Below are 55,683 nucleotides of genomic sequence, written 5' to 3'. Positions count from 1 at the left end.
TGCGCCAGTCCACCTCCGCCATCCCCGCGGGCCATCCCTCCTTGTAGAGAACATAAAGAGCGACGCGGTCGTCATGGATGATGTCCCGAAGCTCGTCATCGGCCATGTAGCGGCGGCTGACCCAGCGGTGCGGACCGCCGACCGCGTCGAAGAGATAGCGATAGAAGCCGAGCGGCGGTTTCTGCGCCCGCATCATCGCGGTCGGCACGGCCGGGCGCGGCGGCGGCGGCAGGCGCGGCGGCTGGCGCGCTTCGAGATAGGTGATCGTGACCTCGTGGCGCTCCCGCACCGGCGCCGATGCGTCATTCATATGAAATCGTCGTCGTCAGCGGAGCGGACATCCGTATGCCCCAGGGAGACCTCGATCCGGGGGCGGCTCGTCCCGCTCTCGGGCCAGACGGTCAGCACGATGAGGTCCGGCTCACCGCGCCCGGGATTCATGCGCCGCACGACGAAGCCGCAGCCATCCGGCTCCCACGCTTCGCATTCGAAGCCCTGGGATTCGAGGCACGGCGCGGCGATCGGATCGCAACGCTCCGCGACGAAGCCGATCACCTCGCGCCCGATGCATTCGGCCTTCACGCCGCAGGCGCTCTCGCTCATCGCTTCGGTCAGTGTGACCTCCTGCTCGCCGCCGCAGGCCGCGAGCAGGAAGAGGAGGGCGAGGCGCCTCACTGGTCGAGCCACCGCGGGACGGGCAGGCCCTTTTCGCGCAGCCATTGGGGATTGTAGAGCTTGGACTGGTAGCGGTTGCCGTAATCGCAGAGGACCGTGACCACCGTGCTGCCGGGGCCGAGATCGCGGGCCAGCTTCTTCGCGCCCGCGATATTGATACCGGCCGAGCCGCCGAGGCACAGCCCCTCTTCCTCCGTCAGCGCGAAGAGGATTTCCAGCGCCTCCGCATCGGTCGCGCGATAGGCCTCGTCGATTTCGAGGTCCTTGAGATTCTCGGTGACGCGGCCCTGGCCGATGCCCTCCATGATCGAGTTGCCCTCGGTCTCCAGCGTTCCAGACTTCACCCAGGTGAAGAGCTTCGCTCCGTAAGGGTCGGTCAGCGCGATCCTGACATCCTTCGACCGCTCCTTGAGCGCGAGGGCGACGCCGCCCAGCGTGCCGCCCGAGCCGACGGCGCAGGTGAAGCCGTCAATCTTGCCGTCCGTCTGCTCCCAGATCTCGGGACCGGTCGTCTTGTAGTGCGCGTCGCGGTTCGCCGTGTTGTCGAACTGGTTCGCCCAGACCGCGTTCTCGGTCTCTTCGGCCAGCCTGCGCGAATAGTGCACGTAATTGTTCGGGTCGGCATAGGGCACCGCATCTACCTCGATCAGCTCCCCACCCAGAAGCCGGATCGCATCCTTCTTCTCCTGGCTCTGGGTGCGCGGGATGACGATCTTGACGCGGTAGCCCTTGGCCTTGCCGACCATGCACAGGCCGATGCCCGTATTGCCAGCCGTGCCCTCGACGATGGTGCCGCCGGGTCGGAGCGCGCCGGATGTCTCCGCCGCCTCGACGATGCCGAGGGCGGCGCGGTCCTTCACCGACTGGCCGGGGTTCATGAACTCGCATTTGCCCAGGATCGTGCAGCCTGTCTCCTCGGAGGCGCGGCGAAGCTTGAGGAGCGGCGTATTGCCGATGAGGTCGAGAACGGAAGACGAAATCTGCATGGGGCCGGTGTAGGCGCGCGAGGGCGGCTTCGGCAACTTGGGCTCTCATTTCTCACAGCCTTGCGAGCATTTCCCCAAGGGCGCTATAGCGCCGCGTCATGCGGGACCCTACGTGTCGCGCACTCATTCGATCCGAACGCCATTCGCCGGAGCCTTCATGTTCATCACGCCCGCCTACGCGCAGGACGCCGCCGCGCAGCCCGGTTTCTTCGCCTCGCTCATTCCCTTCTTGCTGATGGCGGTGGTCTTCTACTTCCTCCTGATCCGTCCGCAGCAGCAGGCCCGCAAGCGCCACAGCGAGATGGTCGCGGGCGTGAAGCGCGGCGATCAGGTCGTCACCGCGGGCGGTATCCTCGGCAAGGTGACCCGCTCGGGCGAGGGCGATGAATGCACCGTCGAGATCGCCGAGGGCGTGCAGGTCACCGTGATCAAGCAGACCCTCACCGATGTGCGGTCGCGGACCAAGCCGGCCGAGGTGAAGGCCAAGGACAAGGCCTGACCCGATGCTGCAGTTCAATCGCTGGCAGATCGGCTTCATCCTCTTCCTCGTGGCGCTCGGCGCCTATTTCACCGTGCCGAACTTCACGGCCAAGGGCGAAGCGCCCTGGGGCTTTCCCGAGAGCCGGGTGACGCTCGGTCTCGACCTGCAAGGGGGATCGTATCTCCTGCTCGAAGTCGACACCGAAAAGGTTCTCGATGACCGCCTCCAGAGCCTGACTTCCGATGTGCGGCGCGCTCTGCGCGACCGTTCGGCCGAGGGGCGCATCCAGTTCAGCAATCTGCGCATCGCCGGCGAGCAGCTGATCGTGCGGATCAACAATCCCTCCGATCTCGAACGGGCCGAGCGGCGCCTGCGCCAGCTCGCCGGCCCGCTCGGCGGCGGGATTGGCGGGATCGGCGGCACGGGCCGCGATATCCAGGTCGAGCGGCTCGGCGACCAGCGCCTCGCCGTCAGCCTGACCGACGAGGCCCGGGCCTTCTACACCGACTCGGCCGTCACGGACTCGATCGAGGTGGTGCGCCGCCGGATCGACAGCCTCGGCACGACCGAACCCGCGATCGCGCGGCAGGGCGAGGGGCGCCTCGTCGTGCAGGTGCCCGGCGACGACGACCCCGAAGCGCTGAAATCGGTCATTGCGAGGACCGGCCAGCTCAGCTTCCACATGGTGGACGACACGGCCGATCCCGCCGCGCCGATCCCGCCGCGCCGCGCGGTCTATCCTCTTGCCGATGGCGGCTATGACCTCGTCATCTACGAGGCCGCGGACGTGACCGGCGACATGGTGACCGACGCCAGCGCCTCTCCCGATCCCGACAGCGGCGGCTTTCAGGTGAACTTCGCCTTCGATGGCCGCGGGGCGCGCCGCTTCGCGGAGGTCACGCGAGAGAATATCGGGCGGCGCTTCGCGATCCTGCTCGACGAGCAGATCATCTCGGCGCCCACCATCCAGTCGCCGATCACCGGCGGCTCGGGCCGCATCACAGGACGGTTCTCGCCCGAAGAGGCGACGGAGCTGTCGATCCTGATCCGCTCGGGCGCGCTGCCCGCGCCCCTGACGGTGATCGAGCAGCGCTCGGTCGGGGCCGATCTCGGCGCCGACTCCGTGCGTGCGGGCACGATCGCGCTGATCGTCGGCTTTTCGGCCGTGATCGTCTTCATCGCGATCTATTACGGCCGCTTCGGCCTTTATGCCGATGTCGCCCTGCTGGCGAACGTCCTGCTGATCGCGGGCGCGCTGTCCATGCTCGGCGCGACGCTGACCCTGCCGGGCATCGCAGGCATCGTCCTGACCATCGGCATGGCGGTCGACGCCAATGTCCTCATCTTCGAGCGCATCCGCGAGGAGCTGAAGACGGGCAAGAAACCGGTCGTCGCGGTCGAGGCGGGCTACAGGCACGCCTGGTCGGCCATCTTCGACGCGAACCTGACCACGCTGATCGCGGCCTTGATCATGTTCCAGCTCGGTTCCGGCCCCGTGCGCGGCTTCGCCGTCACGCTCGGCATCGGCGTCGTCACCTCGGTCTTCACGGCCTTCATCCTGACGCGGGTCCTGGCAGGCGGCTTCGTGCTGTCGCGCCGCCCCAAGACGCTCGCGATCTGAGGACAGAAACATGGCTTTCAGTCTCGTACCCGATGACACGCATATCCCGTTCACGCGCTTCGCCACCGCTGCGCAGATCGGCTCGCTCGTCGCCATCCTCGCCTCGGTCGCGGCCTTCTTCCTGCTCGGCCTGAATTTCGGCATCGACTTCCGCGGCGGCGTGACGGTCGAGGTCGGCCCCGCGCCGGGGGCCGAGTTCACCGCAAGCGACCTGACCGAGGTCCGCTCGGCGGTCGATGCGCTCGGCCTCGGCGATGTGCGGGTCCAGAACATCGGCGGCGGCCTCGGCGACGAGGCCGAAGGCATCGTCGTCTTCGTCGAGGAGCAGCCGGTCAGCCCCGACGCCGTTCCGGCCGAAGGCCAGATCGCGCCGGACGAGTTGCAGGCCGCCGATCCGGCGGATGCCGGCAGGGCGGCGGAAATCGCGCAGCAGCGGGTCGCGGAACAGGTGCGCGACACGCTCGCGGGCGTGCTCGGCGCCGATATCAGCTATCGCCGCGTCGATGTCGTCGGGCCGACCGTGTCCGGCGAGCTGGTCGAGCGCGGCGTGACGGCGCTGGTCGTCGCGATCACCATGATGCTGGTCTATATCTGGTTCCGCTTCGAATGGCAGTTCAGCCTCGGCGCCATCCTGGCGCTCGTGCATGACGTCATCCTGACGATCGGCATGTTCGCCGTGACCCAGCTCGACTTCACCCTGTCCATCATCGCGGCGCTTCTGACCATTGTCGGCTATTCGATGAACGACACGGTGGTGGTCTATGACCGGGTCCGGGAGAACCTGCGCAAGTTCAAGCGCAAGCCTCTGGCCGAGGTGATCGACCTCTCCATCAACCAGACCCTGGCGCGCACGATCATGACGTCGCTGACCACGCTGCTCGCGCTCGGCAGCCTGTTCCTGTTCGGCGGCGACGTCCTGCGCGGCTTCAGCTTCGCGATGATCTGGGGCATCGTCATCGGCACCTATTCGTCGATCTTCATCGCCTCGCCCGCGCTGCTGCGCACCGGCGTGAAGCGCGAATGGGACGAGCGGAAGGCCGAGGCGGCAACCGCGACGCCATAGGTGGAGACGAGCCGCTTCACGCCTCTTCCCGCCGAGACCGCCAGCTATCTGCTGGACGGGCTCTCGGCGGAGGAGGACTGGCGGGTGGTCCTGCCTTACGTCCCCGGCGGCAGGCGCGGCGGCGCGCTGGCGATCCTCGCTCTGACCGAAGAGTTGGCCAATATCCCCGCGCGGGTCTCGGAGCCCATGCTGGGTGCGATCCGTTTCCAGTGGTGGCGCGAAGCGCTCGAGGAAGTCTTCGGACCGGCGCCGGTGCGCAAGCATCCGCTCGCTCAGGCGCTCGATGCCGCCTTCGCCCGCACGCCGGGCCTGCGGGCTCCGCTGGAAGCCCTTGTCGATGGCGCGGAAACGGCGCTCGGCGCCGAGCGCCCGTCTTCGGCGGGCGAGGCCGTCGCCCTGCTCCTGCCGCTCTATGGGCGAAGCAGCGAGGCGCTCGCTTCGCATCTCGGCGGCGAAGCGGAAGGCCTTGGCCGCGCCGCCGCTCTTCATGCCGCCTGCCGGGCGCGGCAGGGGGGCGGCCATCAGGGACAGGCGCGTCAGGGGCGTGGGCAGCCGCGCCTCGCCGATCTGGTCTCAGCCGCCGAGATACCGGACGGCACGATGCTGGAGGAGGTGCGGCAGGCCCGCCAAGGCCTTGGTGGCCTCGATGCCGCGCTCATGCCCGCCGCCCTGCCTTTCACGCTGGCCCCCGCCTATGCCCGCGGCAGGCGGCTGAGCGGGCTTGCCAAGCGGTGGCGCTATTTCAGGGCTATGCTGACCGGGCGGCTTTAGCCGGCGCCGCCTTCCGGCCCGGGAAGGCCAAGACGTCGCCCGAGTTCCTGTTCGCCGAAGGGCAGAGATCCCTGAGCGCGCAGCCGCCGCAAGCAGGGCGTCCATCGGCGCAGGCCGCCCGCGCGAGGCGGGTCAGCCCGCGTCCGAGGTCGCCGAACTCTTCGGCGCCCCAATCCGACGGCGCCTTCTCGGCCAGATGGCGGGGCAGGGCCGACATGGGCGCAGAGGCCGGCGCGAGCCCGAGCCGGCGCAGCGGGCGGGCGCTTTCCCGGCCCACGACGGGCACGGGGCGGCGCAGATCGGAGAAGCTGAGAACAGCCGCCGCGATCTCGGCGGTCACGCGGGGCAGGCGTTCGAGCCAGCGTCCGGCCGCATCGGTGCCGAGGCGGCGCAGGAAATCGAGCTCGATCACGCCGCGCTCGTCCTCGATGAGCCGCAGGATCTCGGGCAGGGCCTCGGCCTTGGCCGGGGCGCCGGGAACGCCGACGAGCAGCTGCGCCACCCGCTCGGGCGCCGCATCGCGCAGGTCGGACCAGCGCGGGAAGGTCGCCTTGACCCGGTTATAAACGGCGAGGCCGACCGAGGGCGCCGCGTTCTCCGCGGTGACGGCGAAGACCAGCTGGCTGAGCGGATCGGTCAGCGGCGTCACGCGCGCGGGATAGACCGTCCGGAGGCGGTCCAGGATCTCCGGCAGGCGGTTGTCCACAGCGAATGTCATCGAGGTCTGCATGGCCTGAATCATGCAGAACATTCAGAGAACGGTCAAGCGATGTTTCGCATCTGTTCCAGGATTTCCACAGGCGGGAACAGGAGAGCCTATGCCGCCTGCCGCGCCGTCCCCAGCCAGCCTTCGAGGTCTTCGAGCGCCCGCGCCGTGATCAACCGCTTGCGCGCACGGCCCTTTTCCTTGCCCTTGATGCGATTGCCCTCGGCATCGCGCGTCGGGGCGGGCATGTCCGGGAAGAGGCCGAAATTGACGTTCATTGGCTGGAAGCTGCCCTTGCCGCCGTCGACATGGCCTTCGGTGATGTGGAAATGCAGCGCGCCGAGGGCCGTCGTGCGCGGGGGCAGGCTCGCCTCCTCGCCGCGTCCCTGCGCCGCCGCGAAGCGGCCGGCCAGAAGGCCCATCGCGGCGCTTTCGAGATAGCCCTCGACGCCCGTGATCTGCCCGGCGAAGCGCAAATTCGGCCGCGCCTTCATCCGCAGCTCCCGGTCGAGGAGCTTCGGCGAGTTGAGGAAGGTGTTGCGGTGAATGCCGCCGAGCCGCGCGAAGCGGGCGTTCTCCAACCCCGGGATCAGGCGGAAGACCTCGGTCTGCTGGCCGTATTTCATCTTCGTCTGGAAGCCGACCATGTTGTAGAGCGTGCCGAGCGCATTGTCCTGGCGCAGCTGGAGGACGGCATGCGGCCGCCGCCCGGTGCGCGGATCGGTCAGGCCGACGGGCTTCATCGGGCCGAAGCGCAAGGTCTCGCGCCCGCGGCTCGCCATCACCTCGACCGGCAGGCAGCCTTCGAAATAGGGCGTGTTCTTCTCCCAGTCCTTGAACTCGGTCGTCTCGGCGGCGAGCAGCGCGTCGAGGAAGCGCTCATATTCCTCTTCGGAGAAGGGCAGGTTGATATAGTCCTTGCCCGTGCCTCCGGGCCCCGGCTTGTCATAGCGCGACTGGTACCAAGCCGTGCCGAAATCGATCGTATCCTTGTAGATCACCGGCGCGATGGCATCGAAGAAGGCCAGCTCCTCCTCGCCCGTCAGCGCCTGGATCGCTTTTGCGAGCGGGGCAGAGGTGAGGGGGCCGGTCGCAACGACGACATTGTCCCACTCTTCGGGCGGCAGGCCCGCGATCTCTTCGCGGACGATGCGGATGCGCGGATGGCCTTGGATGGCCGCCGTCACCGCGCCGGAAAAGCCGTCCCGGTCCACGGCCAGCGCGCCGCCGGCGGGGACCTTGTTCGCATCCGCGCAGCGCAGGATCAGCGAGTTCGCGCGCCGCATCTCCTCGTGCAGGAGGCCGACGGCATTGTTCTCGGCATCGTCCGAGCGGAAGGAGTTCGAGCAGACGAGTTCCGCCAGCTGGTCGGTATGATGCGCCTCGGTCGAGCGCACGCCGCGCATCTCGTGGAGAATGACGTCTGCGCCCGCTTCGGCCGCCTGCCAGGCGGCTTCGGACCCGGCGAGGCCGCCGCCGATGATATGGATCGTGCTCATGGCCGGGACATAGACGCGGCGAGGCCGAAGTTACAGGGGGCCGAAGGTCAGCCCCCCGTATCCGGCTTGCTGATAAAGGCGCGACGCGCCACGATGCTGGTGGGGGCGTGAGATGTACCTTCCGACATTCAAGTTCGCGACCGGCGGCACCTCGGCCTCTCTCGACGAGGTTCTGGCTCGCGGTCTCGAAGCGGTGGTCTATGCGGCCTTGCTTGTCATCGTCGTGCGCGGCGGCGGGGCGGGGCATGGCGACCTGTCATGGTCCGAACTGCAGGCGCTTCCGCCGCTGCCGGAAGGCAGCCTGCTCGTGCTCTTCCTGATCCAGCCCGCTGCGCTTTATCTGTGGGCGAGCTATGGGCGGTGGTCCCGCGTGGTGGTGCCGCTGATGGCGCTGGCTTTCGCAGCCGGAACGGCGGAGTGGCTTCACGACTATTCATATGGGCCCGAGAACGTTCTCTTCGCGAGCGGCCTGGCGCTGGCCTTCGCGGCGATGGTTGCCCTCGGCCGCAGGCCGCTTCCGGCTTTGATGGTCATGGCGGCGATGGTGCCCGTGGCAGTTTATTTCGGCGTGCTGCGCTGAGACCTCTCAGACAGCAGGCACGATCCGCCGCGCGACGAGGCGGTGGAGGGCCTGCACGTGGCCATCGACGCCGCGCGCATTGGGGTCGGAGGTCATGACGACGGTGAGCCCGAGGTCCGGGATCACGTAGACCATCTGCCCGCCATAGCCCCAGGCGTAATAGATGCGGTGCCCGCCCGCGCTGCCGATCCACCAGCCATAGCCGTAGGCGCCGCCCGACCAGGGGGAGCGGACGCGCGGCGTCCAACTCGCCTCGATCCAGTCCTCGCGCAGCACGCGCTGGCCGCCATAGATGCCGCCGCGGCGGTAGACTTCGCCGAAGGCGAGGAGGCCGCGCGGGGAGAGCGCCATGTTGTTCCCGCCCATATAGACCCCCTCCGGCGCGCGGGTCCAAGGCGGCACCTCGATCCCGAGAGGCTCGCCGAGCCAGTCGCGGGCGAGGGCGAGGAGAGAGCGCCCCGTCGCCTCGGTCAGCGCGGCGGCGAGGAGGTGGGAGGTGCCGGTCGAGTAGATCATGCGCCCGCCCGGCTCCGCCACGAAGGGCCGGCGCAGCGCATAGGCGGTCCAGTCGTCCGAGACGACCCAGGGCCCGTATTCCCGCCCCGAGGTCGAAGCGAGCCCGGCGCGCATGGTGAGGAGGTCTTCCAGCGTGATCTCGCTCGTGCGGGGCTCGATATCCGCAGGTGCGCGATCGGCGAGGAGGGGAAGCAGCCGCGCCTCGACGCCGGGCACCTCGCCTTGCGCGATGGCGATCCCCGCAAGGGCGGAGAGCACGGATTTCGACGCGCTCTTAATGTTCACCGGCGTGTCGAGGCCGGGGCCGTCAAAGACCCGCGCCGCAACCTCCTCGCCCTCGCGCGCGATGATCAGCGCGTTGAGCTGTTCCAGCGATGCCGCCTCTTCCAGCGCGGCGGCGAAGGGTTCGGCCTGCTGCGCCGCGCTCGGCCGGAAGAGGGCGCCGGTCGCGGCGGCGCCTGCAAGGAAGGTACGGCGGGACAGAGCGGTCATGCCGCTGATGTGGCGTGGCTAGACCCGGAGGACGAATGAACAATGCCTTACCGAAGGAGGTCAGGAGACCTCTGATGAAACTACTCTTTTCAATCTGGTTCGCGCCAAAGCGGGTGGATGCGCAGTGGGAAGTTCCAGAGATGAGCCTTGCTCACATTATCGAGTTCGATCTCGCCGAACCGGACAACTTCATACCCTCTGAGTACAGAGTCAGAGCCATAGAATTCGGGCAACTGCTTCTGGCATCGTGCGATCAGCCATTCAGCATATGCTCGCAGATAAATGTGATCGCTCGACCGGCTCTTCCGCAATTTGATTAGTCGCCGGCGAGCATCGGACGCGACTGCTAGAGACTGCTTCGCCCGCGTCAGTTCCAACAAGCTTGCCGCCTTTAAAAGATCCACTTCTATGCCCAAGCTGCCGAAATACTGTATCCGGCGGAGGTGATCGAGCGCGAGTGCGGGATTACCTGCCGCGCTGGCCTCAAGAGCTCTTACCCAGAGCACGCCAGTAGGAAAGGCCCTAATCCAACGTAGTGGAGACAGGTGGTGCCAGCGCCGTCCGACTACACCCATCAAGCCGCCATCCGCTTCCCGTTCTTCTTGCGCTTCGCCCGTTCCGCCTCATGGGCATCATAGCGCTCCAGCGTTTCCTTGAGGAAGCGGCCGGTATGGCTGTCCTTGTTGTCGGCAACATCCTCCGGCGTGCCGGTGGCGACAATGCGGCCGCCGCCGTCGCCGCCTTCGGGACCGATATCGATCAGCCAGTCGGCCTGCTTGATGACGTCGAGATTGTGCTCGATCACCACCACCGTGTTCCCGGAGTCGGCGAGTTCCTGGATCACTTCCATCAGCTTGCGGACGTCCTCGAAATGCAGGCCCGTCGTCGGCTCGTCGAGGATGTAGAGCGTGCGCCCGGTCGCCTGCCGGGACAGCTCCTTCGCCAGCTTCACGCGCTGTGCCTCGCCGCCCGACAGGGTCGTCGCCTGCTGGCCGACTTTCACATAGCCGAGGCCGACGCGGCAGAGCGTCTTCATCTTGTTGCGGATGGACGGCACGGCGGAGAAGAACTCCGCCGCCTCTTCCACGGTCATGTCCAGCACGTCGGCGATGGAGCGGCCCTTGAACTCGACCTCCAGCGTCTCGCGGTTATAGCGCTTGCCCTTGCAGACGTCGCAGGTGACGTAGACGTCGGGCAGGAAGTGCATCTCGATCTTGAGGACGCCGTCGCCCTGGCAGGCCTCGCAGCGCCCGCCCTTCACGTTGAAGGAGAAGCGGCCGGGCTTGTAGCCGCGGGCCTTCGCCTCGGGCAGGCCTGCGAACCATTCCCGGATCGGCCCGAAGGCGCCGGTATAGGTCGCCGGGTTCGAGCGCGGGGTGCGCCCGATCGGCGACTGGTCGATGTCGATGACCTTGTCGAGATGTTCGAGGCCCTCGATGCTCTCATAGCGGCCGGGCACCTGCTTGGCGTTCATCAGCTTGCGGCTGGCCGCCTTGTAGAGCGTCTCGATCGTCAGCGTAGACTTGCCGCCCCCCGACACGCCGGTGACGCAGGTGAGGAGGCCGATGGGAAACTCCGCCGTCACGTTCTGGAGGTTGTTGGACGACGCGCCCTCGATTCTCACCACGCGCTCGGGGTCGAAGACGCGGCGCTCGTCGGGCACAGGCACGTCGCGGCGGCCCGCGAGGTAATCTCCGGTCACGGACTTCTTGTTGCCCATGATCTGCTTGGGCGTGCCGCAGGCGACGACTTCGCCGCCGTGAACGCCGGCGCCCGGGCCGATGTCGAGGACGTAGTCGGCGGTGCGGATCGCGTCCTCGTCATGCTCGACCACGATGACCGAATTGCCGAGGTCGCGGAGGCGGCGCAGCGTCTCCAGCAGGCGCTCATTGTCGCGCTGGTGCAGGCCGATGGAGGGCTCGTCGAGAACGTAGAGGACGCCCGTCAGGCCAGAGCCGATCTGGCTTGCCAGCCGGATGCGCTGGCTCTCCCCGCCCGACAGCGTGCCGGAGGCGCGCTCGAGCCCGAGATAGCTGAGGCCGACCGAGTTCAAAAAATGCAGCCGGTCGCGGATCTCCTTGAGGATGCGCTCGGCGATGCTCTTCTGCTTGTCCGTAAGCTGACCGTCGAGCGCGCGGAACCAGTCATCCGCGTCCCGGATCGAACGCGCCGTCGCCTCGGCGATATCGTCGCCGGCGATCTTCACCGCAAGCGCCTCGGGCTTCAACCGCTTGCCGCCGCAGGCCTCGCAGGGGGCGGAGGACTGGAACTTCTCCATCTCCTCGCGGACCCAGGCGCTGTCGGTCTCGCGCCAGCGGCGTTCGAGGTTCGGGATCACGCCCTCGAAGCTCTTGGTGGTGTCGTATTGGCGCAGCCCGTCATCGTAGACGAAGCGCACCTTCTCCTTGTTCGTGCCGAAGAGGACGATCTTCTTCTGCTGGGCGTCGAGGTCGCGCCAGCGGTCGGAAACCTTGAAGCCGTATTTCTCGCCCAGAGCTTCGAGCGTCTGGGTGTAATAGGGGCTCTGCGTCTTGGACCAGGCGGCGATGGCGCCCTTGCGCAAGGTCGCATCGGGGTCGGGCACGACCAGCTCTGGATCGAAGACCTTCTTCGAGCCTAACCCGTCGCAGGCCGGGCAGGCGCCCTGCGGCGAGTTGAAGGAGAAGAGGCGCGGCTCGATCTCCTCGATCGTGAAGCCGGAGACGGGGCAGGCGAATTTGGCCGAGAAGGTGATGCGGTGCGGCGCGCCGCCATCCTCGGGCTTGTTCGCGCTCTCGGCGACCGCGATCCCGTCGGCGAGGTCGAGCGCGGTCTCGAAGCTCTCGGCGAGGCGGCTCTCGATCCCCTCCTTGATGACCACGCGGTCGACGACGACGTCGATGTCGTGCTTGAGCTTCTTGTCGAGCGCCGGGACCTCGGCGACGTCATAGAACTCGCCGTCGACGCGCACGCGCTGGAAGCCGCGCTTCATCAGCTCGGCCAGTTCCTTGCGGTATTCGCCCTTCCGCCCCCGGATCATCGGCGCGAGGAGGTAGAAGCGCGCCTTCTCGCCCTCCGCCATCAGCCGGTCGACCATCTCCGAGACGGTCTGAGAGGCGATGGGCTCACCGGTGACGGGAGAGTAGGGGACCCCCACCCGCGCCCAGAGAAGGCGCATATAGTCGTAGATCTCGGTCACCGTCGCGACGGTCGAGCGAGGGTTCTTGGACGTCGTCTTCTGCTCGATGGAGATCGCCGGGGACAGGCCCTCGATCTGGTCCACGTCGGGCTTCTGCATCAGCTCGAGGAACTGGCGCGCATAGGCGGACAGGCTCTCGACATAGCGCCGCTGCCCTTCGGCATAGATCGTGTCGAAGGCGAGCGAGGACTTGCCCGAGCCCGACAGGCCCGTGACCACCACCAGCGCGTCGCGCGGCAGCGACACGTCGATGTTCTTCAGGTTGTGCTCGCGCGCGCCGGTGACGGTGATGTTCTTGAGCGACAAAGGGACCCTCCGCGTAAGGCCGGGATGTAGGCGCCTAGCGGATCGGGTGAAGGAGAACAACTGGAGAACGATTCGGCTGCGCAATTGATTTGACGAAAGGTGCGCCCGGTTCGATTGCCAAAGGCGCGGGGGGTTCGCGCCGGGATCACGGCGCCGAGCCGATGGGGAGAGAGATGAAGGGGAAACTGCTGTTGAGCGGCGGCGCGATGGCGCTCGCCGCGCTTGGCGTGTCCGCCGAAAGGCGCAGCGCCGAGGCCGTGCCGTTCCTGCCGCCCGTCCTGACCGCGCAGAGCCTGTGCGGGCCGGACGGCATCGCGAAGCGCCAGGCCTATTTCCTGCGCATGGCCCGCGCCTACGCCGGGGACGACGAGAAGAAGCCGGCGGTCGCGTCTCTGCGGCCGGATACGATCGAGCCGCTGGCCCGCAAGATCACCACGGAGCACGAGGTGGCCCAGGAGGGCTTCGATCTCGGCCTCGCCTATATGATCGGCTTCAACCACGGAGAGGCGATCCAGGCCTTCCGCGCGGCGCAGGAAGCCGATCCGGGCTGCGCCATGTGCTATTGGGGCGAGGCGCTGGCGCTCGGCCCGCACATCAATGCGCAGATGCCGCCCGAGGACGGCGAGCGGGCCTATGCCGCCCTGCAGGAGGCCGAGCGGCTGGCGAGCGGCGCCAGCGAGAAGGAGCGCCAGCTCATCGCCGCGCTCGCCACCCGCTATGCCCAGGACCCGGCGGCGGAGAGGGCGCCGCTCGACGGCGCCTATGCCGATGCGATGGACCGGGTCGCGAGAGCCTATCCGGAAGACGACCTGATCGCCGTTCTCGCCGCCGAGGCGAACATGGACACCCAGCCCTGGGACTATTGGGCAGCGAACGGGCGGGAGCCCAAGGGGCGGACGGCGCGCACGCTCGAGCTTCTCGAAACGGTGCTGGCGCGCAATCCCGACTACACCCCGGCGATCCACCTCTACATCCATGCGGTGGAAGCCTCGACCGATCCCGACCGCGCGGCGACGCATGCCGACAGGCTGGCGGAGCTCGCGACCGATCTCGGCCACCTCGTCCACATGCCGACGCATATCTATTACCGGCTGGGACGCTGGGAGCAGTCGCTCGACCGGAACATCGACGCGGTCGCGGCGGACGAGGCCTATATGGCCGCGACCGATGTCGGCGACCTCTACGCCTATGGCTACTATCCGCACAACGTCCACTTCGCCCTGACCTCCGCCCAGATGGCGGGCGCGAAGAAGGACGGCATGAAGATGGCGGAGAAGCTCGACGCCGTCGTGCCGATCGAGATGGCGGCGACGATCCCGCTGGCCCAGCCGATCAAGGCCGCGCCGATCTTCGCCGTGGTCCAGTTCGGCGACCCGGGCGCCATGCTCGCGCTCGAGGATCCGGGCGACGCCGCGCCGCTGGTCAAGGGCGCCTGGCATTATGCGAGAGGCGAGGGCTATGCCCGCTCCGGCGAGCCGGAGAAGGCAATGGCGGAGGCCCGCAAGATCGCCGCGCTGGCCGGGCGGCCGGAGACCCGTGCGCTGATCGAAGCCGACGTGCCGGGCCCGGACATCCTGCGCATCGCCGAGCTGACGGTGAAGGCCCGCGCCCATGCGGCAGGAGGCGATTACGCCGCGGCGATCCCGCTCATGGAAGAGGCCGCCGAATTGCAGGAGAGCCTGCCCTATATGGAGCCGCCCTACTGGTACTATCCGGCCAAGCAGACGCTCGCCGCAATGGTGCTTCAGGCGGGAGAGCACGAACGCGCAGAGCGCCTCTTCCTCGCCTCGCTCGCGGAGTCGCCGAACAATGCCTGGGCGCTCGCGGGCCTGCACGAGACTTACAAGGCGAGCGGCGACAGGGCCGCGGCGCGCTATGCGCGGGCGCTGTTCAAGGAAGCGTGGATGGGCGGGCGGCGCGGGCCGGATCTGGAGGCGTTGTAGTTTTCTAGAGCCACACACGAAGGTCGTCCGGCTCGACATCGAGAAGGGCGGCGACAGCTTTCTCCTGCGCATCGGTGAGACGGCCTTCGCCCGCCTCGACTGCCCTCAGATTGGCCTCCGTCATGCCGACCTCGCGGCAGACGACGTCGGTAGAGATCTGCCGGTATTCACGGTAGGCTCGAACGGGATGCTCTCCGTCGATGAGCCTGTCGACAAGCTCGGCCGGGAACGTCTCGCCATCTCGAGGAGCATCGAACGCAGCGATATCTGCTTCTTCTTCTGGATCTTCGCACATGCCAGGTCCTCCCGTCAGGGCGGTGACCCTACCAACCCCTTCTCGGATCGCGAACCTCGCCAATGCTAGGACCTTGCGACCGGGCCAGAACAGGAATAGAACATTCCTGTGAATAACTCGGTGTTAGGAATCGCTTCGGGCGGCCTAGCCTGTTCGCCTGGAACAACAGCATTCGGAGGCTCCTGATGGCAGGCAGCGTCAACAAGGTCATCCTGATCGGCAATCTCGGCCAGGACCCCGAGGTCCGCTCGTTCAACAATGGCGGGCAGGTCTGCAACCTCTCGCTCGCCACGTCCGAGAGCTGGAAGGACAAGCAGTCCGGCGAGCGGCGCGAGCGGACCGAATGGCACCGCGTGGCCATCTTCTCCGAGCCGCTGGTGCGCGTCGCGCAGAACTATCTCAAGAAGGGCTCGAAGGTTTACATCGAGGGCCAGCTCGAGACCCGCAAATGGCAGGACCAGAACGGTCAGGACCGCTACACGACCGAGGTCGTGCTGCGCCCCTACCGCTCCGAGCTGACCATGCTGGACGGCCGCGGCGAGGGCGGCGGCGGCGGTGACCGCATGGGCGGCGGCTATGGCCAGCAGATCTCCGGCGGCCCGCAGGACGACCGAGGCGGCTATGGCGGCGGCGGCGGGTCCGACTTCGACCTCGACGACGACATCCCGTTCTGATCGGCGGTCCGGGCGGTGGACCTCAATCAGGTCACGCTCACGGTCGACGACATGCCGGCGGCGATCGGCTTCTACGAGGCGCTCGGCCTGCGGTGCATCGTTCACACCCATGAACGCTATGCGCGCTTCGAGCTGCCTTGCGGTTCGACCACGCTGTCCTTGCACCTCGGCGACCGTCCGAAGGACGGCGGGCCCTTGCTCTACTTCGAGACCGAGGACGTCGATGCGCGCTTCGCTGCGCTGAGCGCGAAGGGGGTGGCCTTCGAAGGCGCCCCGGAAGACAAGAGCTGGCGCTGGCGCGAGGCGTGGTTCCGGGATCCGGCGGGCAACCGCCTCTGCCTCTATCATGCCGGACCCGACCGGCGGTTTCCGCCCTGGCGCGAGGAAGGAAGACGAAGTGGCTAAACCCGCTCCGCGGCTCTTCGTCGAGGCGGACCTGGCGCAGGGGCGGGACGTGCCCCTGTCCAAGCCCGCCGCCCATTATCTCGGCACGGTGCTGCGCCTCGGCGAAGGCGCAGAGGTCCTGCTCTTCAACGGGCGGGACGGCGAATGGCGCGGGCGGATCGCGCAGGTTTCGCGCAAGGGCGGGGCGGTGACGCTCGAAGAGCGAAGGCGCGAGCAGGAAGAAGGACCGGACCTCACCCTCCTCTTCGCGCCGCTCAAGAAGGGGCCGACCGACCTCATCCTCCAGAAGGGCACGGAACTCGGCGTGCGCCGCTTCGTGCCGGTCATCACCGAACGGACCCAGTCCGAGCGCGTGAAGACGGACCGCCTGACCGCCATCGCCGTCGAGGCCGCAGAGCAGTGCGAACGGCTGAGCGTGCCGGTGGTCGAGGAGCCGCTGCCCCTGAACGCGGCGCTCGAAGGGGCGGAGCGCATCCTGTTCTGCGACGAGGCCGGCGACGACGACACCGCCCGCTGGGGCGGGGCGGAAGGGCGCGGCGCGCCGGCGCTCGACGCGCTGCGCGGGCAGCCGCGCGAGGGCTGGTCCGTCCTCATCGGGCCCGAAGGCGGGTTTTCGCCTCAAGAGCGGGCCATGCTGCGCGGACGCGAATGCGCGCTCGCCGTCAGCCTCGGCCCGCGCATCCTCAAGGCGGAGACGGCGACCATCGTCGCGCTCAGCCTCTGGGGCGCGGCCCTCGGGGATTTGAGCGGCTGAACGCCGGTCTTGCGCAGCCTCGCCCCCTTTGTGCTTCGGCCATCCCCTGCTAGGGGCGCGCCAACCCGACACCACATTCATCCGGAAGGCAGCGCACATGGCGAAGATCAAGGTCAAGAATCCGGTCGTCGAACTCGACGGCGACGAGATGACGCGGATCATCTGGCAGATGATCAAGGACAAGCTCATCCATCCCTATCTCGACATCGATCTGCACTATTACGACCTCGGCATCGAGCATCGCGACGAGACCGAGGACCAGGTGACGGTCGATGCGGCCAATGCGATCAAGGAGCACGGCGTCGGCGTCAAATGCGCCACGATCACGCCGGACGAGGCCCGGGTCGAGGAATTCGGCCTCAAGAAGATGTACCGCTCGCCCAACGGCACGATCCGGAACATCCTGGGCGGCGTCGTCTTCCGCGAGCCGATCATCATCCGCAACGTGCCGCGCCTCGTGCCCGGCTGGACCCAGCCCATCATCATCGGCCGCCACGCATTCGGCGACCAGTACCGCGCGACCGACATGCTCTTCCCCGGCGAAGGCAAGCTGTCGATCAAGTGGGAAGGCAAGAACGGCGAAGTCGAGGAATTCGAGGTCTTCGACGCCCCGTCCTCCGGCATCTTCATGGGCATGTACAACCTCGACGATTCGATCGCCGATTTCGCCCGCGCCTGCTTCAATTACGGCCTGAGCCGCGAATATCCGGTCTATCTGTCGACCAAGAACACCATCCTCAAAAAGTACGATGGCCGCTTCAAGGACATCTTCGCCGAGATCTACGACAAGGAATTCAAGGCGGAGTTCGAGAAGAAGGGCCTGCATTACGAGCACCGCCTGATCGACGACATGGTCGCGTCCTCGATGAAATGGTCGGGCGGCTATGTCTGGGCGTGCAAGAACTACGATGGCGACGTGCAGTCGGACACGGTCGCGCAAGGGTTCGGCAGCCTCGGCCTCATGACCTCCGTGCTGCTCACCCCGGACGGCAAGATCGCCGAATCCGAAGCCGCCCACGGCACGGTCACCCGCCATTTCCGCGCCCATCAGCGCGGCGAGGAGACCTCCACCAACTCGATCGCCTCGATCTATGCCTGGACGCGGGGCCTCGCCCACCGCGCCAAGCTCGACGATACGCCGGAACTGGCGAAATTCGCCGATACGCTCGAGCAGACGATCATCAAGACCGTCGAGAGCGGCCACATGACGAAGGACCTCGCTCTGCTGATCGGCGCCGAGCAGGGCTGGCTGACCACGACCGGCTTCCTCGACAAGGTCGACGAGAACTTCCAGAAGGCGATGGCATAAGCGCCTCCTCCTTCTTGATTATCGGTAAGAGGCCCGCCACGCTCCGCCGTGGCGGGCCTTTTCTTTGTGTTCATCGGCCCGGGGGTAGAGCACGCGCATGACCGATCCCGTTCTTCGCCTGTCCGGCATCACCCGGCGTTTCGGCGCCTTCACGGCGGTGAAGGACCTGTCCTTCACCGTGCGGCCCGGAGAGATCTACGGCTTTCTGGGGCAGAACGGCGCGGGCAAGACCACGACGCTGCGCATGCTCATGGACATCGTCTCGCCGAGCGCGGGCGAGCTGTCCGTGCTCGGCTCGCACCGCCCGCGCGAAGTGCGCCGCCGCGTCGGCTACCTTCCCGAGGAGCGCGGCCTCTACAAGAAGATGAAGGCGGCCGACTCGATCGCCTATTTCGCCCGCCTCAAGGGCGTGCCGCGCAAGACCGCGCGCGAGCGGGCGGAGGCGCTGCTGGACCGCTTCGAGCTCGGCGAGTTCGCGAACGCCAAGATCGAGGCCTTGTCCAAGGGCATGGCGCAGAAGGTCCAGCTCCTTTCCGTCATCGCGCATGAGCCCGAGCTCCTCATCCTCGACGAGCCGTTCTCCGGCCTCGACCCGGTCAACCAGCAGATCCTCGAGGACATGATCCTGGAACTGCGCGCAGGGGGACGGACGATCATCTTCTCCACCCATGTGATGGAGCATGCGGAGCGCCTCTGCGACCGCTTCTTGATGATCGCCAAGGGCAAGAAGGTCTTCGAAGGCACGCTGGCCGATGCGCGGGCGCGCGAGGGAGAGCGCCTGCTCCTTGGTACGCCGGACGATCCGAGCGGCCTCACGGCGCTGCCCGAGGTGGAGAGCGTCGAGGCGGTCGAGGCGGCCCTCTTCCGGCTCTCCCTTGCCGAGGGCGCGGACAGGCAGCGGGTTCTCGCCGCCTGCCTCGAGCGGAACATCCGCGTCGAGCGCTTCGGGGCCGCCCAGCTCTCCCTGCACGAACTCTTCTTCCGCCTCGCCGGCGCCGCGCCGGATGAAGCCGCGCAGAGGGAGGCCGCCTGATGGCGCTGTTCCAGCTGATCGCGCAGGAATACCGGCGCTACGTCCTCACGCGGGGATTCCTGCTCTTCCTCGCCATCATCCCGATCTCCATCGGCTTCGGCGCGCTGGCGGGCTTCCTCAGCGAATATGCGGCGCCGGTCCGGGCGTTCACCGTCGTCGACGCGACGGGCCGCTACGGGACGGAAATCGACCGCGTCCTCGAACAGCGGCATCTGCGCCGCGTGGTCTCGGCCTGGGATGCCTATGTCGAGGGCCTGGAGGCGGTCGGGGACGAGGAGTTCGATCTTCCCGACCCCTTCGCGCCCGACGACAATACTCCTGCGCGCCGCATCGCTTTCGCGGAAGCCGGCGGGCTCGAAGCGGCCAATGCCGCCATAGCCGGCCAGCTGCCGCCCGACACGCCCCTTGCGGAGGAGCCGAAGCGCAATCTGCGGCGTGTCCCGCCGCCCGCCGATATCGAGGGGCTGCCGCTCGAACAGGCGGCCGAGGCGCTGCGGCCCTTCCTCAACGGCGATGCGGAGATCCCGGGCAGCGATGACGGCCTGTTCGCCGCCGTGCTCATTCCCGCCGATTTCGGCCCGGACGGTGCGGAGGCGCAGTTCTGGACGCAGAACCTGACCGACGAATCGCTTTCGGATGCGGTGGAGGAGGCGCTGACCGTCGCGCTCCAGCGCCGCGCCTATGAGGAGCGGGGGCTTTCGATCCAGGATGTCCGGGCGGTCGATTCGATCCGCGCGCCCTTCGACCGCTTCAAGTCGAACTCCGAGACCGGCGAAGCGGTCAGCGTCCGCGAGGAGCTGGCGCTCTACGTGCCGCTGGGGCTCGCCTATATCCTTCTCGCCATGGTGCTGAGCGTGGGCGGCATGCTGCTGACCTCCACCGTCGAGGAAAAGTCGAACAAGATCGTCGAGGTGCTGCTGTCTTCGGTCACCGCGACCGAGCTGATGGTGGGCAAGCTGATCGGCCTCCTGCTGGTCGGCATCACCGCGCCGGTCCTGTTCCTGCTTCTCGGCTTCATCGCGCTGACGGCATTCGGCGGCGCGGGCGAAGTGGTCAGCGCGTTCCGGGCGATCCTGTTCGGCTCGCCTCTCGTGCCGCTCTTCTTCTTCTACTTCCTGCTCGGCTATCTGATGTTCGCCTCGCTCTATCTCGCGATCGGGGCGATGTCGCAGTCGATCCAGGATGCGCAGAGCTTCGTGACGCCGATCACCATCCTCCTCGTCCTGCCTCTGCCCTTCCTGCAGATGGTGGTGACGGACCCCAACGGGATCGTGGCGCGGATCCTGACCTGGATTCCGATCTATACGCCCTATGCCGTGATGATGCGCATCAACGCCGATCCGCCGGTCTGGGAGATCGTCGGCGCGACGCTGCTCCTTCTCGCCTTCACCGGCGCGCTCGTCTTCTTCATGGGGCGGATCTACCGCAATGGCGTGTTGAGCAGCGGCGGCGCGCCGAAATTCACCGATGCGCTGAAGCTCGCGCGGACCTCCTCCGCCTCGGCGTGACCCAGAGCGGCGAGGAGGGGCGCGAGCCGCGCTCCCTCCCGCCGTGGCGGCAGCCCTGACAGGAGCCGCCAGGCATCCTCGACGATCGCCGCCTGGTGCTCGAAGGGCCTGCGTCCGAGCGGGGCCTCCGTCACCCGATAGGCATAGGCGCTGCGCCCCGTCAGCCAGGCCCGGCCATGGGCGAAGGCGCCGCGCGCGATCAGGTCCATTCCGGCCTGATACTGGGCGCAATGGGTCAGCTCGTGCAGCAGCAGCGCCTGAATGGCAGGCGGCGCGGCCGTGAAATCCCGCGGCAGGGGCCGGCCCCAATAGATGCCGTTCCAAGGCGCCATGACGACGCCGCGGGGCTGGAAGGGCAGCCGTCCCGCCTTCAGGCGGACAGAGGCGGTGTCGAGCGCCGCGCCGAAGACCGATGCGGCCATGGCGCGCTCTGCGGCGGCGAGGCCGCGCGCCCTGATCACGGGCCGCGCCCCCTCCGCCATCTCGTTGCTCCCACGCCTTGTCATGCCCATGGCGTTCTCTTTCGGCGGGACATCCTCGGGGCCTTTCGGCATGGCCGCCGCCATGCCGAAAGGCCGCGCAAGCGGGATCTAGCGCAAATCCGCCTCCCGCGCTCTTCATGAGACGCATTCGCAGTTGCAATCGGCCATGAGGTTTGCTTATTGCGTCTCATTCTCAATCTGACAGGCCGTTCACAATGTCCTCATTCCGCCTCTGCACATCGCTTCTGGTCATCGCGGCGCTCATGCCCGCCCATGCGCAGGAGGCAGAGGAGAAGGCGCCGGCGACCGCCGTCGATCTCGGTACGGAAGAGGACGAGATCGTCGTCACCGCCTCCGGCTTCAAGCGCAACCCCGCCACCGCCCCGGCCAGCGTCACCCTCCTGTCGCGGATCGAGCTCGAGCAGCGGCGGGTGATCAATCTCGGCGAGGCGCTCGAAACGGTCCAGGGCGTGGATACCGGGAGCGGGACGGGCAAGACCGGCGGGCCGTCCATCGCGATCCGGGGCATGCCGAGCGACTACACGCTCGTCCTGATCGACGGGCGGCGCCAGAACCCGGCGGGCAATGTCACGCCCAACGGCTTCGGCGGGACGAGCACGAGCTTCCTGCCCCCGGTCTCGGCGATCGAGAGGATCGAGGTCGTGCGCGGGCCGATGTCGACGCTTTACGGCTCGGACGCCATGGGGGGCGTCGTCAACATGATCACGCGGGAGCCGGGGGAGGCCCTGTCCGGCGAGATCGGGCTCGATGCGACGCTTCAGGAGGATGCCGAATTCGGCAACACCTATACCGGCAATGCCTATGTCGACGGGCCCATCGTGCCGGGCCGGCTGTTCTTCGCGCTGAAGGGGCAGGCGACGCGCCGCGAAGCGGCGACGCTGACCTTCGTCGACGATGAGGGGCAGGAGCAGGAAGTTAGCCGCCGGGGCAGCAGCCCGGTCGAGGCCGATCTCTACGCCTATGGCGGGCGCGTGACCTGGACCCCCGGCTCCTCGCACCGCCTCTGGGTCGATTACGAAGGCGCCTATCAGTCCTATGACAATTCCGAAGGGCAGCTCGGCACGCTCGGCCCGCGCGGCTATGCCGAAGAGCTCACCTTCGAGCGCGATCAGCTCCTCCTCGCCCACCGGTGGGAGGTCGCCGGCGGCGTTCTCGACTGGGACGTCACCTGGAACGAGACCGAGACGACCGGGCGCATCCTGCCCGCGGACGTGCCGGGTACGGATCGCATCAGGGGCGGTGACCGCGAGCTGCGCGCGACCAACCTCCTCCTCAACGGCCAGTACAATATCGAGATCGACGCCCATCAGCTGACGCTCGGCGGCCAGGTCTGGGATGCCGAACTGATCGACGGGGTGGCCGCGGACCCGCTCGAACACGTCCAGACCGCGCTCTTCGCCGAGGACGCCTGGGCGATCCTCCCGGCGCTGACGCTGACCGGCGGGGTGCGCTGGGACCATCACGACACCTTCGGCAGCCAGGTTAGCCCGCGGGTCTATGCCGTCTACGAGGCGACGCCGAACCTCGTGGTGAAGGGCGGGATCAGCCGGGGCTTCAAGACGCCGCGGCTCGACCAGATCGCGGAAGGCATTGTCGGCTTCCGCGGCCAGGGAACCATTCCCGTTCTCGGAACGCCGACCCTCCAGCCGGAGACGACGACGACCTACGAGGCGAGCTTCTTCTACGATATCGGCACGTTCAGCCTGACGGCGGGCGTGTTCCGCAACGAGTTCGACGACAAGATCGCCGGCGGACCCGCGCTCCTCAATTGCAGCTTCGAGCTGACCGAAGCGGAATATGACGCGCTCGCGGACCGCTCGGGCTGCACCGATGTCGGCTTCTATCCGGGCGTCGCCGAATTCGCGCAGACCGTGAATGTCGACGAGGCCGTGACCGAAGGGGTCGAGGCCGCGGCGACATGGGACGTCACCGGCAGCCTGCGCCTGACGGCGAACTACACGCTGACCGATTCAGAGCAGCTCAGCGGTCCCGAAGAGGGCGAGCCGCTGGTCAACACGCCGCGCCACGTCGTCAATGGCCGCATCGCCTATGACATCACGCCCGATATCGGCATCTGGACGCGGGCGCGCTTCAACTCCGACCGCTATCGCGGGTCGGGCGAGGCGCAGGACCAGCTCGGCGATTACGACGCCTTCTCGATCTTCGATCTCGGCGCGTCCTGGCAGGCGACGGACAAGGTGCGCTTCAACGCTACGATCAACAATGTGACGGACGAGAACTTCGTCGACTTCCTGCCCTATACCCGGCGCGGAAGCCCCGATTTCGCGCCGGTCTATCCCATCATCCGCGAAGGCCGGAACCTCTGGCTGTCGGCGAACTTCGCCTTCTGATCCGGACCGCGGCGGGTTTTCGCGGCAAGCATCCGGCGGCGCGCTTTCTGCCATTGCCGGTCCTGGCCGCGATCCTGGTTCCGCTGCATCCGCCCAAGGGTCCGACAATCCGGTCAGCGCCCGTTCCGGGGTCGCCCTGTCGGCCTCGGCGGCACCTGCAACTCGCAAGGGGCAATCCGGGACGGCGTCGGCTGGCAGCCCCGGGAGCCGGAGCGGTGCATCAGGGCTCCAGCTCGACGTCCCAGTAGAGGTAGTCCTGCCAGCTTTCGTGCAGATAGTTGGGCGGGAAGGCCCGGCCGCGCTCGTTGAGTTCGAACATGTTGGGCCTGCGGGGCGTCTGGGCCGGGAACATCTTCGCGTCCCTCGGCATCTTGCCGCCTTTCTTGAGATTGCAGGGGCTGCAGGCGGCGACGATGTTCTCCCAGGTCGTCTTGCCGCCGCGGCTGCGCGGGATGACGTGGTCGAAGGTCAGGCTTTCGCGTTCGCCCGCGCCGCAATACTGGCAGCTGAAGCGGTCGCGCAGGAAGACGTTGAAACGGGTGAAGGCCGGCTTGCGCGCATGGCTGACATAGGATTTCAGCGCGATTACCGAGGGCAGGCGCATGGCGCAGGTGGGGCTGTGCACCTCGGTCTCGTATTCGGCGACGACGTCGACCCGGTCGAGGAAGACCGCCTTGAGCGTGTCCTGCCACGACCACAGGGAGAGGGGGAAATAGCTCAGCGGACGGAAATCCGCATTGAGAACGAGGGCAGGGCATCCATCAGGCGCCGCCGCTGCCCTGGCGGGATGAGAAAGCTGCACGTCTAGAGGCTCCTCCGATCGGGAGCATTCCAGACCTGGCCGCCTATTCGGGTGGTCGCGACCTGTCTCGTCTGTGTGGCGAGGCTAGTGAACGCCCGTTACTCCCAGAGTTGATGCCGCGGCGCCCATGCACCGCTACCGGGGATAGTAGCCGATTCTACATGACGTGCATGTGACGGCAACCAACTATCCGGAAATGTGGTTTTCCGGCGCGAGATTCGGCCATCGGCCCCATCAGCGGCCGTGACGGCGGCGCCCCAGGAGCCGTTCGCGCAGCCACAGCTTCATGCGCCACAGGGCCACCTCCGAAAAGCCGTCGCGCCCGTAGATCATCAGGCCGTGCCGGTCGAAGACGAGGCCGAAGGGCTGCCGGCCGGATGCGCCATCAGCGCTCCAGAAGCCGAACCGGTCGAAGGAAAAGCCCGCTTCGGCCTCTTGCGGCGAGGGAAACGGGTGTCCCGCCTTCTTGTAACGGCCCCAGTGATAATAGGTGATCTCGTGGCCTTCATTGTCGATGAGGCGGCCCTTCTCATAGCGATAGGAGCGCCCGGGCCAGGGAATGTCGCCGCGCTTGGCATGCGGCCAGCCCCAGCGCACGGCGAGCCGTCCCTCGGCCTCCGCGCGCTTGACGCTGGCGGTGAAGGAGCCTTCGGCGCCCGGGCGATTCCAGCTCGATTCGTCATAGGCCCAGAGGGCCGGATCGCGCAGCGCCTCGGCGAAGGCGGGATCTTCGAGCGCGAGGCCGTTCACCGCCTCGCGGTTGCGCAGCACGGTGAGATGCCCCGTCGTCATGGTTTCGCTCGGCGTGACGACATCCATCCCCTCGGCCAGGAGCGGGCGGAGATGACGATCAAGATCGCCATAGAGGACGTCCTCGTCGCCATAGGCCCAGTAGTCGTAGCCGCGCAGCTCCTCGGCGAAGAGGCGGCCATAGGCCGGACGCAGATCGCAGAGCTTGCGTGCCTCCGGCAGGGCGAGGGGCAGGCCGAGCGTCGTTTCGGCCCGGCTCCGCAGCGCCTCCAGCGTCGTGGGGACGAACCGCGCATTGGCCGGCAGGGCCGCCGGTTCCGTGTCGCCGATCAGGAGAAGATCGAGCGTATGTTGCGTGCCGACGGCATGAAGGAAGAGCGGGAACCAGGGGCCGAAGGCGCCGAAATAGGGCAGGATCAGCAGAGCCTTCGCCTTGTCCTCCGCCATGTCGCCGCCTCCGTTCCGGCCCTCCCCGCGCAAGCGTTATGCCAGCGTGCACGCCAAGCCGCCAGCAGCAGCAGGTTCAGCCGGGCTGGCGCCCCTTGAGATGGGCGTAATAGGTCCACAGGACGTGGGCCGCCGTGCCCCGATAGGGCGCATAGCGCGAAGAGGCGGCATCGAACTGGCGCAGGGGCGGCTTCTTCGTGAACCCGCTCGCCGCCGCATAGGCGGCAAGGAGGGCCACATCGCCATGCGGCCAGATATCCTCCCGCCCCTCGCAGAAGAGAAGATAGATCGCCGCCGTCCAGGGGCCGATTCCGGTGACGGCGGTGAGCGCCGCCCTGGCCTCCTCGTCGGACAGGGTTTCCAGAGCGGGCAGGTCGAGGGTGCCGGCAAGCACCGCCTCGGCGGCGGCGCGCAGATAGCGGATCTTGGGGCGGGACAGCCCGGCCGCGCGCAGCTCTTCCTCGCTGGCGGCCAGGACGTGCCGCGGCGTGGGCGCGCCGAAGCGGGCCTCGCACCGGGCGAGGATCGCCCGCGCGCTCGGAACCGAGAGCTGCTGCTCCACGATGATGCGGAAGAGGCCCTGATAGCCGCCGGGCCGGCGGCGCACGACCGGCGTCCCGATGGTCTCGATCGCTCTCGCCAGGACGGGGTCGGCTTCTGACAGATGCGACAGCGCGGCTTGCCTCATCCCGGGCTAGTAGCCGATGCTGTACTGGACGGTGAAGATCCTTCCCCGTTCGCAGCCGGGCAGCACCGAAGCGGGATCCACCCGCCAATCCGCAGCCTGTTCGATGACGCTCTGCCCGAATACCCGGCCAGGCACTTCCGCGATGAGGCGCAGGTTCGTCAGGCCGCCATCCGTCCCGATGTCATAGGCGAACAGGACGCCCCCGACCCGTCCCATGTTCTGGGCGGTGAGGGGGTACTCGATCTGCCGGTCCCCCTCCCACTCCACCGCTTCGTGGCAGGCTTCGTTATCTCCGAGCAGAGGCGGCAGATCGGAAAGCGCATCATATCCCCGCCGTTCGAGATCGACCTTCGAAGGGTGGCCGCCGAGGCTTCCGAGAGTGCGCATCCAGACATATGCCGCTGCCGCGAGCGGCGGAATCGCCTCGGGGCTGTCCGCCGGTTCGAACAGCGCGCGCGTTTCGCGGAAGTGGATCCATGCTTCGTGCATGTCAGCCACCCGTCGGTTCCGCCGACCGTTCGTGATCATCGCCGCGGCGCCGCGCGCGAAATGCGCCGCCGCCAGATCGGGCGCTTCGGCGAAACGCAGGCCGGACATGATGCGGATCGCCTCATCGGCGGCCCGTTCGGCGATACGTTTGTCCCGGCCGAGTATCGCGAGTTCGGCGATGTTCAGCCATGCCGAGGCGAGCATGTAGGAGGGGCGGGGATCCGCCTCCAGAATCGTGTTGGTCGCCGTCTTCAGCGCCCGGCCATCCGGTTCGCCCCCGACCTCGGCGAGCGCGAGAAGGACCGCCACGTCCCTCTCGTCATAGTTGGATGCGCCGAAGCCGGACTTGGCCAGAACCATGGCCCTGCGGGCCGGCGCGAGGGCGCGGCCGGGTTCCGTCCAGACGAGGAGATCGACGAGATTCTGCGCAAGAAGCGCGGTCGTGTCGCTGCTCCCGAGTTCCTGCTCTGCGGCCTGCCAGGCCTTCTCGGCGTGCGCGGCCGCCGCCGCCGGGTCGCCGTCGCGGGTCGCCTCCAGATAGTCCTGATAAAAGGCCTTGTAGTCCTGCGCAGCGGCTTGCGGTGACAAGACCAGAATCGCTGCTGCCAAAATCCCCTTGCTGCCCACGCTCTTACTCCTCGCGCCTGCCCGAGGCGAGGTTATCGGCAGAGAGCCGGCGATGTCACCCGGATCAGAACGCGTATTTCTCGAACAGGATGGCCGTCTCGCCGCCTGCCGCCTCGTAATCGGCGAGCAGGTTGCAGGCGAAGCTGCGGCCCGTGCGAGCGATCTCCTCGAGCGGAGCGAGGAAGCCCGTCTCGTCGCTCCCGCCGCTGTCGAGCCTGGCGCGGCGCTTCAGGCCGGCGCGGGCGAGGGGAAGGATGTCGCGGGCGACATCGCCCAAGGTCTCGTCGCCGATCTTCGCATCCAGGCCGTCGCGCGCCGCATCGAGGCGCAGCTGGCGGCGCTGCTCGGTGGTCCAAGCCGAGACCCGCTCGAAAGCCGCCCCGAGGCTCTCCTCGTCATAGAGAATGCCGGCCCAGAAGGCGGGCAGGGCGCAGATCCGCCCCCAGGAGCCCGAATCCGCGCCGCGCATTTCGAGGAAGGTCTTCAGGCGGACTTCCGGGAAGGCGGTCGAGAGGTGGTCCTGCCAGTCGACGATAGTCGGCCTGACCCCCGGCGCGGCAGGCAGCTCTCCGCGCAGGAAGTCGCGGAAGCTCTGCCCCGTGGCATCGAGGTAATCGCCGTCGCGCCAGACGAAATACATCGGCACGTCGAGCATGTATTCCGTGTAGCGCTCGAACCCGAAGCCGTCCTCGAAGACGAAGTCGAGCATGCCGGTCCGGTCGGGGTCCGTATCCGTCCAGATATGCGAGCGCCAGGAGCGGAAGCCGTTGGGCTTTCCTTCGGTCAGCGGCGAATTGGCGAAGAGGGCGGTCGCCAGCGGCTGGAGGGCGAGCGAGGTGCGGAACTTCGCCACCATGTCCGCCTCGCTCGAGAAGTCGAGATTGACCTGCACGGTCGCGGTCCGGTGCATCATGTCGAGGCCGAGCGAGCCGACCTTGGGCATGTATTCGCGCATGATCGCGTAGCGCCCCTTGGGCACGCGCGGCATCTCCGCACGCGTCCAGGCCGGCGCGGCGCCGAGGCCGATGAAGCCGACATTGAGAGGATCGGAAACGGCCTTCACCTCGTCGAGGTGCCGGTGCACCTCGTTGCAGGTCTGGTGCACGGTTTCGAGCGGGGCACCCGAGAGCTCGAACTGCCCGCCCGGCTCGAGGCTGATCGAGGCGCCCTCCTTCTTGAGGGCGACGAGCTGGCCGTCCTCTTCCATCCGCTGCCAGCCGAAGCGGTCGGCGAGGCCGGAGAGGACGCTCTGGATCGAGCGTTCGCCGGAAAAGGGCAGAGGCTCGAGCGTGTCGCGCAGGAAACCGAATTTCTCGTGCTCGGTGCCGAGGCGCCACTGGTCCTTGGGCTTGCAGCCCGAAGCGAGATAGGCGGACAGCTCGGAAATATCCTCGATCGGGGGCAGATCGCCCCTGGTGCTGGCGTCGAGCTGTGTCATGCGGTGTTCCTTCCGGGCGCGAGGTAGGCCGAACCGGCCGCGCCGCCAAGGGGGCGCCGCTCTCTTCGCTTGGCGCTGCGGCGAGGCCGCCTTACGCTTCCGCCAAAACGCGACAGGAGGATGCGCCATGACCGAACAGAGCCCGATCGATACGGCCCGCGCCACGGTCGCCGGCGTGGGGCCGGGCTTCGAGCTGCCCGATCCCGCAAGCCTGCCGAGCGTGAAGGACGGCGTATCCGACCTCGAATGGCAGATCCGCTGCGACCTCGCCGCCACCTACAGGCTGGCCGCGCTCTATGGCTGGGACGATCTCGTCTTCACGCATATCTCCGCCCGCCTGCCCGATGAGGACGGCAAGCCGCGCTTCCTCATCAATCCTTACGGCGTCCTCTTCGACGAGATGACGGCCTCTGCGCTCGTCAAGATCGACATCGACGGCAACAAGGTGGACGACAGCCCCTATTTCACCAATCCCGCCGGCTTCACCATCCACTCCGCCGTCCATATGCACCGCCACGATGCAGGCTGCGTCCTGCACCTTCACAGCCCCTACGGCGTGGCGGTCAGCGCGCAGAAGGCGGGCCTGCGCCGCTACACGCAGTTCTCGATGATCGTGCACGACGATCTCGCCTATCACGACTATGAGGGGATCGCGCTGGAGCTCGACGAGCGGGAGCGGCTCGTCCGTGATCTCGGCGACCACAGCTTCATGATGCTGCGCAATCACGGCACTCTGACGCTCGGCGAGAACTGCGCGCTCGCCTTTCTTCGCATGTATTTCCTCGAACAGGCCTGCAAGACGCAGGTGCTGGCTCAGGCCGCAGGCGAAGGCGCCCTGCTCGAAGACAGCGAGGACATGGCGAACAAGGTCGGCCAGCAGGGCGCGCCGGGCTTCGCGAAGGGCTTCGGCGACAATCTGGCCTGGCCGGGGCTGATGCGGAAGCTCGCGCGCGAGAATCCCGGCTTCGACCGCTAAAGCGCCGGGCCGGACAATGGTTTGCGTATCGCCCTTCGGGAGCTTGTGCTAGGAGAGGCGCGGCAGTTCCTCACCGGGTTTTCTTCTTGCTTCCACATGACGGATCCCATCCGAAAGCCTCGGCATCGCGCGCGTCCGGACTTCCGGTCGACGCCGAGCATCTTTTCGATGCCGCTCCGGCTCTGGTCGCCGTCCATGAGGGGCCGCGCCACGTCTATCTCTACGCCAACGCGCTGGCGCGGGCGGCGGCGGGCGGGAAGCCTCTCATCGGCCACGCCTTGGGCGAAGTCCTGCCCGGCATTCTCGACGAGACGGTTCTCTCCGCCTTCGACAAGGCCTTCCGGACCGGTCGGCGGGTCGAGAACCTCGAGCTCGCGGTCCGGATGGACAGGGGAAAGCGGGACCGGGAGGGCAAGCGCTATTTTCGCCAGACGATAGAGCCCTGGCGCCGGCCGGACGGCTCTGTCGGCGGCGTCACCAGCTTCACCTTCGAGATCACCGACGAGGTGATCGCGCGGCGCGCGGCGGAGGATGGGGAGAACCGGCTGCGGCGCGTGCTCGACGGCGTGCATGCCTTCGTTGCACGCCTTTCGCCCGAGGGCGTCCTCCTGGAGGTCAACACGCCCGCCTTGGAGATCGGCGGCGTCACGCGGGACGAGGTGATCGGCCTCGATTTCTGGGACACCTATTGGTGGGCGCATGACGGGGAAGTGCAAGACGAGCTTCGGCGGGCCGTCGACATCGTTCGGCGCGGCGCGACGATGCGCTACGATGTCGAAGTGCGCACGGCCGGCGACGAGCGCATCACCGTCGACTTCCAGCTCGCTCCCAAGATCGACAGCGAGGGCGTGCTGATCGGCCTCATCGCATCGGGTTTCGACATCACCGACCGCAATCGCACCGAAGCGGCGCTGCGCAAGGAGCGCGCGACGCTCGACGCCATTCTCGACGCGCTGCCCGTGGGCGTGATCGTCGCCGATGCCCGCGGCAGGATCGTGCGGGACAACCCGGCCAATCGCGAGATCTGGGGCGTCCCGCCGCAGACGGAGGACTGGGAGGGCTACGAGGCCTGGGTCGGCTGGCGGCCCGAGACCGGAGAGCGTCTCGCCCCCGAGGATTGGGCGATGACCCGCGCGCTGCTGCACGGCGAGGAGATTCGCGACGAACTGGTCGAATGCCAGCGCTTCGACGATGGCGGGCGCCGCGTCTTCCTGAACAATGCCGCGCCCGTGCGCGGCCCGGACGGCGAGATCGTCGGCGGGGTTGTCGCCGAGCTGGACGTGACTGAGCGGCGCGCGGTGGAGCAGAAGCTGGCGCAGAGCGAGGCGCGCTTCCGGACGCTTGCCGACAATATGAGCCAGCTGGCCTGGATCACCGACGGCACGGGCGCGATCGTCTGGTACAACAAGCGCTGGTTCGACTATACCGGCACCACGATGGACGAGATGGCGGGCTGGGGCTGGGTCAGTGTCCACCATCCCGATCACGTCGACCGGGTGACCCGGACCATCTCGCACGCCTTCGAGCACGGAGAGGCCTGGGAGGACCTGTTCCCCCTGCGCGGCACGGACGGCGAATATCGCTGGTTCCTCTCCCGCGCCCTGCCCATCCGCGACGAAGACGGAGAGGTCGTCAGCTGGTTCGGCACCAATACCGACGTGACCGAGCAGCGCGAAACCGAGGCGCGCCTGCGCAACAGCGAAGCCCGCTTCCGCGCGATCACCGAGGCGATGCCGCAGATCGCCTGGTCGGCCCGGCCCGACGGGCGGTTCGACTTCTTCAACGCCCGCTGGTTCGAGTTCACCGGCGAGGCGCCCGAAGACAATGAAGAGGAACGCTGGTCGCTCTGCCTGCATCCCGAAGACCGCGCGGCCTTCCTGGAGAGCTGGCAGCAGGCGGTGAAGAGCGGACGCTGGTTCCAGGCCGAAGGCCGGCTCCTGCACCATAGCGGCGAATATCGCTGGATTCTCGCAAGGGCCCTGCCGGTGGAAGGGCGCGACGGACAGATCAGCCGCTGGATGGGCACGTTCACCGATATCGACGAGATGAAGAAGGGCGAGGAGCAGCGCGAGCTTCTCACCCATGAACTCAATCACCGGGTGAAGAACAATCTGGCCATCGTCCAGAGCATGGCGCGCCAGAGCTTCACCGATCCGGCCTGCGGGGCGCAGCTGGAAACCTTCCAGGGCCGGCTGACTTCGCTGGCGGCGGCGCATGATCTCCTCACGCGGGGCTCCTGGGAGACCGCCGCTCTGGAAAGCCTCGCGCGGGACGTCCTTTCCTCCTGCGGCGTGCCGGGAGACCGGGTCGAGATCGGCGGTCCGTCCGTCGCATTGCCGCCGCGCGCGGCGGTGGCGATGGCGATGACGCTGCACGAATTGACCACGAACGCGATCAAATACGGCGCGCTGTCGAACGGGACAGGAAGGATCAGCCTCGTCTGGGCGCTCGGGGAAGAGGGCGTCATGCGGCTTCGGTGGGCCGAGACGGGGGGGCCGGTCGTCACGCAGCCCAAGCGCAAGGGCTTCGGCTCCCGCATGATCGAGGAGGCGCTGACGAGCGCCATGTCCGGAACCTGCCGCCTGTCCTTCGAACCCTCCGGCCTCGTCTTCGAGCTCGACGGCCATGTTCCCCATGAGGAAGCCTGAGCGGGAACGCTCCTCCCTCGCCGCAAAGGGCTCGCTCCCGGGCGAAGAAGGCGCTATCCGCGCGGCATGACCGAGCAAGCCTCTCACACCCCCCGCGTCTTTTCCGGCGTGCAGCCGACAGGGAACCTGCATCTCGGAAACTATCTCGGCGCGATCCGCAAATTCGTGACCCTGCAGCACGAGATGGCGTCGATGTTCTGCATCGTGGACCTCCACGCCATCACGGTGTGGCAGGACCCCAAGGCCCTCAAGGCGCAGACGGGCGAGATCGCCGCCGCCTATCTCGCCGCCGGCATCGACCCCGAGCGGGCGATCATCTTCCACCAGTCCGCCGTGCCCCAGCATGCCGAGCTCGCCTGGATCTTCCAATGCGTGGCGCGCATGGGCTGGCTGAACCGCATGACCCAGTTCAAGGACAAGGCAGGCAAGGACAAGGAGCGGGCCTCGGTCGGCCTGTTCACCTATCCCACGCTGATGGCCGCCGACATCCTCGCCTACAAGGCGACGCATGTGCCGGTGGGCGAGGACCAGAAGCAGCACCTCGAACTGGCCCGCGACATCGCCGGCAAGTTCAATCTCGATTTCGGCGCCGAGGATTTCTTCCCCCTGCCGGAGCCGCTCATCAGAGGGGCCGGCGCACGGGTCATGTCGCTTCGGGACGGGACGGCGAAGATGTCGAAGTCCGACCCGTCGGACAATTCGCGCATCACGCTCACGGACGATGCCGACGCCATCGCGAAGAAGATCAAGAAGGCGAAGTCCGATCCCGAGGTGCTGCCCTCCGAGGAGGCCGGGCTCGAAGGCCGGCCCGAGGCGGCGAATCTCGTCGGCATCTATGCCGCGCTGTCGCAGAAGAGCATGGACGACGTCCTCTTCGAATTCGGCGGCCAGGGCTTCGGCGCCTTCAAGCCCGCCCTTGCCGAGCTGGCCGTCGAGAAGCTCGCGCCGATCTCCGCCGAGATGCGCAGGCTGATGGACGATCCCGCCCATATCGACAGGGTCCTGAAGGACGGGGCGCGGCGCGCCGGCGCGATCGCCGAAGGCGTTCTGGCCGACACCAAGAAGATCGTCGGCTTCCTAGGGCGCTGAAGGCGGCCTGCCGCGGCGGGCATAGGCGTCGACCGCCGAAAGGAGGGCGGCGACCTGGTCCCGCTCCGCCGCCTCCAGGGCGGGCTGCCAGACCTCGAAGAGGAGGATGATGCGCTCTTCGCGGCCCCTGTTCCACGCCTCGTGGTCGATCGTGTCGTCGAAGATCAGCGTCTCGCCCTCGCGCCACGCCAGGCTGCGATTGCCGACCCGGAAGCCGCAACCGGGCGGCACGACGAGCGGCAGATGGCAGATCAGCCGCGTGTTCACGAGGCCCGTATGCGGCGGGATATGCACGCCGGGCGCGAGCCGCGAGAAGAGGACATTGGGCGATTTGCCCTTGACGCGGCACAGCGGCACGCGTTCCATGGCCTCCACCGTGCGCGGGCAGCGCTCCGCCGCCTCCGGCACGGGGCGCCCGTCGCGCCACAGATAGAAGGCGGTCCAGCTGTCGTCGTCCACCAGGCGGTGCGCGTCCTGCGGCCTGTCTTCCGAGGCGGTCACATAGGGTGCGAAGGCGCGCCCGCTTCCGGACAGGGTGAGCGCCTCCTCGCGGATCGCGGCCGTCTCCGCCTCCAGCGCGGGCACCCAGTCGAAGCCCTCGCGGGGATAGACCTCGCGGGCGGGCATGCCGGGATAGAAGAGGATCTTGGGCTCCTGCGCGACGGGCTGCTTCCTGCCGAACAGCATGTCGACCGCATCGGCGAAGCGGGTTCCCGGCTCGGGCCGCGCCTCGGCCTGCTCGAGCCGTTCGGCGAGGAAGCGCTCATAGCGCGCCGCCAGTTCGCCGAGCCGCTGCTGCGCCGCCTGGCAGGCCTGCATCAGCGGCGGCGGCAGGGGGCCCGCCTGCGAGGCGAGGCGGAGCGCCGCGCTGTAGAAGGCGCTGGCCGCTTGGTCGTCGCCGTCCCGGAAATAGCCGTCTGCGCGGGCAAGGCGGGCGCTGATCTGCTGGAACCTATCCATGGCGCATGAGCATGCCTCACTCCGCCGCCATCACAAAGGCCTTTGCCCCGATCCGCTCCCGCCCCGGCGCGGAGGGCCCAAGGCCCGGATGGCGCCCCCGAGGGCGCCGGCCGGCCTTCGTTCAGGACGCCTCGCCGAGGCGGACGCTCTCGCTGGCAAGGCGCGTCACCTGCGCCCAGTTGCCTGCATCGATCGCCTTTTGCGGCGTCAGCCACGACCCGCCGACGCAGAAGACATTGGGCAGCGACAGATAGTCCGCCGCCGTCTCGGGCTTGATGCCGCCGGTCGGACAGAACCGGGCTTTGGCGAGCGGACCGTGCAGCGCCTTGACGGCGGCCGCGCCGCCCGCGCTCTCCGCGGGAAAGAATTTCAGCCGCTCGAAGCCTGCCTCGAGGGCGGCCATCACATCGGATGCCGTCGCGGTGCCGGGCAGGAGGGGGCAGGTGGAGAAGCGCTCGGCCGCGCCCTTCGCCAGCGAGGGCGTGAGGCCGGGGCTGACGGCGAAGACGGCGCCGGCCTCTTCGGAGCGGCGCAGATCCTCCGCGCTCAGCACCGTGCCGGTGCCGATCACCACGTCCGGCCGCTCGCGCGCGATCAGCTCCACCGCCCGCAGCGCCGCCTCCGTGCGCAGCGTCACCTCCATCGCGCGGACGCCGCCTTCCATCAGGGCGTCGGCGAGGGGAAGGGCGTCGCGGGCCCGCTCCAGCACCACGACCGGCATGACGGTGACGCCGCCGAGCAGCGCGTCGATGCGTTCGGCCTGGCTCATGATCCGTCTCCCACGCGAATGACCTTGAGCGTATTCGTGCCGCCCGTCCGGCCGGTCGGAATCCCGGCCAGAAGGACGATGCGGTCGTCGTCGGAAAGAGACAAGGCCTCCCGCGCAGACGCCACGGCCGCGCCGCTGAGCTGCTCGAAGTTCTCCTGTTCGTGCGTCAGGACCGGCAGGGTTCCCCAGGCCAGCGCCGTCTGGCGGGCCGTCTTGGGATCGGGGGTCAGCGCGATGATCGGGATGGCCGGGCGAAGGCGGGCGATCGTATAGGCGGTGCCGCCGGTATTCGTGCTCGCGACGATGGCGCGGCATTCGATGGCCTTCGCCGCGAAGGCGGCGGAGACGGCGACGGCCGCGCCGGGACTGTCGGCCCGCTGTTCCTCGGCGATCCGTTCCATTTCGGCCTGGTAGTCCTCGCCCGAGGCGGCGGCGCGGATGATCCGTGTCATGATCGCGACGGCGGCTTCGGGATGGCGGCCGACCGCGCTTTCTGCCGACAGCATCACCGCGTCGGCGCCGAGGAAGACGGCGGCGGCGGTGTCGGAGGCTTCGGCGCGGGTCGGCGTCGGCGCGTCGACCATGGACTGGAGCATCTGCGTGGCGACGATGACCGGCTTGCCGCGCGCCCGCGCGGCCCGGACGATGCGCCGCTGGGCGAGAGGAACCTGTTCGAGCGGCAGCTCGACCCCGAGGTCGCCGCGCGCGACCATGAGCGCGTCCGCGGCATCGGCGATCGCCTCGATCTCCTCGACCGCCTGGGGCTTCTCGATCTTGGCGATGACCTTGGCCCGGCCGTCGATCAGGGCCTTGGCGCGCTCGACGTCCTCGGCCGTCTGCACGAAGCTGAGGGCGACGTAATCGGTGTTCTGCTCGAGCGCGAAGGCGAGATCCGCCTCGTCCTTCTCCGTCAGCGCCGCGATCGGCAGGCGGCGGCCGGGCACGTTGATGCCCTTCTTGTCGGTGAGCCGCCCGGGCACTTCGACCTTGAGTGTGAGGCGCTCGGCCTCGGCCTTGACGACGGACAGGCGCAGCGTGCCGTCATCCAGCATCAGCGCGTCGCCGTCCTGCAGCGCGTCGAACAGCTCCTTGTGGGGGATCGGGATGATGCCTTCGGGCGCTTCGGCGCCGAGGCGCGCCTCGACCTCCTCGCCATATCCGAGCGCGATCTCGCCGCCCGCGAGGCGGCCGACCCGCAGCTTCGGCCCCTGCAGGTCCGAGACGATCGGGACGTGGCGGCCCATCTCGGCGGCGACCTTGCGCACCGCCTCGAAGCGGACGGCGTGCTCCTCATGGCTGCCATGGCTGAAATTCATGCGGAAGGCGGTGGCACCGGCCGAAATCAGGGCTTGGATGCGATGGGGGCTGTCGCTGGCCGGCCCCATGGTCGCCAGGATTTTCGTCGTCGGCCGCACGGTCATCGGCAGTTCCTTCACGTCGGGCTTTCTCGGAATTCGCGTTCCGCTTAGGGCGCTGGCGGCAAGGCTGGCAAGCGCCGGGGTTGCAAAGCGGATCGCTCCGGCATCCACTAACGTCAAAGACCGAGGACAGCGTATGAAGGACGCGCCGACAGCGGCCGATAGCCGGCCTGTCGAAAGCGAGATTTTCCGCAGCCGCGCAGGGGACTTCGTCTTCGCGGGCGCGACCGGCGTGATCGTGCTGCTCGGCGCGGTGATGCTGAGCGATCTGCATGCCGGGGCCGCCGCGGCGCTCGCGATCATCTACGGGTCGGGCCTGTTCCTGCGCTACTTCTCCTTGCGGGAAGCAGCGCCGGTGGCGCCCGGCATCACCTTCAACGAAGAGCAGGTCCAGAAATTCGAGCGCCTGCGCGCGGTGCTGAACGCGCTGCCCCAGCCGGTCATGCTGCTCGACGAGAACGACCATATCGAGATGTCCAACCCCGTCTGCGCGACGACCTTCGGCAAGGAGGTCTCGGGGCGGCACATCTCGGCGGTGATCCGGGCGCCGGCGGCGCTCGATTCGATCCGCACGGCCCGGCACGAGCGCACGGTGCAGGAAGCCGAGCTGAGCATGCTCAATCCCGACGAGCGCACCATGCTCTTCTACGCCGCTCCGGTCTCGGCGGGACAGCTCGCCGACCGGGGCCGGATCATCGTCATGCTCCGCGACCGCACGGCGCAGAAGAAGCTCGAGCGCATGCGCACCGACTTCATCGCCAATGCGAGCCACGAGCTGCGCACGCCGCTCGCCTCGATGATGGGCTTCATCGAGACGATGCAGAACCACGCCAAGGACGACCCCGAGGCGAGACAGCGTTTCCTGCGCATCATGCAGTCCCAGGCCGAGCGCATGCTGCGACTGGTGCAGGATCTGATCAGCCTGTCGGCGATCGAGCTCAACGAAGCGAAGACGCCCTCCGACCGGGTCGACCTGAACGAGACCGCTCTGTCCGTCTGCGACATGCTCGCGCCGATCGCCCAGGCGCGCGGCGGCACGCTCGTCTGCGAGGCCTGCGCCGATCCCGTGCCGGTCACGGCCGACCGCGACCAGGTGATCCAGGTCATCCAGAACCTGTGCGACAACGCCCTCAAATACGGGGGAACCGGCCCGCAGGTCACGGTGACGACGGGGCACGGCATTCCGCCGGTCGAAGAGGGCTTCCGCCGCACGGGCGACACCGCCGAAGCGATCGCCGTGCGCCTCGGCGTCGACATCCGTGACGTGGCCTGGGTGCGCGTCCAGGACCGCGGCGAGGGAATCGAGCGGACCGACCTGCCGCGCCTGACGGAGCGCTTCTACAGGATCGACGTCGAGAAGAGCCGCTCCGTCGGCGGCACCGGCCTCGGCCTCGCCATCGTCAAGCACATCCTCCAGCGCCACAGGGGCGGCATCGCGATCGAGAGCGCGCGCGGAGAAGGCTCGGCGTTTACCTGTTTCTTTCCGCCCGCCGGCCGCTGAGGCGACCCGGCCGGGTTCCGGGAATGGCGACCCCTGCAGGACTCGAACCTGCAACCGTCGGATTAGAAGTCCGGTGCTCTATCCGGTTGAGCTAAGGGGCCGTGATCCTGCCCGGACCGGGCGGATCGGAAGGATGCTACACCACCGGGCGGAGCGGGGAACACCCCTCGAAGGCGCGGGTCAGTGCGTCCAGGGCGCACGCCTCGCGGTGACGAAATTGTCGGCATAGGCCTTCGGAACGGGCCGGGCCTGCTTGCCCTCGATCACCTGATGGGGAATCTTCCGCCCCTTGGCATAGCCGATCGCCGCCTCCTTGCTGTGGAAGGTCAGGCGGACCTGGCCCGCGAGCGTGTCCTCGGAACTCGTCCAGCCCATCAGCGGGTCGACGCGATGGGCGTATTGCTGGTCGAACTCCAGCACCCAGACGTCGAATTTCGCCTTGCCGGACTGCATCGCGGTGCGGGCGGGGCGGTAGATGCGGGCATACATGGCACGATCCTTCTCGCGGAAAGGCTGGCCGGGCCGGGCGCCGGGCAAGCAGAACTGATCCGTTCTGTGCCGTATCGGCGGGACGAGGTCCAGTGGGGCCGCGATCTTCGCGCTATTCGGCGGGAGCCGTCAGGCCCTGCCTGCCGGCCGGGTCTTTCTTCCCGAAGGCGGCCGAGGCCACGGGCCGAAGGAGCCACAGGGCGGCGAGCGCGAGAACGGCGCTCACGGCATGCAGGAGGAGCGGCGCGTCCGCCGGCATCCGCATGATCACGTTGAACGGAACGATCAGCAGCAGGCACAGCCCGGCCGCCGCGCGCGCTTCAAGCCGCACGCGGCCCGCCGGCGTGATGGCGGCCCAAAGCAGGAGCGCGGCGAGCCCTGCCCAGAAGGCCGGGACCAGGGAGGCGGGCGGAAGCAGGCCCGCGACGCTGCCCGCGAAGGTGGCTGCCAAGAGCGCAGGGGTCCCCCAGACGAGTCCCGTCCAGACCGAACGCAGGCGCGGCGCCGGCCGTCCCTGCCGCTCGCGCTTGAGGAAATAGAGGTTGAGGCCCGTCGCCACCACTGCGCAAAGGCAGAGGCCGAAGACGCCATAGGCGGCCTTGACCCAGAAGCCGCCGAAATAGCCGAAATGCACGCGATAGACGGAGGAGGCGATCTGCTGGCCGAGCGCGCCGTCCGACATGCCGGTGCGCGAGACGAAGGCGCCGTCGCCGTCGAAATTGTAGTACTCGGCATAGATCAGGCGCTGCGGATGTTCGGCCAGGACCTGCACGTGCTGGCCGAGCGTGCCGGGCTCGTGGACGATGATCCAGAAGGGGATCGCCTCGGGGAAACGCGCCTTCATGGTTCGAAGCGCGGTCGCGATGTCGGCAAGGGGCGCCGCGGCGGGATTGGGCGCCGGTTCCTCCCCGAAGAGGACGGCGTAGAGGGCCAGAATGTCTCCGCCAAAGCCCGCCTGCGCCACGAGATAGCCGACCACGGTGAACAGGCCGATCATCGCGCCGGTGAGGGCCACCGCGATGAAGAAGGGCGAGAGCCAGACGCTGAGCCGGTTGTGCAGGTCGGCCTGGGTCAGCCTGGCGCTGCCGCCGCGCCTGAAGGCGAAGGCGTCGCGGAAGATGCGCGGATGGGCGAGGAGGCCCGACAGGACGAGCGCCAGCAGCATCGCCCCGAGGCTGCCGACGAGGGTGATGCCGATAATCGAGGGCAGATGCAGATAATAATGAAGGTCGATCAGGAAGGCGTTCCACGGCGCATGGTGATGGCCCGTCGGCGCGCCCGCGGCATCGACGCTGCGGGTCTCCTCGTCGGTCGAGGCGACGAAGCGGGGCCAGTCCTCGCGCGGCAGGAAGAGGTTGAGGTGGGAAAGCTCGCCTTCGCGAGCCGAAAAGAGCGTCTGCGCAGCTTTCTGCGCCGCCTCGGGCGTGACGGCCGCGACCGCGGGGGCGGAGGCGTCCTCCCACCATTCGAGCTCGTCCTCGAACACGGCCAGCGTGCCGCTCAGGCAGAGAACATAGATCAAGCCCCCGACGATCAGGCCGATGAGGGAGTGGGCGGACAGGGCGCTGTCCACGCGCCCGGAGGAGGCTTTCGGCCAGATCGGACGGGTCTTCATCGGCATGTCTCCTTGTCCTTGCAGCGTTTCATCAGACGGCGAGCCCGACTGCGCCCATTATGCCGAGCGCCAGGACGATCGCGCTGCGCCGCCAGCGCCGCGGCTCCATCAGGAGGAGCGCGGCGAGGACAGCCCAGGCCAGCGGCGCGAGGAAGAAGGCGATGACGGCCGCATTGGCCGGAGCGAGGACGGGCTGGGCCAGACGGAAGGCCAGGCTTCCGAGCAGCGCGGAGACGAGCCCTGCGAGCGGGCCGAGCAGGACGAAGGTCCAGATGCCGGCGAGCCGGGACCGCCAGCCCGCCTCGCGGCTCTCCGGCATGGCCGTCTTCGCGGCGCGGAGCGTCCTGCGGGGCGCCGGCGCCAGCGGGCGGAGCGCCGCGCCGAAGACGAAGAAGAGCGCCGCCGCCATGGCGAGAACGATGCCGAAGGCGACGCCCCTGTCGGCATAGCCGCCCGCGCAGAGGATCAGGGCTGCCAGCAGCGCCGCCCAGCCGCCCGCCACGAGCGCGCCGCCGCCTTCGCCCCGCTGGCGCCAGGCGCGTCGCAGGGCGGCGAGGCCGCCTGCGATCAGAACGAGGCTGGCGAGGAGAAGGGGCAGGGGCGCGCTCACGGGGACGTCCCTCAGAACCGGACGCGGACAGTGCCGACCACGGTCCGCTCGAGACCGGGGAAGCAGTCGCCGCGCGTCAGGCACGCCGTGAGGTAGTCCTCATCGGTGACGTTGCGCGCATTGATCGTCGCCTCCCAGCGCTCCGTCTCCCAACCGATCATCGCGTCGCCGAGCGTGTAGCTGGGTGTGACATAGCGCAAGGACGCGGTCTCGGAGGTGCTCTCTCCGACATGGCGGATGCCGGCGCCGATCTTGAAGCCGTCCAGGATGTTCCGAGGCTGCCACATGGCCCAGAGAGAGGCGAGTTCCTCGGGCTGGGCGGCAAGCTCCTGTCCGTTCGGATCTTCCGCATCCAGAACGGAATAGGAGGCGTCGAGATAAACGTCCCCCATCTGCACCTGCGCTTCGACCTCGGCGCCCTTGATCTTGGAGACCCCCTGCTGCTGGCTCGCATCTGCGGGCAGGGCGTTGGGGTTGGGCAGGTTGGAGATCTCGATATCGAAGACCGAGGCCGTGATCAGCGCGGGGAAGCCGCGCGGCTCGTATTTGATGCCGGCTTCGTATTGCCGGCCTTCTTCGGGATCGAGCTGACTGCCGTCGAGCGTGGTCCCGATGACGGGTTCGAAGCTCTCCGCATAGCTGACATAGGGCGCGAACCCGTTCTCGAACCGGTAGAGGAGGCCCGCGCTGTAGGAGACGGCGTCGTCCTCCTGCTCCGCCGCGCCATTGTCGGTATCCGTTTCGTCATAGCGGGCGCCGAGGGTCAGCCGCCAGTTTCCGTAGGATATCTGGTCGGACAGGTAGAGGCCGAGATCCTGCACGTTCTGGGTCGGCTGGTCCGTATAGATCGCATCGAACACGGACTGATCCGGCGCGCCGGTATAGACCGGATCGGCGAGGTCGAGGACATAGCGGAAATCCCCCGTCAGCGCGCCGCCGCCGGTGTAATAGGCGTTGTTGCTGTCGGTCTCGACGTCCTGCAGCTGCGCGCCGACGAGGATCTGGTGGCGAAGCGGGCCGGTCCCGGCGTCGAGCTTCGCCCGGATGTCGGCGGCGAGCTGGTCGAAGGTGTTGTCGGCCTGATAGAAGGTGCGCGCGACCGTCGTCGGGGTGAAGGCGTCCGTACCCAGATAGCCATTGAGATAGCGGGTCACGCCCGCGCCGGTGAAGGTCGGCCAGGCCTGGTGATAATCCGCCTCGCCGCTGCGCCACAGCGCCGTCGCCTCGAATTTGAGGGCGTCGTTCACCCGGTGCTCGGCCAGCAGCGTCACCTGCTCGCTCTCCGTGTCGAAGCGGTTGAAGCCGGGCTCGCCCGCATAGACCGCCCTGTCGAGATAGCCGCCGCCGGGCAGGGGCTCGAGTGTCCCTTCGACCGGAATGAACTGCGCGGCCGTGTCGCTGTCGGTCTCCTGGATAAGGCCGATCAGGGTGAAGCGGGTGTCTTCGCGCGGCGCGAAGGTGAGCGAGGGCATGAGGACATAGGTCTCGTCGCCCACCTCCTCGATCTGGGTCTCCTGATCGCGATAGACGCCCACCAGCCGGTAGAGGAGCTTTCCGTCCGTTCCCGGAACGGGGCCGGTGAAGTCGCCGGCGATGCGCCGCCGCTCGAAATTGCCGGCTTCGAGGACGATTTCGTTCGCGTAGAATTCCTGCGGCGTCTTGGAGACATAGTTGACGAGGCCGCCGGGCGAGCCCTGTCCGTAGAGGACCGAAGCGGGCCCCTTGAGGACCTCGACCTGCTCGATCGTGTAAACATCGGCGCGCGTCGAGTTGTAGCTGCCGAACAGTTCCTGGATCGAGTCGCGATAGCGGGGGATAGACAGCCCGCGGGAGGTGATGAAGTCTCCGCGCGTCGAGAAGCCGTAGGGTTCGCCGGCCACGCCCGCCATATAGGTCAGAGCCTGGCTGAGCGTCTGCGCGCCCTTGTCCTCGAACATTCCCGCCGTCTCGATCGAGATCGAGCGGGCGGTCTCGACGATCGGCGTCTCGGCCTTGGTCGCGCTGAACGTGTCGAGCTCGCCGGTGACGACGATCGTGTCGCCGACAGGCTCCTCTTCGCGCCCCAACTCGGAATCGACCTGCGCCGAAGCCGCAGCGTGCAGGGCGGCCGTCATCGCGACCGAACTCCAGAGCCACTTCATTCCTGATCCTTCGCTTTCTTGATGAGAATGCTTCTCATTCGTGACGAAGGGGTAAGCAAGGTGACTTTGCGAGTCAATCGCATAATGGAGCGGGCGGCAGCTCCTCCGACTGGCGCCCCCCGGATGTCGGGCACGGGGCCCCCGGCCATCGAAGCTGCGGCCTGACCCGTTGCGGGACTGCCGCTTCGCGATATCGTCCGGGGGCGGCCCATCGCGGGCTCCGGTCTTTCGCCCTCGCCCATCTGTCTTGTCCTGCGTCAAAGCCGGTCTCCGAAGAGGCGCCTAGGGAGGGCCTCCCGACCGATGCGAGGAGGCCGGCCATGCCAGATGACCGCAAGATCAAGGACGACGTGATCGACGAGCTGCGCTGGGATCCGCTCGTCGAGGAGACACGGATCGGCGTCAGCGTCGAGGACGGTGCGGTCACGCTGGACGGCTCCGTCCCGCATTATCTCGCCAAGCGCGCGGCGCTCGACGCCGCCGGCCGCGTAAGAGGCGTCCTCGCGGTCGCCGACGAGATCGCCGTGCGCCTGCCCGGCGACGAGGGGACGCGCGACGAGGAGGTCGCCCGGAAGATCGCGCATGTTCTCGAATGGAATGTCGCGCTGCCCGAGGGCGCGGTGAAGGCGAGGGTCGATGAAGGCCATGTCGTCCTGACCGGCACGGTCGACACCCTCGCGCAGAAGGCGCTGGTCGCCGAGCAGGTGTCGTTCATCCGCGGCGTGAGGTCCCTCGATAACGAGATCGGCGTGCGGACGAAGCCGCTCCTGCGCGACCTCGAGCGGCACATCTTCGCCGCGCTGCACCGCAGGGCCCATCTCGATGGCGGCGGCATCCGGATCGAGGTGGACAAGGAGAGGGTGCGCCTCACCGGCCATGTCCGCGACGCCGCCCAGCGCCGCCTCGTCGAGCGGGCGGTGTGGGCAACGCCCGGCGTCGCGGTGCTCGACGACCGGCTGACCGTGGGAGGCTGAGGCGCCATCATGCGGAGCATCGAGACCGTCTTCGTGCCGGCGACCGACGCGGACAGCTTCGCGCCCGCCTTGGAATCCGCGATCCGGATCGCTGCGGACACGGAAGCCTGCATCGAGGCCTTCCATGTCCGCGACACCTATAGGGGCGCCCCGAAAGTGTCGGATGTCATAGCGGACGGGCAGCTCCGGGACCATTTCAAGAAAAGGATCGAAGCCGCGGCGCGGGCGCTGCGGCGGCAATTCGAGGAGCTGTGCGCGAAGGGGCCGGTCCGCATCGTGCGGGATGGCGGCGGGAAGGCGGGCGAACGGCCCTGCGCCCTCTGGCGGGAGGCGGCGGGCACGTTCCTGGACCTCGCGCCCCCGGCCGCGCGCTGTTCTGATCTCGTGGTCATGCACAATGGCGGCCATGCGGACCGGTCATGGGAGGCGAGCCTGCGCGAGGCCATGCTGGCGAGGAGCGGCGCGCCCTGCCTCTTCGTTCCCGGCCCGCTGAGAGGGCCGTTCGCACGCCCCCTCATTGCCTGGAACGGCAGCGCGGAGGCCGCGCGGGCCGTCAGGGCGGCGCGGCCCCTCATCGCCGCCAGCAGCACCGTCACGATCCTGACCGTCGGCAGGCTGCCCGAGGGCGCTCCGCCGCCCGAGCGGCTCGCCGCATCCTTGCGCCGCGCAGGCCTCTCGCCGACGATCCGCCACGTGGAGGACGATCCCGACCGGCGCGGCAGCGATGCCGACCAGGTCGAGCAGCAGGCGAGCGAGGCGAGCGCCGACCTCCTCGTCATGGGCGCCTATGGCAGGCCGCGCTGGCGCGAAGCGATCCTCGGCGGCGTGACGCGGAGGATGCTGCACCGCCCGAGCAGGCCGGTCCTCATGGTGCAGTGATGCTGAGGCCGTTCGACGCCGTGCCCTCCGACAGCGGAGCGATCCTCGCCGCCATGTTCCCGCAGAGCGCGCATCACGAAACCCATATGAGCCATGTCTTCGTCGCTGGCGACGAAGCCTACAAGGTGAAGAAGGCGGTCAGGCTGCCCTTCCTCGACCTGCGGGACATCGAGGAGCGCCATCGCTGCTGCCTCATGGAGGTCGCGGCCAACCGGCGCTTCGCCCGGCAGCTCTATCTCGGGGTCGAGCCGCTCACAGCATCGGGCGATGGCTGGCGGCTCGGCGGCGAGGGGGAGGTCGTGGACTGGGTCGTCCGCATGCGGGCTTTCGGGCCCGGGGACCGGCTCGACGAGCTGACCCGGCGAGGCGCCGTGGCGGACGAGGAGCTCCGCCAGCTCGTCGACGACATCTTCTCCGTTCAGGAAGCCTGCGGCCCGCTGCCCGAAGCGCGCTGGGACGAGCGGGTCCTCTCCACCCTCGCCGATTGCGCGGAGGCGCTGGTCGGCGCCGTGTCCGGCAGCGACGAGCGCGAGCGGGTCCGCTTGTGGGAGACCACCTGCCGGGCCAGCCTGCGCAAGCAGGCCGGGCTCCTGCGCCTTCGCGGCGAGGCGGGGCATGTGCGCAGCTGCCACGGCGATCTGCATGCGGGCAATGTCTGCCGCCTCGATGGCAGGCTGACCCCCTACGACGCGCTCGAATTCTCGCCCGATCTCGCGCGGATCGACCGGCTCTACGACCTCGCCTTCCTGATCATGGATCTGTGCCATCTGGGCGCGACCGGTCAGGCCAATCTCGTGATGAACCGCTTTCTCGGCCTCAGCGGCGATTACGAGGCGGCGGTTCTGATCGCGCCCTATATGAGCCTGCGGGCCGCTATCCGGGCGATGGCGCGCCTAATGGGAGGGGATGCCGCGGCGGGGCATGCCTATCTCGACACGGCCCTCGCGGCGCTGCGCGGGGCGGAAGAGCCGCTCCGCCTGCTGATCGGCGGGCGGTCCGGCTCGGGCAAGACGACGCTCGCGCGGCGCCTTGCGGGCGAAGTCGCGCCGCCGCCGGGGGCGGTGCATATCCGCTCGGATGTCGTCCGCAAACGGCTCGCCGGCGAAATGCCGGAGGCGCCTCTGCCGCCCGCCGCCTATACGGCGGGCGCCGCCAATGCGGTCTATAGCCGGGTCGAAAAGGCCTTCGACACGCTGGCCGGGACGGTGCCGGTCATCGCCGATGCCACCTTTTCGGGCCGCGGAGAAGGCATCATCGGCCCCTGTCTGACGCGGGTCTGGCTGACGGCGGAGGAGGCGGTGCTGGCGAAGCGTCTCGGGAAGAGGGGAAAGGACGCCTCCGATGCCGATGCCGCCGTCATGCGAAGCCAGCCGGCGGCTCTTCCCGGCGAGGACTGGCAGGTCGTGCGGACGGATGGGGGCGAGGCCGAAGCGCTCGCCTCGCTTCGCCGGGCGATCGGCCCCGGGGCCTATCGCCTGCAGGCATCCTCGTAGAGGGCATAGGCCCTGCGCATCGCATCGCCCGTCTGCGTGGCGGGATAGGCGGCGGGATCGGCATAGACCTGCACCGTCACTTCCTCCTCGCCCTCGCCGCGGAAATGCTTCTCTGTGTCGAGGCCCGCCAGCACGTCGAAAAGGGGATGGTTGTCGGCCAGCTCCACCGAGTGCAGGCGCGAAATGCCATTGTCCTTCGCCCGCGCCGCGATCACGCCGAGAAGGAGCGAGCCCAGACCGCGCTTCTGATGGCTGTCGAGAATCGTCACGGCGAATTCGGCTGTATCGCCGCCCGGTTCATGGCGAACATAGCGGGCGATGCCGATGGGCGCTGGCGGGTCCCGGGACAGGTCCAGGGCGCCCCAGGCATCGTGGTCATGGTGGTCGACCTCCGTGAAGAAGCGCAGCTCCTCCTCGGAGAACTCGTCCTTCGCCGCGAAGAAACGGAAATGCTGGCTTTCCGGAGAGAGCTGCCTGAGGCCCATTTCCAGGTGCTGCTTGTCCTCGGGCCGGATCTGGCGGATCAGGACCGGTGTGCCGTCGCGCAAGTCGGCGCGGATTTCGCTCTCGATGTCCCGCATCACATCCTCCTTCAGGCCGCGATCGGAAGCGGATGGTCCCCGCGCGCATAGCTTGTGGGCCCGATCTTCCGCAGCCGCCCTTCGCGCGACCAGCGGGAGAAGATGCGGCTGACGGTCTCGAGGGTGAGGCCGGTATAGTCGGCGACCTGCTGGCGGGTCATGGGCAGGTCGATATAGCCCGGCGGGCAGCCGAGGCAGCGGGCGACCTCGTCGAGGAAATCGGCAAGCCGCTCCTGAGCTGTTTTCCGGCCGAGCATGGTGACATGGCGCCGCTCCTGCGCCAGCCGCATGCGCATCTGCTCGACCAGGAGCGCGCACAGATCGGGATCGGAGAACGCGCTGTCGCCGCTCACCTCGACGATTTCGGTGCCGCACAGCGCCTCGGCGGCATGATCGAGCTCGCCGTCGAATTCGAAATGAAGAAAGTCGCCAGGCCCGGCCAGGTCGACGATCTGGCGCCGTCCATCCTCGAGCAAAGCATAGATGATCGCCGCGCCGGAACAGACCTTCGGAAGCCGTCCGCCTTTCGACCCTTGCGCATAGATCTCCTCTCCCCGCTCATAACGCTTCAACACGCTCATGGTCTCCTCCATTCTCCCCAGGAGGAAATGGTCTCACAAAGGGACGGCCTTGAACATTCGGTGCAACACGTAAGGGAAAGCACGTATGCAGTGTGGGCATCTGTCTTCTGCAGAAACCCTCCTGCAATGCTCTGTTTTTCGCGGCCTTTTCAGATCGCTTTCGCGCCAAGCGTCTTCATGCGCCGGAGCCAGCGGTCGCGATGCTCCGCAGTCCCGCTTTCCACGAGCCCGATCAGGCTGGTCCTGACCGGGCGGAAGCCGGAAAACCCGAGGATCGCGCGGGTCAGGGTCTTCACGCCATGGCCGCCGAACAGGAGCCTGTAGGCAAGGGCGGGCATGCCCATCGTCGCGATCACGCGGGCGGACTTTCCCTTGAGCTTGCCTTTCGGAAAGCGGCCGGAGCTGTCCATCGCGAAACCCGGCCGCCAGACCTGCTCGAGGAAGGCCTTGAGATAGGCCGGCATCGTGCCGCCCCAGACGGGGAAGAGGACGACGACGTGATCGGCCCTGCCCACGGCGGCCTGCGCCTCTTCGAGGGCGGGAGGCACCGCGCCTTCCTGAAACTCTTTCTTTGTCCTGAGGATCGGAAAATCGAGCTCGCCCACCCGGATCATCTCGGCGTCGTGCCCCGCGGCCCGCGCGCCGTCCCGATAGGCGCGGGCGAGGGCGGCATTGTAGGTGTCCTCGCCCGGATCGGGATGGCCGAGCAGGATCAGGATCCTCTTGCGCTCACTCATAGCGGCGGTCTTCGAACCCTTCGTCGAAGTCCTCGTCCGGATAGGGCCATTCCTCGCCCTGATAGCGGTCGTAGAGCTCGGGGCCGAAGAGCGGCTCGTGAAGCAGCATCGGCTTGAGGAGGTCGGGGACGAGGTCCTCCGAGATCGTTGCCTGCGCTTCGGGACTGCGCGCGAAGGCCGCGATATGGCGGAGGTCGTCGGCCTGGATATCGACCTGATAGCCGAAAAGGGCTTGCTGGAGTTCCACCATCTGCGGCGCGCCCCGCCACATGCGCGCGGCGAAGTCCACCGCATCGGCGGGCGGCTCGCCCGTATCGTGATCGAAAGCGGGCGCCACCGTGCCGCCGACGCCGCTAACGGCATGGCAGATGACGCAGCCTTCGGAGATGAAGCGGTCCCGGCCGATGAAGGGGTTCCCCGCAGGCGCCGTCGCGCCCGCTGCCGGTAGCGGGGCGGCGGGCGGATGAGGCGGGGCGGCAGTCAGGGCCGCGGCGGCGCCTGCGGCGAGGACCGGCCCTGAGAGAAGGATGGCGGGACGCATGATCGGATCCTCCTGGCTGTCCGGAGGCTAGCGCGACCCGGTGGCCTCGCCTTGCGGCAGGTCAAGACGGGGGCGGAGGGATCAGTCCGGCGCGCCTTCGCCCGCGCATGCCGCCGCCTCCCGCGATTGCGGCGCGGGGACGAGCCTGAAGACGGTGGACGCGCCCGGCGCGAGCTGCCGGGTCCGGCCCCGATAGCCGACGGTGACGGGCAGGACGCTGCCGCCCCCCGCCGTCAGCGTCACCGCCTCCTTCGTGACATGCACCGACACATCCTGGCCCCTGTAGCGCACGCGGGTGGTTACGCTGCGCAGGGGCGCGGGCAGGGCTGGGTCGACCCGCAGCATGCCGCCGCGCGCGTCGAGCCCGACATAGCCGCTCTGCAGGAGGTCGATCGTCCCGCACATGGCGCCAAGATGAATGCCCTCGCGGGTCGTGCCGCCTTCATCGTCCACATCCGTGCGCAGGGCGCGGCCGAACAGGGACCAGGAGCGGCTGCGGTCGGACCGGGCCACCACCCATGCGTGGACGACCGCCGAGAGGCTGGAGCCGTGGGAGGTCCGGGCGTCGTAATAGCGGACCATATCGGGAATGCCGGCCGGATCGAAGGCATAGCCGAGCTGGTTCAGGATCGCCGTCAGCTCGTCCGCCGTGAACAGGAAGAGCAGCATCAGGACATCCGCCTGCTTGGACGCCTTGTAGGCGTTCACGTCCCGCCCCTCCGCCTCGAGGATGCGGTCGAGCCGGCTGATATCGCCGTAGCGCTCGCGATAGCCGGCCCAGTCGAGCTCTTCGAGGCCCTCATAGCCTGCGAACTGCGCGAGATAGCCGTTGCTGAGGAAAGGAATGAAGAGCCGCTCCGACAGATCCTGCCACAGCGCGGGCTCCCCGGGGCCGATGGACAGGGCCCGCTCGAGCTGGGTCCGCCTTGCGGGCGGCAGGTGTTCGAGCGCCTCCACTGTCTGCGCCATCACCCAGGCGCAGAGCACGTTGGTATAGGCATTGTCGTCGATGCCGCCGCCGGAGCTGCCGGGATAGGCGGTCTGGAACTCGTCCGGCCCCATGACGCCGCGAAGGTGCCAGCGATCGTCCGAAGCTCCCTTCCCGGCCAGGCTGGCGAAGAAGCGCGCGACCTCGATCATCACCTCCGCGCCGCCTTCGGCGAGGAAGTCCAGGTCGCCCGTAGCCTGATAATAGGTCCACACATTATAGGCGACGCCGAGCCCCACATGGCGCTGGCGCTGCGTCTCGTCGGGCAGCCAGCGGCCCGAGCGGGGGTTGAGGTGCAGCTTCTGCGTCTCTTCGCGCCCGTCCGAGCCGGACTGCCAGGGGAACATGGCGCCGCGAAAGCCCGCTGCGGCGGCCGCCTGGCGGGCCGCTGGCAGGCGGCGGAGGCGGTAGCGCAGCAGGGCCCGCGTCAGCCGGGGCGCGCGCAGGTTCAGGACCCGGAAGACGAAGACCTCGTCCCAGAAGACATGTCCGCGATAGGCCTCTCCGTGCCATCCGCGCGCGGGCGCGCCCACGTCGAGCTCGGCCGTGTGCGGCGACAGCGTCTGTACGAGGTGGAAGGTGTTCAGCCGCAAGTTCCGCCGATGATCTCCGCCCCCGTCGGAAAGGCCGATATCGAAGCCGTCCCAGAGTTCTTCCCAGGCCTGTTCCTGTTCGCAGGCGAGGTCGGCGAAGGACGGTGCCGCCGCCGCCGCCGCAGGGGCGGCAAGGGCGGGCGAGGCGATGGCCGGGTCCCGCGAGGTCGTGAGGGCCACCACCTTCTCTATGCAGACCGTCTCGCCGTCGCGCAGGGACAGCATCGCCTTGTGCCCCGCCCGTTCGTCCTTGCAGATCGGCTCGAGCAGGGGCTCGCCGGTGACGGACAGGCGGCTCGCCAGGACGATGTCCAGCTCCGAGCGGATGGTCCGGCAGCGCAGCCTGGCGATACCGGGGGCCGGATGATCGGCGGCGATCGCGCAGAGGTGCCGGCCTTCCAGCGCGGCGTAGCGCGGCACGCCGCCATTCTCGACCCCGCCATCGAGAAAGGCCTCGAGGCAGGCCTGCCCGGTCCACCCCAGCGGCTCGATCTCCAGCCGGACCGCGGCGAGCGATGAGCGGCGCATGCTGACGAGGCGCGTCTCCGCGAAGCGCAGCCGCCGCCCGTCGGGCGCGGCCAGGACATAGCCGCGCTCGAGGCGCCCCTTGCGCAGGTCGAGCCTCTGTTCGTAGCGCTCCACCCGGCTGCGCGACAGGGTCAGCGGGACGCCTTCGAGATGGATGCGGACCGGCAGCCAATCCGGCAGGCGGACCAGGTCCTCGTTCTCGACCGCGTGGCCGGCGACGGTGCTGATCGCCCTGTCATAGCCGCCGGCGAGATAGGTGCCGGGATAGCTTTCCGCGCCCGCTTCCGCGCAGAGCGTCGAGCCGCGGGTGCAGAACCGCCCATTGCCGAGCGTGCAGAGCGCCTCGCGGAGCCCCTCGCCGGCAGGGTCCCAGCCGGTCCATGCGATCTGCCAATCCGTGCTCATGGGACGATCCCGACAAAGGCGAGGCTGGGAACCACGTGCCCGGCGCCCGCAGCGCGAAGCTTCGCGGCGCGGTCGTCCCCTGCGATGCCGACCACCATGCCGAAGCCCGCGGCGGCGAGGGCTTCGATGCCTGCCGCTGCATCCTCGAACCCGGCGCAGGCATCGGGGCGGACGCCGAGCCGCCCGGCGCAGGCGCGGGGAAGATCGGGCGCGGGCTTGCTCGCGAGACGCTCGCGCCGCGCCGTCTCGCCATCGATCACCGCATCGAAGCAGGGCTTCAGGGACAGGGCGCCGAGGACCGAAGACGCGTTCCTGCTTGCGGTGAAGAGACCTGTCAGGATGCCCCGGCGCCGAAGGCCCGAGAGAAGCGCCTGCGCCCCCGGCGCCAGCGCCGCGCGCCCCTCTTCGAGCTTCTGCCGATAGAGCGCGTTCTTGCGGTCCGCGAGCCGGCCCGCCTCGTCCGCCGTGCCCCTCTGCCCGGCGAGGTGCGCCGCGCCGTCCGCGCGCGAGCGGCCATCGACGCGGGCGCGGTACTCCTCCGCTCCGAGAGGAGCGGCGCCCGGGAGGATCTCGGCCACCGCATCCCGCCACGCCTCGAAATGAAGCGTCGCCGTGCAGGTGATCACGCCGTCCAGATCGAAGATCGCCGCCCGCACGGTGTCGGCGTGAAGAGCGACGCGGGCGGATGGCGCAGGCGAGGAGGGCTTGCTCATGGCCGGATGCTGCCAGACCGACCGGCCCGCGGACTTTGTTCGAGGTCAAGGCGCGGGCGGTCCTTCCGGGTTTAGGCGGCTGACCCCGAGAGGAGGAGAGATGCGGGTCATCGATGTCATGCAGCGCTCCGTTCCGACCTGCGGGCCGGGCGCCTCCGCCCTCGAAGCCGCCCGGTTGCTGCGGGAGGAGGGGGCGGGCCTGCTGGTGGTCGTGGAAGACGGCCGACCGGCGGGCGTCCTCACCGACAGGGACCTCGTGCTCAAGGTGATGGCAGAGGGCCTCGATCCCTCGGCCGTGATGGTAGGCACGCTGATGTCCGCGCCGGTGATCACCTGCCAGCCGACCGAGGACATCGCTCCGGTGGTGCTGCGGCTCGAGGCGGACGGCGTCCGGCGCTGTCCCGTCCTGTCGGCTGAGAACCAGGTGATCGGCCTCCTGAGCGTCGACGACGTGAACCACACGGTCGCCCGCACCCTGTCCGGCGAGCTGCGGGACGTCTTGGGGGCCTTGCGGCGCTGAGGCGGAGGGCGAGGACTTGTTTGCCGCCGCCCGCCGGTCAGTCGAGGGCGATTTGGGGCAGGTCAAAGTGGGACCCTGAGCTCCCGTCTAGGCTCGCACGAAACCTCGTGGAGCCAGCTCATGACCAGCACCCTTACCGATCTCTTCGTTCCTGCGGTCGAGGAGACCAGCTTCGCCCTGGATTTCGCTGCGGCGCTTCTGCTCGCCGGGCCGGGGGGCGGGCATGTCACGGCCTATCACGCCGTGCCCGATCCGCGGCGCGTCGCGAATTCCAATCCGCTATGGGACATGGCGGAGGTCGAGGCGAGCTTCGGAGAGCGCTCGAGGGCTAGGCAGGCGCGGCTTTCCGAGACATTCGAGCGGCTGCGGAGCGATGCGCCCCGGGGCGTCTCCACCGATTGGCAGGTCGCCGACGGCGATGCGTCCATCCTCGCGCCCAAGGCCGCCCGCGCCAGCGATCTCGTCGTGATCCACAACCGCGGCGCGGCGGACAGGCTGAATCTCTCGGACCTCCACCTCGCGCTGCTGGCGCGGTCCGGCCGCGGCGTCCTTCTGCTCCCGGCCGCGCTCAAGGCTGTGCCGGCCAGGATCCTCATCGCCTGGAACGGCAGCATGGAAGCAGGCCGCGCCGTGGCCGCGGCGATGCCGCTCCTGAAGATGGCGGAGCGCGTCGACGTCCTCAGCCTCGGAGAGGTGGAGGCTCATGCGCCAGAGCCCGAGACTCTCACGGAGGCGCTTCGGCGCAAGGGAATCAACGCCGCCATTCTGTCGGTCGGCGACAGGCTGGGCGCCACGGCGAACCAGGTCGAGCAGGCCGCGGGCGATATCGGTGCGGACCTGATCGTCATGGGCGCCTATGGTCACGCCCGGTGGCGCGAATCGATCCTGGGCGGGATGACCCAGCATATGCTGGCGGAGCCGAAGCTCCCCGTACTGATGGCGCATTGAACCGGCGAGCCGCCACCCCTCGGGGGCGGCGGCAGGCGTCCGGCCGATCAGGCTGCGTGCAGGCAGAGCGTGTCGCACACCCGCGCCGACAGCAGGGCCTCCGCCTTGTAGCTGACCGTGCCCAGGACATTGCCCCGCGTGCTGAGCACGGCGAGATCGCCCGGGCCGGCCTGCTCGCGGATGACCTGAACGAGCGTGCCGGCCGCCACGACAGTGGCGATGTCCCGCGCCTGGAGCGTGCGCAGCGCGGCCCGCATCTCGTGCCGCCGCGCGGCGACCTTCATGTCGGTCGGCACGGCGGATAGCACCGCCAGTTCCGCTTCCGGACCGTAATGCCGCCCCGCTTCCAGCGCGGGCATGAGCGGCTTTTCCCCGTCCCACAGCACGAGAACGCGGCGATAGTCGGCGACCGGCCGCATCCCGACCACCAGCACGTCGTTCGGCACCGAATGGAGCAGCGTTTCCATGGCGGAGCCGAGGCGCTCGGTTCCTCCCGGGCGGTCCTTGTGGAAGCCCAGCACCACGCTGCGCGCTTCGAGCCGTTCCGCTTCGGCGGCAAGAGCGGCGGGGCCGCCCCTGACGATGCTCGTGCAGGAGCGCACATCCTTGCCGAAGCCGACCCGTTCCACCTCGGCGCGCAGGCGGCGCTCCGCCTCGGCATGGGCGGTGTCCCGCTCATCGGTGGCGTGGACGGCCTCGACCGCGCATTCCCATCTTGACGCCAGGCGGAAGGCCCGTTGCAGGACCATCGTGGCCTCGTCCGTGAAATCCGTGGCGGCGAGAACGGGACCTCTGAATGAATTCGGCATAGGGACCTCTCAGCGGGCGACCGTGGACGAAGACTTGGCCGCCTCCTCCGCCCTGTCTTCGCAGGGCCGTTCGGGCCCTGCCTTGCGCCAGGTCAGTCCGCCGTGACCGGATGGCGGGGCGCGCCCTCCTCCTCGAAGGCCGTTGCGTTCGCGATCGTCGTTTCGGCGATGGCGCGCAGCGCTTCGCGGGTGAAGAAGCCCTGATGGCCGGTCACAAGCACGTTCGGGAAGGTCAGCAGGCGGGCGAAGACGTCGTCCTGCAGGACGTGTCCTGACAGATCCTCGAAGAACATGTCCGCCTCCTCCTCGTAGACGTCGAGGCCGAGCGCGCCGAGATGCTCGCTCTTGAGCGCCGCGATCACGGCTCGGGTATCGACGAGCCCCCCGCGCGAGGTGTTGATCAGGGTGACGCCCCGCTTGGTGAGGGCGAGGGCGCCGGCATCGATCAGGTGGTGGGTATCCGGCGTCAGGGGGCAGTGCAGGCTGATCACGTCGCTCTCGCTCATCAGCTCCGCGAAGGACACGTATCGCGCGAGCCCCGCGAGCGCGTCCGAAGGGGCCGGGTCCGTGGCGAGGACGCGGCAGCCGAGCCCCGCGAAGATCTGCGCCGCGCAGCTGCCGATGCTGCCCGTCCCGATGATGCCGGCCGTCTTGCCGTGAATGTCCCAGCCTTCGAGCCCGTCGAGCGCGAAATTGCCTTCGCGCACCCGCGCATGGGCGCGATGGGTCTTCCTGTTCAAGGTCAGGAGCAGGGCGAGCGCGTGCTCCGCGACGGCGTGCGGGGAATAGGCGGGCACCCGCGCCACGGCGATGCCGAGCCTCGCGGCCGCTTCGAGGTCGACATTGTTGTAGCCCGAGCAGCGCAGAAGCAGGAGGCGGACGCCCCCTTCCGAAAGAACGCGCAGCGCCGCCTCGTCCGCCTCGTCATTGACGAAGATGCAGGCGGCCTCGGCATGTTCGGCGAGGCGGGCGGTCAGGTGGTCGAGCGGCGGCGCGAGGAAGCGCAGCGCATGCCGCTCGCCTGCGGCCTCGCTGAGGGTGCGTTCGTCATGCGGCTTCGCGCCGAAGACGCAGATGCGCATGGCCGGTCCTCCAGAGCTGTGCAGGACCGATCCTAGCGCGGCCGGCGCGGGCGCGGCCTGACCTGCATCAAGGCGGAGCGCCGGCTTTGCTGGTCCGCTCGCCGGAGCTTCGGGGACTTCGCGATGAAGACGCTTTTCCTGCCCGCCTTCGACCTCGCCTCCTTCCGCGCCGCCTTCGATGCGGCGGTGATGCTCGCGCGGAAGG

53 protein-coding genes and 1 tRNA gene (2 of these 54 only partly in view) are annotated in these 55,683 nt (G+C 68.4%); 24 read left to right on the top strand and 30 right to left on the bottom strand.

Annotated elements, in window-relative coordinates; all coding sequences use genetic code 11:
• The 3 genes in view from IE88_RS0112850 to IE88_RS0112840 are tightly spaced (each overlapping or abutting the next) and all read right to left on the bottom strand, a layout consistent with a single transcriptional unit that may run on beyond the window.
• Positions 1-310, bottom strand: the 5' portion of a protein-coding gene (locus IE88_RS0112850) for a GNAT family N-acetyltransferase (RefSeq protein ID WP_051882162.1). The gene continues 230 nt to the left of window position 1, outside the view; 310 of the gene's 540 nt are visible here — the first part of the coding sequence; it begins with the start codon at positions 308-310; its stop codon lies beyond the left edge, outside the window.
• Positions 307-675: a hypothetical protein gene (locus tag IE88_RS0112845; protein WP_031555103.1), complete on the bottom strand. Its 369-nt coding sequence runs from the start codon at positions 673-675 to the stop codon at positions 307-309. The genes IE88_RS0112850 and IE88_RS0112845 overlap by 4 nt, the downstream gene beginning before the upstream one ends.
• Positions 672-1,661 carry a cysteine synthase A gene (locus tag IE88_RS0112840; RefSeq protein WP_031555102.1) on the bottom strand — a complete coding sequence of 330 codons (990 nt, stop codon included), beginning with the start codon at positions 1,659-1,661 and terminating at the stop codon, positions 672-674. Before IE88_RS0112840 ends, IE88_RS0112845 begins: the two co-directional genes overlap by 4 nt.
• Positions 1,662-1,818: 157 nt before the next feature.
• Here IE88_RS0112840 and yajC point away from each other — a divergent pair, with 157 nt between their 5' ends.
• From yajC to IE88_RS0112820, 4 genes are read left to right on the top strand one after another with little or no spacing between them, the layout of a single operon-like run.
• Positions 1,819-2,160: a preprotein translocase subunit YajC gene (gene yajC / locus IE88_RS0112835; RefSeq protein ID WP_031555100.1), complete on the top strand. Its 342-nt coding sequence runs from the start codon at positions 1,819-1,821 to the stop codon at positions 2,158-2,160.
• Positions 2,161-2,164: 4 nt separating this feature from the next.
• The gene (gene secD, locus IE88_RS0112830) at positions 2,165-3,763 is read left to right on the top strand and encodes a protein translocase subunit SecD (protein ID WP_031555098.1); all 1,599 of its coding nucleotides are present in this window, start codon (positions 2,165-2,167) and stop codon (positions 3,761-3,763) included.
• Positions 3,764-3,773: 10 nt separating this feature from the next.
• Positions 3,774-4,826 carry a protein translocase subunit SecF gene (gene secF, locus IE88_RS0112825; protein WP_031555095.1) on the top strand — a complete coding sequence of 351 codons (1,053 nt, stop codon included), beginning with the start codon at positions 3,774-3,776 and terminating at the stop codon, positions 4,824-4,826.
• On the top strand, positions 4,827-5,597 hold the full coding sequence (locus tag IE88_RS0112820; RefSeq protein WP_031555093.1) for a squalene/phytoene synthase family protein: 771 nt from the start codon (positions 4,827-4,829) through the stop codon (positions 5,595-5,597).
• On the opposite strand, the gene IE88_RS17500 is transcribed toward IE88_RS0112820, so the two are convergent.
• Positions 5,575-6,315, bottom strand: coding sequence for an endonuclease III domain-containing protein (locus tag IE88_RS17500; protein WP_162178344.1), 741 nt, complete (start codon positions 6,313-6,315; stop codon positions 5,575-5,577). The genes IE88_RS0112820 and IE88_RS17500 overlap by 23 nt on opposite strands.
• A gap of 98 nt (positions 6,316-6,413) precedes the next feature.
• Positions 6,414-7,802 (bottom strand): methylenetetrahydrofolate--tRNA-(uracil(54)-C(5))-methyltransferase (FADH(2)-oxidizing) TrmFO, encoded by a 1,389-nt coding sequence (gene trmFO / locus IE88_RS0112810; RefSeq protein ID WP_031555090.1) that lies wholly within the window; start codon positions 7,800-7,802, stop codon positions 6,414-6,416.
• Between the two features lie 112 nt (positions 7,803-7,914).
• Here trmFO and IE88_RS0112805 point away from each other — a divergent pair, with 112 nt between their 5' ends.
• On the top strand, positions 7,915-8,382 hold the full coding sequence (locus IE88_RS0112805) for a hypothetical protein (protein WP_031555088.1): 468 nt from the start codon (positions 7,915-7,917) through the stop codon (positions 8,380-8,382).
• Between the two features lie 6 nt (positions 8,383-8,388).
• Here the strand turns inward: IE88_RS0112805 and IE88_RS0112800 are convergent, their stop codons facing one another.
• Complete coding sequence (locus IE88_RS0112800; protein WP_031555087.1) at positions 8,389-9,390, bottom strand: serine hydrolase domain-containing protein; 1,002 nt, start codon at positions 9,388-9,390, stop codon at positions 8,389-8,391.
• A 74-nt stretch (positions 9,391-9,464) separates the two neighbouring features.
• Here IE88_RS0112800 and IE88_RS18410 point away from each other — a divergent pair, with 74 nt between their 5' ends.
• Positions 9,465-9,710, top strand: coding sequence for a hypothetical protein (locus tag IE88_RS18410; protein WP_031555086.1), 246 nt, complete (start codon positions 9,465-9,467; stop codon positions 9,708-9,710).
• 254 nt (positions 9,711-9,964) lie between these two features.
• On the opposite strand, the gene uvrA is transcribed toward IE88_RS18410, so the two are convergent.
• A complete protein-coding gene (gene uvrA / locus IE88_RS0112790; protein ID WP_031555085.1) occupies positions 9,965-12,874 on the bottom strand; it encodes an excinuclease ABC subunit UvrA in 2,910 nt (969 codons plus the stop codon).
• Positions 12,875-13,047: 173 nt separating this feature from the next.
• Between uvrA and IE88_RS0112785 the strand changes: the two genes are divergently transcribed.
• Positions 13,048-14,817, top strand: a complete 1,770-nt coding sequence (locus IE88_RS0112785) for a tetratricopeptide repeat protein (protein ID WP_031555082.1) — start codon at positions 13,048-13,050, stop codon at positions 14,815-14,817.
• A gap of 4 nt (positions 14,818-14,821) precedes the next feature.
• Here IE88_RS0112785 and IE88_RS0112780 read toward each other — a convergent pair whose 3' ends face one another.
• Positions 14,822-15,112 carry a helix-turn-helix domain-containing protein gene (locus tag IE88_RS0112780; protein ID WP_051882158.1) on the bottom strand — a complete coding sequence of 97 codons (291 nt, stop codon included), beginning with the start codon at positions 15,110-15,112 and terminating at the stop codon, positions 14,822-14,824.
• Positions 15,113-15,297: 185 nt separating this feature from the next.
• Between IE88_RS0112780 and ssb the strand changes: the two genes are divergently transcribed.
• From ssb to IE88_RS0112750, 6 genes are all read left to right on the top strand, one after another.
• On the top strand, positions 15,298-15,786 hold the full coding sequence (ssb, locus tag IE88_RS0112775) for a single-stranded DNA-binding protein (RefSeq protein ID WP_031555079.1): 489 nt from the start codon (positions 15,298-15,300) through the stop codon (positions 15,784-15,786).
• A gap of 15 nt (positions 15,787-15,801) precedes the next feature.
• On the top strand, positions 15,802-16,191 hold the full coding sequence (locus IE88_RS0112770; protein ID WP_031555077.1) for a VOC family protein: 390 nt from the start codon (positions 15,802-15,804) through the stop codon (positions 16,189-16,191).
• Positions 16,184-16,945, top strand: coding sequence for a 16S rRNA (uracil(1498)-N(3))-methyltransferase (locus IE88_RS0112765; RefSeq protein WP_031555075.1), 762 nt, complete (start codon positions 16,184-16,186; stop codon positions 16,943-16,945). Before IE88_RS0112770 ends, IE88_RS0112765 begins: the two co-directional genes overlap by 8 nt.
• Positions 16,946-17,042: 97 nt before the next feature.
• A complete protein-coding gene (locus IE88_RS0112760) occupies positions 17,043-18,254 on the top strand; it encodes an NADP-dependent isocitrate dehydrogenase (RefSeq protein WP_031555073.1) in 1,212 nt (403 codons plus the stop codon).
• 97 nt (positions 18,255-18,351) lie between these two features.
• Positions 18,352-19,287 carry an ABC transporter ATP-binding protein gene (locus tag IE88_RS0112755; RefSeq protein WP_031555071.1) on the top strand — a complete coding sequence of 312 codons (936 nt, stop codon included), beginning with the start codon at positions 18,352-18,354 and terminating at the stop codon, positions 19,285-19,287.
• Complete coding sequence (locus IE88_RS0112750; RefSeq protein WP_031555069.1) at positions 19,287-20,795, top strand: ABC transporter permease; 1,509 nt, start codon at positions 19,287-19,289, stop codon at positions 20,793-20,795. The genes IE88_RS0112755 and IE88_RS0112750 overlap by 1 nt, the downstream gene beginning before the upstream one ends.
• Here IE88_RS0112750 and IE88_RS17495 read toward each other — a convergent pair.
• Entirely contained in the window at positions 20,708-21,349 is a 642-nt protein-coding gene (locus IE88_RS17495; protein WP_156032593.1) for a hypothetical protein, read from the bottom strand. The genes IE88_RS0112750 and IE88_RS17495 overlap by 88 nt on opposite strands.
• Positions 21,350-21,492: 143 nt before the next feature.
• Between IE88_RS17495 and IE88_RS0112740 the strand changes: the two genes are divergently transcribed.
• Positions 21,493-23,649 carry a TonB-dependent receptor domain-containing protein gene (locus tag IE88_RS0112740; RefSeq protein ID WP_031555065.1) on the top strand — a complete coding sequence of 719 codons (2,157 nt, stop codon included), beginning with the start codon at positions 21,493-21,495 and terminating at the stop codon, positions 23,647-23,649.
• Between the two features lie 220 nt (positions 23,650-23,869).
• Here the strand turns inward: IE88_RS0112740 and IE88_RS0112735 are convergent, their stop codons facing one another.
• The 5 genes from IE88_RS0112735 to IE88_RS0112715 all read right to left on the bottom strand — a co-directional run bounded on the left by IE88_RS0112735 (position 23,870) and on the right by IE88_RS0112715 (position 28,890).
• Positions 23,870-24,451, bottom strand: coding sequence for an HNH endonuclease (locus IE88_RS0112735; RefSeq protein ID WP_031555064.1), 582 nt, complete (start codon positions 24,449-24,451; stop codon positions 23,870-23,872).
• Between the two features lie 234 nt (positions 24,452-24,685).
• Complete coding sequence (locus IE88_RS0112730) at positions 24,686-25,648, bottom strand: DUF6625 family protein (protein ID WP_031555063.1); 963 nt, start codon at positions 25,646-25,648, stop codon at positions 24,686-24,688.
• Positions 25,649-25,724: 76 nt separating this feature from the next.
• On the bottom strand, positions 25,725-26,336 hold the full coding sequence (locus tag IE88_RS0112725) for a DNA-3-methyladenine glycosylase family protein (protein WP_031555062.1): 612 nt from the start codon (positions 26,334-26,336) through the stop codon (positions 25,725-25,727).
• 6 nt (positions 26,337-26,342) lie between these two features.
• Positions 26,343-27,452 carry an energy transducer TonB gene (locus IE88_RS0112720; RefSeq protein ID WP_031555061.1) on the bottom strand — a complete coding sequence of 370 codons (1,110 nt, stop codon included), beginning with the start codon at positions 27,450-27,452 and terminating at the stop codon, positions 26,343-26,345.
• Between the two features lie 64 nt (positions 27,453-27,516).
• The gene (locus IE88_RS0112715; protein WP_051882154.1) at positions 27,517-28,890 is read right to left on the bottom strand and encodes a glutamate--cysteine ligase; all 1,374 of its coding nucleotides are present in this window, start codon (positions 28,888-28,890) and stop codon (positions 27,517-27,519) included.
• 127 nt (positions 28,891-29,017) lie between these two features.
• On the opposite strand from IE88_RS0112715, the gene IE88_RS0112710 reads away from it, so the two are divergent.
• The 3 genes from IE88_RS0112710 (at position 29,018) to trpS (ending at position 33,603) form a co-directional block, all read left to right on the top strand.
• Positions 29,018-29,866, top strand: a complete 849-nt coding sequence (locus tag IE88_RS0112710; RefSeq protein WP_081871661.1) for a class II aldolase/adducin family protein — start codon at positions 29,018-29,020, stop codon at positions 29,864-29,866.
• An 86-nt stretch (positions 29,867-29,952) separates the two neighbouring features.
• Entirely contained in the window at positions 29,953-32,514 is a 2,562-nt protein-coding gene (locus IE88_RS17490) for a PAS domain-containing sensor histidine kinase (protein ID WP_051882152.1), read from the top strand.
• Between the two features lie 66 nt (positions 32,515-32,580).
• A complete protein-coding gene (gene trpS / locus IE88_RS0112700; protein ID WP_031555054.1) occupies positions 32,581-33,603 on the top strand; it encodes a tryptophan--tRNA ligase in 1,023 nt (340 codons plus the stop codon).
• Here trpS and IE88_RS0112695 read toward each other — a convergent pair.
• From IE88_RS0112695 to pyk, 3 genes are all read right to left on the bottom strand, one after another.
• Complete coding sequence (locus IE88_RS0112695) at positions 33,592-34,563, bottom strand: aspartyl/asparaginyl beta-hydroxylase domain-containing protein (RefSeq protein ID WP_051882150.1); 972 nt, start codon at positions 34,561-34,563, stop codon at positions 33,592-33,594. The genes trpS and IE88_RS0112695 overlap by 12 nt on opposite strands.
• Positions 34,564-34,684: 121 nt before the next feature.
• Positions 34,685-35,332, bottom strand: a complete 648-nt coding sequence (eda, locus tag IE88_RS0112690) for a bifunctional 4-hydroxy-2-oxoglutarate aldolase/2-dehydro-3-deoxy-phosphogluconate aldolase (RefSeq protein ID WP_051882149.1) — start codon at positions 35,330-35,332, stop codon at positions 34,685-34,687.
• Positions 35,329-36,753 (bottom strand): pyruvate kinase, encoded by a 1,425-nt coding sequence (pyk, locus tag IE88_RS0112685; protein ID WP_031555048.1) that lies wholly within the window; start codon positions 36,751-36,753, stop codon positions 35,329-35,331. The genes eda and pyk overlap by 4 nt, the downstream gene beginning before the upstream one ends.
• A gap of 133 nt (positions 36,754-36,886) precedes the next feature.
• Between pyk and IE88_RS0112680 the strand changes: the two genes are divergently transcribed.
• The gene (locus IE88_RS0112680; protein ID WP_051882148.1) at positions 36,887-38,251 is read left to right on the top strand and encodes an ATP-binding protein; all 1,365 of its coding nucleotides are present in this window, start codon (positions 36,887-36,889) and stop codon (positions 38,249-38,251) included.
• 24 nt (positions 38,252-38,275) lie between these two features.
• Here the strand turns inward: IE88_RS0112680 and IE88_RS0112675 are convergent.
• The 5 genes from IE88_RS0112675 to IE88_RS0112655 form a co-directional block, all read right to left on the bottom strand.
• Positions 38,276-38,352 (bottom strand) — tRNA-Arg (locus IE88_RS0112675).
• Positions 38,353-38,431: 79 nt separating this feature from the next.
• Positions 38,432-38,740, bottom strand: a complete 309-nt coding sequence (locus tag IE88_RS0112670) for an ETC complex I subunit (RefSeq protein WP_031555043.1) — start codon at positions 38,738-38,740, stop codon at positions 38,432-38,434.
• A gap of 112 nt (positions 38,741-38,852) precedes the next feature.
• Positions 38,853-40,361, bottom strand: a complete 1,509-nt coding sequence (locus IE88_RS0112665; RefSeq protein ID WP_051882147.1) for a PepSY-associated TM helix domain-containing protein — start codon at positions 40,359-40,361, stop codon at positions 38,853-38,855.
• A gap of 25 nt (positions 40,362-40,386) precedes the next feature.
• The gene (locus tag IE88_RS0112660) at positions 40,387-40,965 is read right to left on the bottom strand and encodes a hypothetical protein (protein ID WP_031555039.1); all 579 of its coding nucleotides are present in this window, start codon (positions 40,963-40,965) and stop codon (positions 40,387-40,389) included.
• Positions 40,966-40,976: 11 nt separating this feature from the next.
• Positions 40,977-43,106 (bottom strand): TonB-dependent siderophore receptor, encoded by a 2,130-nt coding sequence (locus IE88_RS0112655; RefSeq protein WP_202900504.1) that lies wholly within the window; start codon positions 43,104-43,106, stop codon positions 40,977-40,979.
• A 320-nt stretch (positions 43,107-43,426) separates the two neighbouring features.
• Here IE88_RS0112655 and IE88_RS0112650 point away from each other — a divergent pair, with 320 nt between their 5' ends.
• The 3 genes from IE88_RS0112650 to IE88_RS0112640 are packed head-to-tail and all read left to right on the top strand — an operon-like array spanning position 43,427 to position 46,452.
• Positions 43,427-44,080 (top strand): BON domain-containing protein, encoded by a 654-nt coding sequence (locus IE88_RS0112650; RefSeq protein WP_031555035.1) that lies wholly within the window; start codon positions 43,427-43,429, stop codon positions 44,078-44,080.
• Positions 44,081-44,089: 9 nt separating this feature from the next.
• Entirely contained in the window at positions 44,090-44,959 is an 870-nt protein-coding gene (locus IE88_RS17485) for a universal stress protein (RefSeq protein WP_051882146.1), read from the top strand.
• The gene (locus tag IE88_RS0112640) at positions 44,959-46,452 is read left to right on the top strand and encodes a bifunctional aminoglycoside phosphotransferase/ATP-binding protein (RefSeq protein ID WP_051882145.1); all 1,494 of its coding nucleotides are present in this window, start codon (positions 44,959-44,961) and stop codon (positions 46,450-46,452) included. Before IE88_RS17485 ends, IE88_RS0112640 begins: the two co-directional genes overlap by 1 nt.
• Here the strand turns inward: IE88_RS0112640 and IE88_RS0112635 are convergent.
• From IE88_RS0112635 to IE88_RS0112610, 6 genes are all read right to left on the bottom strand, one after another.
• Positions 46,428-47,033, bottom strand: coding sequence for a GNAT family N-acetyltransferase (locus tag IE88_RS0112635; protein ID WP_051882144.1), 606 nt, complete (start codon positions 47,031-47,033; stop codon positions 46,428-46,430). The genes IE88_RS0112640 and IE88_RS0112635 overlap by 25 nt on opposite strands.
• Positions 47,034-47,044: 11 nt before the next feature.
• A complete protein-coding gene (locus IE88_RS0112630; RefSeq protein WP_081871664.1) occupies positions 47,045-47,614 on the bottom strand; it encodes a helix-turn-helix domain-containing protein in 570 nt (189 codons plus the stop codon).
• Positions 47,615-47,763: 149 nt separating this feature from the next.
• Entirely contained in the window at positions 47,764-48,351 is a 588-nt protein-coding gene (locus IE88_RS0112625) for an NAD(P)H-dependent oxidoreductase (protein WP_031555028.1), read from the bottom strand.
• The gene (locus tag IE88_RS17480; RefSeq protein WP_051882142.1) at positions 48,344-48,892 is read right to left on the bottom strand and encodes a hypothetical protein; all 549 of its coding nucleotides are present in this window, start codon (positions 48,890-48,892) and stop codon (positions 48,344-48,346) included. The genes IE88_RS0112625 and IE88_RS17480 overlap by 8 nt, the downstream gene beginning before the upstream one ends.
• 81 nt (positions 48,893-48,973) lie before the next feature.
• Entirely contained in the window at positions 48,974-51,406 is a 2,433-nt protein-coding gene (locus IE88_RS0112615; RefSeq protein ID WP_036767220.1) for a glycoside hydrolase family 65 protein, read from the bottom strand.
• Complete coding sequence (locus IE88_RS0112610; protein WP_051882140.1) at positions 51,403-52,119, bottom strand: HAD family hydrolase; 717 nt, start codon at positions 52,117-52,119, stop codon at positions 51,403-51,405. The genes IE88_RS0112615 and IE88_RS0112610 overlap by 4 nt, the downstream gene beginning before the upstream one ends.
• 100 nt (positions 52,120-52,219) lie before the next feature.
• Between IE88_RS0112610 and IE88_RS0112605 the strand changes: the two genes are divergently transcribed.
• Positions 52,220-52,639, top strand: coding sequence for a CBS domain-containing protein (locus tag IE88_RS0112605; RefSeq protein ID WP_036767218.1), 420 nt, complete (start codon positions 52,220-52,222; stop codon positions 52,637-52,639).
• 120 nt (positions 52,640-52,759) lie between these two features.
• Positions 52,760-53,587 (top strand): universal stress protein, encoded by an 828-nt coding sequence (locus IE88_RS17475; RefSeq protein ID WP_051882139.1) that lies wholly within the window; start codon positions 52,760-52,762, stop codon positions 53,585-53,587.
• Positions 53,588-53,634: 47 nt separating this feature from the next.
• Here IE88_RS17475 and IE88_RS0112595 read toward each other — a convergent pair whose 3' ends face one another.
• Both IE88_RS0112595 and IE88_RS0112590 read right to left on the bottom strand, forming a co-directional pair.
• Positions 53,635-54,396, bottom strand: coding sequence for a universal stress protein (locus IE88_RS0112595; RefSeq protein WP_031555016.1), 762 nt, complete (start codon positions 54,394-54,396; stop codon positions 53,635-53,637).
• 92 nt (positions 54,397-54,488) lie between these two features.
• Positions 54,489-55,478: a 2-hydroxyacid dehydrogenase gene (locus IE88_RS0112590; RefSeq protein WP_031555014.1), complete on the bottom strand. Its 990-nt coding sequence runs from the start codon at positions 55,476-55,478 to the stop codon at positions 54,489-54,491.
• A gap of 123 nt (positions 55,479-55,601) precedes the next feature.
• Between IE88_RS0112590 and IE88_RS17470 the strand changes: the two genes are divergently transcribed.
• A protein-coding gene (locus tag IE88_RS17470) for a universal stress protein (RefSeq protein WP_051882138.1) crosses the window boundary here: on the top strand, positions 55,602-55,683 show its 5' portion. Its footprint extends 776 nt past the window's final position; 82 of the gene's 858 nt are visible here — the first part of the coding sequence; the start codon lies at positions 55,602-55,604; the stop codon falls past the right edge of the window.

The sequence above is a fragment of the Parvularcula oceani genome (assembly GCF_000733125.1).
Lineage (GTDB): Bacteria > Pseudomonadota > Alphaproteobacteria > Caulobacterales > Parvularculaceae > Parvularcula > Parvularcula oceani.
This window is presented reverse-complemented; position numbering and strand designations above follow the sequence as displayed.

Coding starts and splice junctions, on each gene's coding strand:
- IE88_RS0112840 (WP_031555102.1), bottom strand. CDS start 1,661: ATGCAGATTTCGTCTTCCGTTCTCGACCTCATCGGCAATACGCCGCTC.
- yajC (WP_031555100.1), top strand. CDS start 1,819: ATGTTCATCACGCCCGCCTACGCGCAGGACGCCGCCGCGCAGCCCGGT.
- secD (WP_031555098.1), top strand. CDS start 2,165: ATGCTGCAGTTCAATCGCTGGCAGATCGGCTTCATCCTCTTCCTCGTG.
- secF (WP_031555095.1), top strand. CDS start 3,774: ATGGCTTTCAGTCTCGTACCCGATGACACGCATATCCCGTTCACGCGC.
- IE88_RS17500 (WP_162178344.1), bottom strand. CDS start 6,315: ATGACATTCGCTGTGGACAACCGCCTGCCGGAGATCCTGGACCGCCTC.
- trmFO (WP_031555090.1), bottom strand. CDS start 7,802: ATGAGCACGATCCATATCATCGGCGGCGGCCTCGCCGGGTCCGAAGCC.
- IE88_RS0112805 (WP_031555088.1), top strand. CDS start 7,915: ATGTACCTTCCGACATTCAAGTTCGCGACCGGCGGCACCTCGGCCTCT.
- IE88_RS0112800 (WP_031555087.1), bottom strand. CDS start 9,390: ATGACCGCTCTGTCCCGCCGTACCTTCCTTGCAGGCGCCGCCGCGACC.
- IE88_RS18410 (WP_031555086.1), top strand. CDS start 9,465: ATGAAACTACTCTTTTCAATCTGGTTCGCGCCAAAGCGGGTGGATGCG.
- IE88_RS0112785 (WP_031555082.1), top strand. CDS start 13,048: ATGAAGGGGAAACTGCTGTTGAGCGGCGGCGCGATGGCGCTCGCCGCG.
- IE88_RS0112780 (WP_051882158.1), bottom strand. CDS start 15,112: ATGTGCGAAGATCCAGAAGAAGAAGCAGATATCGCTGCGTTCGATGCT.
- ssb (WP_031555079.1), top strand. CDS start 15,298: ATGGCAGGCAGCGTCAACAAGGTCATCCTGATCGGCAATCTCGGCCAG.
- IE88_RS0112760 (WP_031555073.1), top strand. CDS start 17,043: ATGGCGAAGATCAAGGTCAAGAATCCGGTCGTCGAACTCGACGGCGAC.
- IE88_RS0112755 (WP_031555071.1), top strand. CDS start 18,352: ATGACCGATCCCGTTCTTCGCCTGTCCGGCATCACCCGGCGTTTCGGC.
- IE88_RS0112750 (WP_031555069.1), top strand. CDS start 19,287: ATGGCGCTGTTCCAGCTGATCGCGCAGGAATACCGGCGCTACGTCCTC.
- IE88_RS17495 (WP_156032593.1), bottom strand. CDS start 21,349: ATGCCGAAAGGCCCCGAGGATGTCCCGCCGAAAGAGAACGCCATGGGC.
- IE88_RS0112740 (WP_031555065.1), top strand. CDS start 21,493: ATGTCCTCATTCCGCCTCTGCACATCGCTTCTGGTCATCGCGGCGCTC.
- IE88_RS0112730 (WP_031555063.1), bottom strand. CDS start 25,648: ATGGCGGAGGACAAGGCGAAGGCTCTGCTGATCCTGCCCTATTTCGGC.
- IE88_RS0112725 (WP_031555062.1), bottom strand. CDS start 26,336: ATGAGGCAAGCCGCGCTGTCGCATCTGTCAGAAGCCGACCCCGTCCTG.
- IE88_RS0112715 (WP_051882154.1), bottom strand. CDS start 28,890: ATGACACAGCTCGACGCCAGCACCAGGGGCGATCTGCCCCCGATCGAG.
- IE88_RS0112710 (WP_081871661.1), top strand. CDS start 29,018: ATGACCGAACAGAGCCCGATCGATACGGCCCGCGCCACGGTCGCCGGC.
- trpS (WP_031555054.1), top strand. CDS start 32,581: ATGACCGAGCAAGCCTCTCACACCCCCCGCGTCTTTTCCGGCGTGCAG.
- IE88_RS0112695 (WP_051882150.1), bottom strand. CDS start 34,563: ATGGATAGGTTCCAGCAGATCAGCGCCCGCCTTGCCCGCGCAGACGGC.
- eda (WP_051882149.1), bottom strand. CDS start 35,332: ATGAGCCAGGCCGAACGCATCGACGCGCTGCTCGGCGGCGTCACCGTC.
- pyk (WP_031555048.1), bottom strand. CDS start 36,753: ATGACCGTGCGGCCGACGACGAAAATCCTGGCGACCATGGGGCCGGCC.
- IE88_RS0112680 (WP_051882148.1), top strand. CDS start 36,887: ATGAAGGACGCGCCGACAGCGGCCGATAGCCGGCCTGTCGAAAGCGAG.
- IE88_RS0112670 (WP_031555043.1), bottom strand. CDS start 38,740: ATGTATGCCCGCATCTACCGCCCCGCCCGCACCGCGATGCAGTCCGGC.
- IE88_RS0112665 (WP_051882147.1), bottom strand. CDS start 40,361: ATGCCGATGAAGACCCGTCCGATCTGGCCGAAAGCCTCCTCCGGGCGC.
- IE88_RS0112655 (WP_202900504.1), bottom strand. CDS start 43,106: ATGAAGTGGCTCTGGAGTTCGGTCGCGATGACGGCCGCCCTGCACGCT.
- IE88_RS0112650 (WP_031555035.1), top strand. CDS start 43,427: ATGCCAGATGACCGCAAGATCAAGGACGACGTGATCGACGAGCTGCGC.
- IE88_RS17485 (WP_051882146.1), top strand. CDS start 44,090: ATGCGGAGCATCGAGACCGTCTTCGTGCCGGCGACCGACGCGGACAGC.
- IE88_RS0112640 (WP_051882145.1), top strand. CDS start 44,959: ATGCTGAGGCCGTTCGACGCCGTGCCCTCCGACAGCGGAGCGATCCTC.
- IE88_RS0112635 (WP_051882144.1), bottom strand. CDS start 47,033: ATGCGGGACATCGAGAGCGAAATCCGCGCCGACTTGCGCGACGGCACA.
- IE88_RS0112630 (WP_081871664.1), bottom strand. CDS start 47,614: ATGAGCGTGTTGAAGCGTTATGAGCGGGGAGAGGAGATCTATGCGCAA.
- IE88_RS0112625 (WP_031555028.1), bottom strand. CDS start 48,351: ATGAGTGAGCGCAAGAGGATCCTGATCCTGCTCGGCCATCCCGATCCG.
- IE88_RS17480 (WP_051882142.1), bottom strand. CDS start 48,892: ATGCGTCCCGCCATCCTTCTCTCAGGGCCGGTCCTCGCCGCAGGCGCC.
- IE88_RS0112615 (WP_036767220.1), bottom strand. CDS start 51,406: ATGAGCACGGATTGGCAGATCGCATGGACCGGCTGGGACCCTGCCGGC.
- IE88_RS0112610 (WP_051882140.1), bottom strand. CDS start 52,119: ATGAGCAAGCCCTCCTCGCCTGCGCCATCCGCCCGCGTCGCTCTTCAC.
- IE88_RS0112605 (WP_036767218.1), top strand. CDS start 52,220: ATGCGGGTCATCGATGTCATGCAGCGCTCCGTTCCGACCTGCGGGCCG.
- IE88_RS17475 (WP_051882139.1), top strand. CDS start 52,760: ATGACCAGCACCCTTACCGATCTCTTCGTTCCTGCGGTCGAGGAGACC.
- IE88_RS0112595 (WP_031555016.1), bottom strand. CDS start 54,396: ATGCCGAATTCATTCAGAGGTCCCGTTCTCGCCGCCACGGATTTCACG.
- IE88_RS0112590 (WP_031555014.1), bottom strand. CDS start 55,478: ATGCGCATCTGCGTCTTCGGCGCGAAGCCGCATGACGAACGCACCCTC.